Source organism: Pandoraea captiosa, from assembly GCF_902459775.1.
Lineage (GTDB): Bacteria > Pseudomonadota > Gammaproteobacteria > Burkholderiales > Burkholderiaceae > Pandoraea > Pandoraea captiosa.
The window spans coordinates 1-55,959 of sequence record NZ_CABPSQ010000009.1 but is presented as its reverse complement, the minus strand read 5'-3'; the positions used below and the strand labels follow the sequence as shown (position 1 = coordinate 55,959).

Sequence of the window (55,959 nt, the reverse complement as noted above, 5' to 3'; positions counted from 1 at the left end):
GCGTGGATCACGCGAACGGCAAGCTTTTCGAGATCGGGAGGAATGCGCGAGAGGTCGGCTTCGGCGCGGATCGTGGCGAACGATTCGCGGTAGATGGCCTGTCCGTCGCGGACGTAATCAATCATGGCTGGGCAATCCGGTCTTGCAAGTTCAGTCGAAGCGCAATCGCTTCGAGGGGCATATCGGTGGCGATGCGCTCGCCGAAGCGTTTGTGGTCAGGCAGGCGAGGCTGACGATGGCCGGGCGTGGGCTGCGCCGTGTCCGACGCGGTCTGCCGGTACAGGTCGTACCGACCCGGACCGACGGCGAGCAGCGTCCAGGGGGCGCAGTGGGCGGCGGCACAGGAGCGCGCGCAGCCGCTCAAATGGACCTCCACGCCTTGGTGCAGACGCGCTGCAAGTTCGCGGGCATCGGTCTTGGTGTCGGAGAGCGCTTTGGCGCACCCCGTGGCGCCCGCGCAGGCGATCAGGCGACCCAGCGGCGTCTCGGGGCTGCGGATCAGGCCGAGCGCATCGAGCGCCTGTTCGAGGGTCCGCACGTCGTGCCTCGGTACGTCGGTGAACATAACGCCCTGCCATGGCGTGATGCGCAACGTGCCCGATGCGTGCGCGTCGGCAAGTCGGGCGAGAGCGCGCAACGTCGGGGCGTCGATGCGCCCGAGCGGGGCCTGTGCGCCGACGTGCCACAAGGCACTGCTGGCACTGCTGGCACTGCTGCCGCCTCCATTGCCTCCATCGCCGCGCTGGGCCCAGGCGCCGAATCGACGCAGCGTGTCGGCAGGCGTGCGTCGCCACGCGTCCACATCGGCGTCGCGGTATAAGGTCACGCCGGCCATCGCTGCGGCACGCTCGGCCAGGTCGCTCGCGCACCGCACGCGCAACAGATCGCGCATGCGCTTGTCGTCATCCGTTGCGAGATCGACGAACGTGCACAGCACCGCGTGCACGAACGCGGGAATGTCCTCCGCCCGGATCGCCGCGAGGGCGCCGCCGGCGGTCGTGGTCGGATGTCCTGCGAAGCCGAACACGAACCTCGGCTGCGCCGCGCCTGCCGCGCACATCGGCGAGAGCCAGACGTCGTGCGGATGATCGAGGGCGGCGAGGTGTTCGCCGCCGTCGAGAAGAATCGAGAATTTGGGGGAGAGCGCCGCGAAGCGCGGTTCGTTTTCGAGGCGCACGAGGATGGCGTCCGCCAGCGTCGTCGTGTCGTAAAGCGCCCCGGCATCGACCCCGGCAGTGGCACTGAGCATGAGATTGCGCACGTCGTCGGCAACGGCGATGCGCCGGAGGTCATTCCCGCCCGGCAACGCATGCAGCATGCGCGGCCCCAGTCCGTCTTCGAGCAAGCGCTGTGTCAGACTCAGTTCCGCCTGTGGGCGTGCTTCCATGGCTGGCACGGCTGGCACGCTTCGCACGCCGCGCAATTGAAGATTGGCCCGGTTCGTCAACTCGATCGTGCCGCTGGCAAAGGTCTCGGCAGCGTTGGCGATGGCAACGGCCTGTGTCGCACTCAGTTTTCCGCCGGGCAGCTTCACCCGGCACAGCCCGCCGTCGCGGCTGGCCACGATGCGTCCGAGCGCAGGACAGGCAGAGGGCCGTGGTGAAGGAAAAGAGGCGTGATCCAAGGTTCGATGAATGACGGGAGCGGTCGTGTCCGGTGGCATGTCGACGGTTCTGGCCGTCGAGTTGAGGCGGCGCTCAGACTGAACAATTGACCGACGTGGCGACAATCGCCCCGGGGGGCTTCAGCAAAGCGGTATTATGCCTGCTTTGCGCTTTTCGGCCCCGATTTTGCGGGTCGCGAACAGAGGATCGAGAATGACGAGCGGCGATGCGATGACGCCCTGGCTGACGGTGATCGGCATAGGCGAGGACGGGTTTGCCGGACTGGGCCGAAAGGCTCGCCGGGCCCTGCTCGACGCGCAGATCGTCACCGGCGCGCCGCGCCATCTGTCGATGCTGCCGGCGCGCCTTCGCGCACGACGCGAACCCTGGCCCAGACCGTTCGATGTCGCGCATGTGGCGAACTGGCGCGGCACGCCCGTGTGCGTGCTTGCCAGCGGCGATCCGATGCTGTTCGGCGTGGGCGCAACGCTCGCCCGGCACATTCCGGCCGGCGAGATGCATGTGATCGGCGCCCCGTCGTCGCTCTCGCTCGCCGCCGCACGACTGGGGTGGGCATTGCAGGACGTGCAGCCGGTCTCGCTGGTCGGCAGGTCGTTGGCCACGCTGAACGCGCATTTGCGCGATGGCGCGAGACTGCTGGTGCTAAGCCGCGATGGTGCGTCGCCCGCAGAGGTCGCCGCCATGCTGTGCGCCAACGGTTTCGGCGACACGCTCATGAGCGTATTCGAGTCGCTGGGCGGCGCCGGCGAGCACCGCATCGATGCCACGGCGCAGCAGTGGGGCGGTCGCGAGGTCGAAGCTCTCAACCTCATTGCCCTGACGTGCCGGGTCGACGCCAACGGGCGCTCGCTTGCGCTAAGTGTCGGGCTGCCCGATGACGCGTTCCTCAACGACGGTCAACTCACCAAGCGCGACGTGCGTGCCGTCACCTTATCGCGGCTGGAGCCGCATCCGGGCGCGCTGCTCTGGGATGTGGGCGCCGGGTGCGGTTCCATCGGTATCGAATGGATGCGCTCGCATCCGACGTGCCGGGCCATCGCCATCGAATCGTCGCCCGAGCGTCAGGCATTCATTGCGCACAATCGCGATGCGCTGGGCGTGCCCGGGCTGCAACTGGTTGCGGGCCGCGCGCCCGATGCACTGCAAGGCTTACCCGCGCCGGATGCCATTTTCATTGGTGGCGGCGTCACGGTGCCGGGCGTGCTCGATGCCTGCTGGTCGAGCCTGCGTCCGGGCGGGCGGCTCGTCGCGAACGCCGTGACGCTGCAAAGCGAAGCGGTGCTGGTCGAATGGCGCGAGCGCCACGGCGGCACGCTCACGCGCCTCGCCATCAGCGAAGTTCAGCCGCTCGGCGGCTTCGACACGTGGCGTGCGGCGTTGCCGATCACGCTGTGGGACGTGACCCGGCCGCGGGTCTCGGCGGACGGAGCCGGTTCGTGAAGCGCGTTCTGCTGCTGGGCGGTACGGGCGACGCCCTGAAGATCGCCCGTCATCTCGGTCGGAACGACGTCTACAGTCTGGCGGGCCTCGGCCGGGTGCCCGACGATCTGCCGTGCCGCGTGCGTGTTGGCGGCTTCGGTGGCCCCGAGGGGCTGGCGCGATATCTCGAAGGCGAAGGCATCGACTTGCTGATCGATGCCACGCATCCCTATGCCGCGCGCATGAGTGCAAACGCCGTCGTCGCCGGGCGTCAGGCCGGCGTGACGGTGTGGTCGCTGCGACGCGAACCGTGGCAGGCCAGAGCCGGCGACGACTGGCGATTCGTGCCCGACTGGCCCGCGATGTGCGAGGCACTGGCAGCCTTTTCGCGTCCGCTGTTCACCCTGGGGCGCGCGCCGCTAAGCCATCTCGACGCGATTCCCGCGCATCAGCGCTGGGTGGTGCGCTGTCTGGACGAACATCCGGGCAACGCGCAGGCGACGGTCATTGGCGCGCGCGGTCCGTTCACCCTCGAGAGCGAGCGCGCGTTATTTACGCGGCACGACATCGACGTCGTCGTGAGCAAGCACAGTGGCGGCGCGGCAACAGAAGCCAAACTCGATGTCGCGCGCGAGCGCGGCTTGCCGGTGGTGATGCTGGCGCGCCCGGCGGCGATCGAAACGGATCGCACGTTCGGCTGCGGCGCAACCTTGCTGGCGGCGCTCGACACCTTGCGCGACACCGCGAGCGCGCATCACATTCAGACCGCCTCACGAAGGAACGAAGCATGACGGTTTATTTCATTGGCGCCGGACCCGGCGACCCTGAACTGATTACGGTCAAGGGGCAGCGGCTGGTCCGAAGCTGTCCGGTGATTCTTTACGCAGGCTCGCTGGTGCCCCAGGCGGTGCTCGACGGCCATACCGCCGGGCAGGTCGTCAACACGGCCGAGCTCGATCTCGACACCATCGTTGCGTTGCTGGCCGGGGCGCACGCGAAGGGGCAGGATGTCGCCCGCTTGCACTCCGGCGATCCGTCGCTGTACGGCGCCATCGGCGAGCAGATCCGGCGCCTGCGGGCGCTGGACATTCCCTACGAGATCGTGCCGGGTGTCACCGCCACGGCCGCATGCGCCGCGACGCTCGGTTGCGAACTGACGCTGCCGGGCATTTCGCAGACGCTGATCCTCACGCGATACGCGACCCGGACATCGATGCCGGAGGGCGAAGCGCTGGGTGACCTGGCGCGCCATGGTGCGACCATGGCGATTCACCTCGGCGTGCGGCACCTCGCGCGCATCGTCGCCGAGCTCAGACCGCATTACGGCGACGATTGTCCGATCGCAGTCGTGTACCGCGCCAGCTGGCCGGACGAGACACGCGTGACCGGCACGCTGGCGGACATCGAAGCGAAAGTCGGGCAGACCGGCATCGAGCGCACCGCGCTGATTCTGGTGGGGCGCGTGTTGGCCGCGGATGGCTTCGCCGACTCGTCGTTGTACGCGACGGCGCGGCACGTGGAGATGGGGCGATGAAGAAGATTCTGATTATCGGCATCGGTGCAGGCAATCCCGACTATCTGACGGTGCAGGCGATCGACGCGCTCAACCGTGCCGATGTGTTCTTCGTCATGGACAAGGGCGCGGCCAAGGAGAAGCTCGTCGCGCTGCGCAGGCACATCATCGAACGGTTCGTGAAGGGGCGCGACTATCGCATTGTGGAGGCGACGAGTCCCGAGCGCCGACGCGATGCATCGGACGACGACTACCGCGTGGCCGTCGACGAGTTGAACCGCGACAAGCAGCAGATCTTCGCGCGCCTGATTTCGGAATCGATGCGCGACGGCGAAGTTGGGGCGTTTCTGGTGTGGGGAGATCCGTCGCTGTACGACAGCACGATCCGAATTCTGGATGCGATTCGTGCGCAGGGTGACGACACGTTCGAGTTCGACGTCATTCCGGGGATCAGCAGCGTGCAGGCGCTCGCGGCGCAGCATCGCATTCCGCTGAACCAGATCGGCAAGTCCATCGAGATCACCAACGGTCGTGGCATCGTCGACGGGTTTCCGCAAGGTGTCGACACCGTCGTGGTGATGCTGGACGCGAAGCACTCGTACAAGCAACTCGCGCACGAAGACCTCGACATCTTCTGGGGGGCGTATGTCGGCACCCCGGACGAGATTCTCATCGCCGGGCCGCTGCGCGACGTCATGGACGAGATCGAACGGGTACGCGACGAAGCGCGCCGCACGCACGGCTGGATCATGGATACCTATTTGCTGCGTCGGCGCTAGAATCTCGCAGCGCCGCCGCCAACTCTTTCCCCTCCATGTTCTGCCGTCCATGAATTCCGGCCCTCGCGACGTTCTCAGTCATATCCTCGGCGCCTGCAAAGCCGAGCGTGCCGTGACGGCGAGCTTCCGGTTGCTCGCGCCCTGGGCGTTGCACTCGACCGGCACCGAGGGCGCATTGATTCGGATGTGCACCGGGCAAGGGTATTGGATTCACGTCGACGGTGGGCAGGCGACGCAGATCGGGCCGCACGACATCGTCATGTTGCCGCGAGGAACGCCCCATATCGTGTCGTCGACGCCTTCGCCGAAGGCGCACGATGTCGTGCCCTTCGCCGACGTGCTCAAGACGCACATGGTCGGACGCCATGGCGATCATCCCATTGCACTGACGTACGGAAGGGACGCTGCCGATGCCGTTGCGACCCAGCTCTATTCGCTTCATCTATGGATGCCCGCGCTCGACGTTGCCAGTGTCCAGGCGGGTCTGTCGTCGCTGATCGTGCTGCGCGCGGACGAGCATGCGTTGGCACACACGCTCGCCGTCACGATGGAACTGCTCGTACAGGACTCGCTGGCGCAACGCCCCGGCTGGCAGCTGTCGGCCGCACGTATGGGCGATCTTCTGCTGGTGCGCATTCTGGGCGAGTACCTGCGCACGGGCGCACACACGACAGGGCCGAAGGGGACGCGCGGCACGCTGGGAGCACTTGGAACACTCGGAGCACTCGACGATCCTGGCATTGCCCGAGCCATCGCCGCCATGCATGAGGCGCCTCGACGCGACTGGACCCTGCCTGAGCTGGCCGCCGTCGCTTATCTCTCCCGCACCGTGTTCGCCGAGCGCTTTCGCGCGTTGATCGGCGTGCCTGCGATGCAGTATCTGAGCGCCTACCGGATGAACGTCGCGGCAGAGCGTCTGCGTCAGCCGCGAGCGCGCATCGGTGATGTGGCCGAAGCCGTTGGCTACGCCTCGGAAAAGGCTTTCGCCCGCGCGTTTCAGCGTTGGATCGGGGTGTCGCCGACGCAGTATCAGCGCGACGAGAACGGCGGCTAAGCCGACGATCAAGCCGACAGTTAGGCCGACATTCAGGTCGACATTCGGGTCAACATTCAGGCCGACAGTTGAGCGAGGCCACCCGCTGCATTCGTCTTCGTGCGCCGGACAATCCAGACGATCCGCACGATCCGGACGATCGGTGCCCGAATCCGGCGTTCCGGAGGTTGAGCGCACCGCTACCCAAGCCAATAATTCCGTCCACACGACGCCGGAATGGCGACACGCCATGCGCATCAGGCATCAGGCATCAGGCATCAGGCATCAGGCATCAGGCATCAGGCAATGGGAGGGAGCATGAAGCAGGGAAATCAGGGAAGGCGCGTGCTGATCGTCGGCGGCGGGATTGCGGGATGCGCGGCCGCCATTTCGCTGGCGCAGACGGGCGCGCAAGTCACATTGGTCGAGGCGCAACCCGAGTGGAAGTTTCAAAGCTCGGGCATCTTCATCTACAGCAACGGCCTCGCGGCGCTCTCCGAGCTCGGCGTGCTGCCGGAGATTCTGGCCAGCGGCTTCGCGATTGCCGACGGTCGCAATATTTATCTCAATCAGAATGGCGAGCCGATCGTCGATACCTTCTATCCATCGCGATATCCCGGCATTGCCCCCATCGTCGGTATTCGCCGGGCGCAGATGCATCGCGTGCTGGCAGCACGAATCGCCGCGCTAAACGTCGATGTCCGGCTGAATACGACCGCCGTGTCGATCAACCAAAGTTCATCGCACGCGGTGACGGTTGCCCTGTCCGACGGCGCAGTGCAGACGTACGACCTCGTCGTGGGCGCAGACGGTATCCGCTCCGGGATTCGTCGCCTCGTCGCCGGACCCATCGCGCCGACGTACACCGGGCTTGGCGTGTGGCGCAGCGTGCATCCGCGCCCGAGCGACCTCACCGCGAAAATCATGATGATGGGCGTCGGAAAGCGCCTTGGCATCATGCCGATCAGCGACGACCGCCTGTATCTGTTCGGGACGATCGCTGAGCCGCACGACGCCTGGTATGCGCGCGCCGAGTGGCCCGCGCTGATGAAAGCGCGCTTCGCCGAGTTCGGTGGCCCGGCCCGGCAGTTCCTCGACACGCTCTCTTGCGAGTCCGAGGTGCTGTACACGGGCGTCGAGGAAGTTGCCACACCGTTACCCTGGCATCTCGGTCGCGTCGTCATCATTGGCGACGCGGCACATGCGTCCACCCCATTCATGGGCCAGGGCGGTGCCATGGCGCTGGAAGACGCCGTGCTGCTCGCCCAGATGCTCGCGTGCAACGAAGCCGTCGAACCCACCTTGCAGGCATTCGGTGAAGCGCGTTATCCCTTGTGCAAGTTCGTGCAGGACGTCTCGCGCGCCGTGGGCGAAGCCGGTGCGCAGGAGCATGCGGGTACGTCGAGCGCGCGCCGCGATGCCATGCGACGCGAGGCGCAGCACAAGGTCGACAGCTTTTACGCGCAGATGGAGGCGCTGCGCCGTTCGCCCGTTGCCGGGAAATGACGCTCGTCGGCGCTTGCCGGTGCGCGTCACGACGTTGCACAGATCGCGCCTGAGCGCCTTGCCGTATCATGGTCGCCTCTTTCGCGGAAGTGACCTGAAATGCAAGTGCTTGTCGATGCGGACGCCTGCCCTGGCGTGATCAAGGAAATCCTGTTTCGCGCGGCCAATCGCGAGCAGATGCCGGTGACGTTGGTGGCCAATCAGTTTCTGCGCACACCGCCGTCGCCGTTCATCAAAGCGGTTCAGGTGCCATCCGGCTTCGATGTCGCGGATGCGCGCATCGTCGAGATGGTCGAGGCAGGGGATCTGGTGATTACGGGGGATATTCCGCTTGCCGCCGCCGTCATCGAGAAGGGCGGCAAAGTGCTTGATCCGCGTGGAAGCTGGTTTACGCCGGAGAACATCAAGGAGCGGCTCTCGGTGCGGGACATGATGGACCAGCTGCGCAACGCGGGCGTCGAGACCGGTGGCCCCGCGCCGTTCAGCCAGCGCGACGGCAAAGCGTTTGCCGGCGAACTGGATCGCTTCCTGGCGCGCCAGCGCAAGATGCCACGGTGAGGGGGCGGTCGAGCGAAGCGTATCAGTCAGGTCGCAAGCGTAGACGCCCAGGAGGCCGGAGAGGGCGGAGAGGGCGGAGAGGGCTGAGACGGCTCATGCCGTGCGTCGCGCCAGCGCTTGCGCGTTCGCCTGGTCCTTGATTCGTTCGCGCAACGCTTCGAGCATGGCCACGATATCGCTGGGCAATCGTCGCTCGCGGGCAATATCGACGCAATCGCGCCCGCGATCGTCGACAATCGACGGATCGGCGCCGGCATCGATCAGCAGACGCAGCGTTGCCAGCCGTTGCAAACGGGCGGCGTAGAAGATCGGGGTCTCGCCATGCGCGCGCAGATTCAGCGTGGGCGTGAATTCGAGCAGGGCGCGGCACATGGCGTCGTCGTCGCGCCAGACCGCGGCCCACAGGGAATGACTCGGATTGGCGCCGCGACGCAGCAAAAACTCCACCAGCGGACGGTTCTCGCCGCGCGCGACCGCGTACCAGAGCGGTGTCGCCTGAAAGTCGCCCGCGTCTGCCTCCGTCGGGACGGCGCCTTCGAGCGGGGCGCCGGCGTCGAGCAGCGTCTCCACCGTCTTCAGACCGTTAGGTTCGAGCAGACCGCCAGTCTCCGACGGACGCACCGAGCAGGCCAGATGCAGCGCCGTTCGGTGTTTCGGATCGGTCGCGGAAATCAGATCGGGGACATCTCCCAATAATGCGGCGACAGTGCCGCAATCCCACTTTTTTGCTGCATTGAACAACGCGGTTTTCGAGGGTTTCGCCATCACGGCCTCTCCATGCCGACGTCTTGCCACACGCGGCGCCACAAGACACGAGGCGTGTTGTGCAAACGCCGTCGTGAATCCATCAAAGTCATGTGGGAATTCGACAGTCGGCATGCCGGACGGTTCGCACCGCTGGCGTGGTTGTGGCGCGTTGACCTTACAAAGCTGTCAGGCCTGCTCGGTGCTGGCACGCAGGAGTTCGGCGAAACGCGCTTCGCACCAGCGCATCACGTCGTTCGGCTCGCGACCGAAGCGCCATAACATCCGCACCGGGAGTTGGGGGAGCCCGAGGTCGTCGCAACGAAGCTCATGCAGATCTTCGTATTCCGCAATATCGATGGGCAACACGGCCCAGCCGAGTTTGTCGACGACCATGCTCGCGATGACGTAAGAACTGTCGGCGCGCCAGATCGACGGACTCAGTTGCAGCGGGGTGATGTCGTCCATTTGCAACAGAATCTGGCGATACTTGGCCAGATCGCCGCGTGTGACCTGATCGCGGTATGCCAGCGGGTGGTCGCCTGCCACGAACACACCCTGCACGGCCGAGCCGACGTACTTGTGACCCAGCGCCGATGAGATCGCGCCGCGATCGACGTGAAAACCGATGTCGGCGCGCTGCTTCTCCACATACTCGGCGACTTCCGTCGAGGTGCCGTTGAGCAGCGTGAGTTCGAGATAAGCGAACTGGTACGCGAGGTCCCGCACCAGTTCGCTCACCGCCTGATAGGGCAGCGCTTCGTCCAGCGCGAGCGACAACTGCGGCTGCTCGCCGAACGCCAGCGCGTTGGCCCGGTGGTTCAGCCCTTCCGCCTGACGCAGCAATTCCTTCGCTTCGAGCAACATGACCTCGCCCTGGTCGGTCAGGCGTGCATTGCGTCGGCTGCGATCGAATAGTTCAAATCCCAAATCGGCTTCGAGCAAGGCAATCGCCGTGCTCACCGCCGATTGCGCTTTGCCCAGACGGCGAGCGGCAGCGGATATCGAACCCTCCTCCGCTGCCGCCACAAAGTAGCGTAATTGTTCAATTGTCCAGTTCATTCATCCATTTTATAGATAGGTTCCAAATTTTTCTAACATGATTTTCGCGGCAGAATCGCGCTTCTCCAATCTAAAACGCCAGATTGAAACGCCAACATAGGCGAGGCGGCAGACGACCGGATCTCCCGGTCCGGTGGTCTCAGGCATAGACCTCCCACGCGCAACGCGCACCTGCCACCCACGGCGCCGCCTGGAGAGATGCGGGCCCCCGGTTCCCCCATCGCTGACGCCCTTCGCGTCAGCCCCGCTCGACGTTGCGCACCGAACGCAGCTTCGACACCTCTGTCCGGATGTCGTAAATCAAACGTGCTTACATGTCATCGAAAATCGATTACCGAACCCGCTTCGGACTACTGACTGGTGTGTCCGCCAGTCTGATTGCCAGCACTCTGTTGCTTGCCGCTTGCTCGGAGCGTGGCAAGAAAGAGACAGCCGACGCCTCACCGGAGGCCGTCGTGCGCACGGTCGAGCGTCGTGCCGAGCCGCTCACGATGCAGCAACCGGGACGCCTGGAGGCTTACCGCAGTGCCGACGTGCGCGCGCGCGCCGGCGGCGTCGTCATCGAGCGCAAATATCAGGAGGGACAAAAGGTCGCCAAGGGCGACGTGCTGTTCCGAATCGATCCGCAACCGCTGTCTGCCGCCCTCGACGCGGCGCGCGGCGCGCTTGCCAAGGCGCAGGCCGAGCACGATTCGGCGCGCGACAAGGTCGAGCGCTATCGCGGTCTGCTCGAATCGCACGCCATCAGCGCGCGCGAAGACGCAGAATCGCGGGCTGCCGAGGCGCGCACGCGCGCCGAAGTGTTGGCGGCGCGGGCAGAAGTGCGCAAGGCGGAACTCAACCTGGGCTACACGAGCGTGACATCGCCCATCGCCGGACGCGTGCGTCGCGCGGAAGTCACCGAAGGTGCACTGGTCGGGCTCGACTCGCCCACGCTGCTCACGCGCGTGGAGCAGATCGATCCGATTTATGTGAACTTCTCGCAACCGGCCGCCGAGGTCTACGCGATGACGCGTGATCTGCGCGCAGGCAAGTTGCAGCAGGGCAATGAGGCCGCTGCGCCGCAGGTGCATGTGACGTTGCCCGACGGTCGCGAGTATGCGCTGCCCGGCAAGCTGCTGTTCACCGATCTGGCGGTCGATCCCGGCACCGACACCATCGCCATGCGGGCGTTGCTGCCCAATCCGGACGGCGTGCTGCTGCCCGGCGCATTCGTGCAGGTGCGCATGCAGGGCGCGGTGAATCCGAACGTGGTGCGCGTGCCGCGAGAGTCGCTCACCCGCACGGGGGAAGGCGCGATCGTTCGCGTCGTCGACGCGCAAGGCAAGGTGCACGACCGGAAGGTTCGCGCCGAAGCGATCGATGGTCGCGACTGGCTGGTGACGGACGGCCTCAAGGGGGGCGAACACGTCATCGTGCAGAACGTCGCGCAGTTCTCCGACGGCATGCAGGTGAAGACCCGGGCGGATGCCACCGCCACGGCGAATGCGGGCAAGGCCGTCGCGCTTGCTGCCGCGTCCTCCGACGCGAAGACCCAGAACAACGCCGTACCGGTCGAGCCCGCGCGCGCCGGTCCGGCCTCCCAAGCGGAGACGCATTAACAATGGCCCGTTTCTTTATCGATCGCCCGGTCTTTGCCTGGGTGATCTCTCTGATGATTACGCTCGTCGGCGTGCTCGCGATCCGGGCGTTGCCGGTGGCGCAGTACCCCGACATTGCGCCGCCGATGGTCAGCGTGTGGAGCAGCTACCCGGGCGCTTCGGCGAAGGTCGTCGAAGATTCGGTGACCGCGATCATCGAGCGCCAGATGAATGGCGCCCCGGGGCTGATGTACACGTCATCCACGAGCGGTAACGGCGAGTCGTCGGTCAACCTCACGTTCCGTCAGGGCACCAGCCTCGATCTCGCGGCCGTGGAAGTGCAGAACCGCCTGAAGACGGTGGAGTCGCGCTTGCCCGAAGTGGTGCGCCGTTATGGCGTGAAAGTCGAGCGTGCCGCCGACAACATCCATATGGTTGTCACGCTCTCGTCGCGCAACCCGGCGATCAACGAGTTCGATCTCGGGGAAATTGCCGCGTCGCAGGTGATGAACCAGCTCAAGCGGGTGCCGGGCGTGGGTCAGGTGCAGTTCTGGGGCACCGAGAAGGCCATTCGTATCTGGCCCGATGCGGCCCGGCTCGTCGCGCTCGATCTGACCGCCTCCGACATTGTCTCCAGGGTGCGTGCCTATAACGCACGCGTGACGATCGGGGACCTCGGGGCGGGGGCGACGCCCACGTCGGCGCCGATCAACGCCAACGTGGTGTCCGACAGCGCACTGTCCACGCCGGAGGAGTTCGCCAACATTCCGCTGCGCGTGCGTGCCGATGGCTCGGCGATCCGGCTGGGCGACGTGGCGCGCGTGGAGCTGGGGGCGTCGGACTACAACTACTCGGCGCGTGTGGACGCCATGCCCGCGACCGCCATGGGTATCAAGCTGGCTGCCGGCTCGAATGCGGTGGAGGTGATGAAGGCCGTACGCCAGGTCATGGACGAACAGGCAAAGCTGTTCCCGGCAGGTGTCGACTATCAGATGCCTTACGAGACCGCTTCGTTCGTGAAGGTCTCGATTCAGAAGGTCGTGAAGACCCTGCTCGAAGCCATCGTGCTCGTGTTCCTGGTGATGTACCTGTTCATGCAGAACCTGCGTGCGACGCTGATTCCGACGCTGGTCGTGCCGGTCGCATTGCTGGGCACCTTCGGCGTGCTGCTCGGGCTCGGCTATTCGATCAACACCCTGACGATGTTCGGCATGGTGCTGGCGATCGGCATTCTCGTGGACGACGCCATCGTCGTGGTCGAAAACACCGAGCGGATCATGGTGGAGGAGGGACTGTCGCCCTATGCGGCCACCGTCAAGGCGATGCAGCAGATCAGTGGCGCCATCGTGGGCATTACGGTCGTGCTGGTGACGGTGTTCGTGCCGATGGCGTTCTTCTCGGGCGCCGTGGGCAACATCTACCGGCAGTTCGCGGTGACGCTGGCCGTCTCCATCGGCTTCTCGGCGTTCCTCGCGCTGTCGCTCACGCCGGCGCTGTGCGCCACGTTGTTGCGCCCGATCGCTGCCGATCATCACGAAAAGCGCGGCTTCTTCGGCTGGTTCAACCGCACGTTCGCGGTGGGCACCGAGCGCTACACACGCACTGTCGGCAAGACGTTGCGTCGGCCGTGGCGCGCCATGCTGGTCTACGCGCTGGTGCTGATCGCCGTGCCGCTGGCGTTCATGCGCCTGCCGTCGGCGTTCATTCCCGAGGAAGACACGGGCAGCTTCATGATCATGGCGTCCGAGCCGCAAGGGGCCACGCTGCCGGAGGCCATGACGGCGCTCAAGCGCATCGAGCAGTATCTGATGCAAAACGAGCCGGTCAAGCATGTGTTCGTGCTGGGCGGCTGGAACGAGTTCGGTGCGGGCCCGGGCGGCGGCATGTTGTACGTCACGCTCAAGGACTGGCACGAGCGCACCTCGAAACACGACGGCGTGAATGCCATCGTCGATCGCGTGAACGAGAAGTTTACCGGGCAGCCCGATCGCATGATGATCGCGATGAACAGCCCGGCGCTGCCGGAACTGGGGTCTTCGAACGGTTTCAACCTGCGCCTGCAGGACCGGGCCGGCGTGGGCAAGGAGGTCTTCACCGCCGCACGCGACGATCTGCTGCACAAGGCGGCCAAGGACCCCGTGCTCAAGAACGTGATCTTCGCCGGACAGGGTGACGTGCCACAGGTCGACGTGAGCATCGATCGTCGCAAGATGGAAGCGCTGGGCGTCAGCATGGACGATGTAAACACCACGCTGGCGACCATGTTCGGCTCCGACTATGTGGGCGACTTCATGCTCGGTGCGGAAAACCGTCGGGTGCTCGTGCAGTCGGACGGACGTCAGCGTGTGACCCCCGAGGATGTCGGCAATCTGCGCGTGCGCAATGCCAACGGCGAGATGGTCCCGCTCTCGGCCTTCGTTGCACTGAAGTGGAAGCTCGGTTCGCCGCAACTCAAGCGGTACAACGGCTACCCGTCGTTCACGATCCAGGGCGAAGCCGCGCCAGGCAAGAGCAGCGGCGAAGCGATGGCGCGCATGGAGCAGTTGATGGCGGAGATGCCCGCGGGCATTGGCCATGAGTGGAGCGGGCAGTCGCTGGAGGAGCGCGACTCGGGAGCGCAGGCGCCGATGCTGTTTGCGTTGTCGGTGCTGGTGGTGTTCCTTGCGCTCGCCGCGCTCTACGAGAGCTGGGCGATTCCGGCGGCGGTGATCATGGTGGTGCCGCTCGGCGTGATCGGCGCACTCGGTGCGGTCAGTCTGCTGGGCATGCCCAACGACATCTACTTCAAGGTGGGTCTGATCGCGACCATCGGTCTGTCGGCGAAGAACGCGATCCTGATCGTGGAAGTCGCCAACGATCTCACGAAGCAGGGCATGGGGTGGCTCGACGCGGCGGTGGAGGCGGCGCGTCTGCGTTTGCGTCCCATCGTCATGACGTCGCTGGCGTTCGGCTTCGGCGTGGTGCCGCTGGCGATCGCCTCGGGGCCGGCGTCGGGGGCACAGCGTGCCATCGGTGTGGCGGTGCTTGGCGGTATCGTCACGGCGACCGTGCTGGCGATTTTCCTGGTGCCGTTGTTTTTCCTGATCGTCGGCCGCTTCGTGCGCCGGGGGCAGAAGGTTGGAACGGGCCGCAATGGCGGTAACGACACGAATGGCGGCAACGACGGCGCCGGGAGTGTCGACCCAATGGACGGTAATGACGGCAACAACGGCCATCGCGGGCCGGTCGCCGAGGGGAAGGTATGACGATGTTTCGACCCCGCCTGCGCGGGATAACCATTGCCGCCGCGTGCGTTTTCACGCTGCTCGGCGGATGCACGCTGGCGCCGACGTATGAGCGTCCGGCCGCACCGATGCCCACGACGTACGAGGCCACGCCGTCGGGCGGCGACGTGCCGCTGGCGCTGGCTGCGCCGCGATCGGCGGACGACGATTGGGCCGAGGTCTTCACCGATCCGCAGTTGCAGGGCCTGATTCGTAAGGCGCTCGCGCAGAATCGGGATTTGCGTCTGGCGTCGCTGCGCGTGCAGGAGGCGCGTGCGCTATACGGTATCGAGCGCGCCAACCTGTTGCCGAGCGTTCAGGCGGGCGGGACGTTCTCCCGTCAGCGCTATTCCGGCTCGGCCGGTCAGCCCGACGGTGTCGGCCCGGTACCCGGCGGATACGTTGCCAACGACGTGCGGGCAACGGTGGGCGTGAGCGCGTTCGAGCTCGACTTCTTCGGGCGCGTGCGCAGCCTGCGCGACGCCGCGTTGCAGGCGTACCTGGCGAGCGAAGAGGCACAGCGCGCGGCACAGGTCAGCCTCGTGGCGGAGGTGGCGAGCGCGTACATCGGCCTGATCGCCGCCAATGAACAGACCGCTTATGCGTTCAAGGTGCTGGCGGCGCGCGAGGCAGGCATGAAAGTCATCCGTCTGCGCGCCGAGCGCGGACTGATCGACGGCCTCGATCTCAATACGGAGACGACGCAGGTCGAGGTCGCGCGTGCGGCGTTGGCCGAGCGGGAGCGACAACGCAGCGAGATCGTGCACGTGTTGCAGATACTCACGGGCGATGTCTCGACGCGTCCGTACACGGAAACCACGCTCGACAGCGCATTCGTCGTGCCGGTGGCAGCCGGGCTGCCGTCGTCGCTGCTGATGCGTCGACCGGACATTCGTCAGGCCGAGGCCACGCTGCGCGGCGCGAACGCGAATATCGGGGCTGCGCGCGCGGCGTTCTTTCCTTCGATCAGGCTGACGACCGATATCGGCACGGCCAGTTCGCGGTTCTCCGATCTGTTCACCGCAGGTACCGGTGTGTGGTCGTTCATGCCGCAGATCACCGTGCCCATCTTCGAGGGCGGACGCAACATGCAGGGGCTGGATCTTGCGAACGTCCGCAAGGAGATGGCGGTGGTCTCGTATGAGCACGCCATTCAGACGGCGTTCGCCGAGGTCAACGATGCACTCGCTGCGCAGCAGTGGCTCGCGCGACAGCTCGAAGCGCAAAAGCGCGTATCGGATGGCGAGCGTGAGCGGCTGCAATTGGCCGAGCGCCGTTATGCAAACGGCGTGGCGAGCTACCTCGAACTGCTCGATGCGCAGCGCAGCGCGTTTCAGGCGGCGCAGCAGTTGATCGACGTGAAGCAGCGGGTGCTGGTCAATCACGTGGCCCTGTATCGCGCACTGGGCGGTGGCTGGACGTCGGGGGGCGAAGCGTCCTGACCCCCGGAGGACGCTGGACCGTCAAACAAAACCCCGCCGGATCGAAAGACCCGGCGGGGTTTTGTCATGGGCCGGGCACATAGCGTCGGTCATTGACGACCCGCCGGTGGCCCGAGCGCGCGGTGTCCGCTTCAGAACGCGAATCGGCCTTCCGCCGCAATCTTCGCGAGCGGATCGCGCGGGCTCGGTACCTCGCGCGCACGCAGACCTTCCGGCAGCGTGTTCACATCGCCGCCCGGACGCCCGATCGCAATGGCCGCTTCGATCTTGTATTTCGGCGAGAGATCGAGTTCGTTGCGAATCTTGTCGTACTCGATGCCTGCCAGACCATGCGTGGCCCAACCCGAGAGCGACGCTTGCAGCGCGAGGTAGCCCCATGCGGCGCCGGCATCGAAGCTGTGCGTTGCGGCAGGCACTTCCGTGTCGCTGCCCGGCGGCGTGAGTGTCGACTTCGAAATTACGATCACGATGGCAGCGGCGTGTTTGGCCCAGCTCTGGTTGAATTCGTTGAGAAAGCCGACGAACTGGTCCCAGTGCGGCGTGCCACGGCGCGCGTAGACGAAGCGCCACGGCTGGGCGTTGAAGGCCGACGGGGCCCAGCGCGCGGCCTCGAAGAACGACAAGAGGGTGGCTTCGGGAATCGTTTCATCCTTGAACGCGCGCGGCGACCAGCGTGCCACGAATTGCGCGTCGATCGGGTGGTCGGCTTGACGGGTGTTGATATCGGTCATGCGAGTGTCTCGTCGGCAAAAATACAGCGGAAAGTCTTTCGAATCGTCTTTCGAATCGGCGTCGAATGAGTGCTCGGGGGAGCCTCATCGGGCCGCTAGGATACCGTGAGCCCCGCGCGATCCCAACCAATATCGGTGCACGTCGATATAACGGGGAGATATCATCCCGTGTCATGAACACCTTGAAGAACATGCGAATCTTCGTGCGCGTGGCCGACGGCGCGAGCTTTGCCGGGGCCGCCCGCGCGCTGGACATGACCACGCCGCAAGTCTCGAAGGCCATCTCCGAGCTTGAGGCGCATCTACGCACGCGGCTGCTGCATCGCACGACACGCAAGCTCGCGCTCACCGACGCCGGCAAGCGCTATCTCGCCCGTTGCCGGGACATCATCGCGTTGGTGGATGTGTCGGAAGCCGAGGCGGGGGCCGCGAGCGCCGCACCCAGCGGCACATTGCGTCTGCACGCGCCTGCGAGCTTCGGGCAGGTGTTCGTCGTGCCCGCGCTGGCGCGCTTTCTCGAGCAGTACCCGGATGTTGAAGCCGACCTGCTGTTGTCGTCGCGCGTGCCCGACCTGCTTGAAGAGAACATCGACGTCTCGCTGCGTCTTGCGGCCTCGCAACTGCCCGATTCCGGGCTCGTGTCGGCCCGGATCTGCCGCATGGCGTCAGTGTTGTGCGCCGCGCCGCACTACCTCGCCACGCACGGTGCGCCGCGCTCGCTCGACGAGTTGGCGCAGCATACGCGGGTGCGATTGCAGGCGCCGCATTACACCGTCGAACATTGGCTGTTCGAGGGGCCGGACGGCCCGAGGAAACTGGCAATCCCCCCCGGGCGCCTGCGCGTCAATACCGCAGATTCGCTCACGGCGGCGCTCGTGAGCGGATGCGGTGTCGCCCCGGTCCCGTTGCTCAGTGCCCTCGCGGCCTTGCGCAATGGTTCGCTGGTCCGTGTGCTGCCCGAATACGAGTTGCAGGGCACGAACGTGTACGCGGTCTATGCGTCGCGCCTGTATCTCGATGCCAAGGTCAAGACGTGGATCGAGTTCCTTCGGACGTTTGTGGAACAGGTGCTGGCGGCGTCAGACGCCGAAGCGATAGCGCAGCTGCCGCGATCAGCAGACCGATGACGAGCGAGACCCACAGAATTGCCATCTCTCCCCAATGCTCGCGCGCGAGTGCGTAACCCCACGGCGAGACGGCCGAGAGCGCGAACGCCGGGGTCAGCAACGTGCCCAGCGCGCGGGCGTAAGCGTCGTGTGCAAAGAGTTCGAGCGGCAGGCTGGCGCGCAACAGCGTTGCCAGTCCGTTCAGGGCGCCGTAGCAAAAGATGAAAACGCCGGCGGCGAGGGCATAAGACATGCCGGCCAGTCCCAATGCAAAGCAAACCGGCAGACCGCAACCGACCACGACGTTGAGCCCCAGCGCACTGGCCTGACGCGGTTGCAGCCATTCCAGCGTTCGGGCGCATACTTGCCCCACCCCCCACAAGGCCGCCAGCCCCACCGGCAACCCGCGCACCCCGAGCAGCGACGGCAGGTGCGCGGCCAGTCCCGACGACAGTATCGACACCAATGCCATGATGGCGCCGTAGAGCACGGCGGGTGTCCTTGGCAAAGGGGCGCGCAACCGGCGCGCGTCGCCGTGCGCCGTCACCCGCGGCGGCGTGGCGGGCAGGCCGCGCAGCAGTGCCCAGGCAAGCAGGCCGATGGCCCCGAAGACAAAGACGCCGATGCGCCATCCCCATCTGTCGCCCAGCCAGTTGCCCAGCGGCCAGAAGACCGTCGTCGCCAACCCGCCGATGAGCGTGATCTGCGTCATGGGACGTCGCGCAGCGGCGCCGTAAAGCGCAGCGAGGGTGGCGAACGCCGCGTCGTAGAGCGAGCACCGCATGCCGATGCCCAACAGGCACCATGCGGCGAAATATTGCACCAATGTGGTGCTTGTAGCCAATGTGACGCAGCCGACCGTGCAGACCAGCGTGCCAAGACACATGACCCTGCGACCGCCCAGGCGGTCGAGCCAGCGGCCCGACATCGGCGAGACGGCTGCCATGACGAGCATGGCGAGCGACGGCCCGGCAAACACCCATGTCTGCGCCCATCCCGTGTCGCGCGCGATTCGCCAGGCAAAGGCGCCTGGCAAATAGAAGTTCGCACCCCAGTTGATGAGTTGTGCGAGGCCGAGTCGGATGACGATGGGCATGACGGAGGGCGGCAGAGTGAGTGGCGTGGGGCGGATGATATGGACGGATGCGAACGGATGCTGACGAACAGGGGACTGATATGGGCAGAGCGCGCGCGCGTCGCAGGGGCGCGCCGGACGTCCGGTCACTCAACGCATGGTGCGCTGACGGCATCTCTTGGTAAAGTCTTGGCATCTTATCCGGTTCATAAGGAAAACTTTGAGATGCGCCGCCTGAATCTGGATCAACTGCACACTTTCTCCGAGGTGATCGACGCCGGCAGTTTTTCAGCGGCTGCCGCCCGCCTCGATCTGTCGCAACCTGCGGTCAGCCTTCAGGTCCGCCAGTTGGAGCAGCGGCTGAACGTCAGGTTGATCGAGCGTGTTGGCAAGCGACTCAAGCCGACTTCGGCCGGCCTCACGCTGCTCGACCATGCCCGTCGCATCGATGCCGCCGTGGAAGACGCCATGCAGGCACTGACGACCCACGCACGTGGTGTTGCGGGCGAAGTGGCGATCGGCACGGGCGCGACCGCGTGCATTCACTTGCTGCCTCCGATGCTGCGCGCCATGCGCAAGCGCCATCCGTTGCTCGATATCCGCGTGAGTACCGGCAATACCGACGACATCGTGGCTGCCGTCACGGAGAACCGGCTCGACATCGGACTGGTCACGCTACCGGCCGCCGGCCGCAGCCTGCACATCACGCCGGTGTTGCGCGACGAATTCGTTGCCATCGCACCGACCGGGGACCGTGAATGGGCGCAGGAAGTCACGCCGCACACACTCGCTATCTCGCCGATGGTTGCGTTCGAATCGGGCAGCAGTACCCGGATGCTGATCGACGAATGGTTCTTGCGGGCGGGACTTCGCGTGCGCCCGGTCATGGCGTTGGGCAGCATCGAAGCCATCAAGGAAATGGTCGCGGCCGGACTGGGCTACGGCATCGTGCCGCGCATGGCGGTCAATGCCGTCCATCACCGCCGCGGATTGCGTATGGCGACCCTGACTCCGGCATTGTCCAGAACGCTTGCGATTGTCGTTCGGCAAGATAAACCGCTTACGCCCGGATTGCGAAAAGTCTTGTCTGCGTTGGAGGCACTGGGCTGCGAGGTCTGAAATTCGGTGTGAAAATCTTTCGCAGTCCATGTGAAATGTCATTGTTGTTTTATTGGGCAAAATTACTCCCCGCAAAATGCAAAGCTCAGACTACAATGCGCGAATATCGGCATTCCACCGGCAATTATTGAGAACGTGCAACTCGCAATGCATCACAATCTTTATCGATATGAGGGGCTGCTTGGTGCCCGCTCGGTCGAGGCGCTGGACGCCGAGTTTCAGAAACTGACGCAAACGCTGGAATACGATGCGTTGTTCTATGCCCCGCTATTGCCACGTCGTGAACGCGAGGCGGCTGCGTTTCAGATGGACGACCAGTTCATTTCTGCGCAGGGAATGCCCAGCCGTCATATCTTCACGACATTTCCCCCGGCCTGGATCGAGCGCTATCAGAGTGCGGGCTATGCGGAAGTGGATCCGGTGCTCGTGGCTGCGAATCTGTCGCCGCTGCCGATCCTCTGGCGCACCTTCCTGACGCAAAAGCGACCGCACCCGATTTTCGCGGACGCCCGCGCGCATGGGCTCGGTTGCGGCGTTTCGATCCCGATTTACGGGGCGGCCGGCGAACGTGCCATTTTCAGCGCTGCCACGGCGAAATCGCCCGAAGAGTCGGCCGAACTCGAAGCCCGCATGATCGGCGAAATCTATCTGAGCGCGTTGTACTTCCATCAGGCGATTCAACAGCTCGACATGCAATGGGTGGCGAGTCGAAGCACCGGCAAGCTCAGCCCTCGCGAAATCGAAAGTCTGTTATGGGCGGCGCGTGGAAAAACAGCGTGGGAGATTGGGTTGATTTTGAAAATCTCCGAACACACCGTGACGTTCCATATCAATAACGCGAAGCGCAAGCTCGGCGCCGTAAACCGGCATCAGGCAATTGCGGCCGCCATCAGCACCGGTTTGATTTCTCCCTGAACTGATGTTGTTCACATCTATGCCGTGAGCGCTTTTTCCTAGCGCTCACGCGTCTGGTTTATTCCCTTCCGATTGCGATTGCGGCGCCCGAGAATTCTCCCACGCGATGCGCCTTGTTTTTCATCTGGTGAAATAGCGCGGTCTTCGAGAGATCTGCGCCATTTCACATTTATCGCGGTATGGGATTAATGACCGTTTTCCGTGATTTTCGAGACGTTCCAGCGTTTGGATTCAGCCGATTTCACGCCATTTCCGAAACAGTGTGTTGTCGCTTTGTGGCTGGTTCATTTCTAGGGGAAAACTATAATTTACTCATGGCGAAAACTGATTGGTTAGCGGTTTTCGCTTCCCTGAGCGAGATACGAACGATAAAAGGAGTTTTCCATGAAAAAGAACCTGCTGGCCGCCATTGCACTGGTCAGTCTCGGCGTTGCCGCCGGCTCGGCCTTTGCCGCCGATCAGTCGAGCGGTGTGACCCGTGAGCATGTCCGTGCAGAACTGCAAGCCGCACGCGAGCTCGGCCTCTCGCCGGTGACGGAATTCAACTTCCCGTACACCTACGAGCAGTCGGTGCAGCTGCAAAAGCGCACGGCCGAAATCGAGGCCGCGCAGCACGCCGCAGTTCCGCAGGCCCCGACGGCAAACTAACGTCGTGGTGCGTGACATCGGGCAACCGATCCGGTTGTCGATGCAGTCTCTGAAGTGTTGTACCGAAGCAGTCCCGCGATTCGTCGACGGCCCGCCTGACGCCCGCCAGATTCACTAGCGCGTCTCGCCCGCGCCGCGCGAATCGTTCCAACGACGCCCTGCGCGTCATTTACCACAGCCCCGCCCGAGGATTCTCTCCCGACGGGGCTTGTGTGTTTCTGGCGTCCGGCGTCATGAAGACGCCGGTCCGTCTCGGCTCAACTCAACGTGTCCTGGTGGGGGTGTCGCCGTGCGATTCGGCCAGCGACGCGTCGCCGTGCGCGGTATCCGAGTGGCTCGATTGCCATCCGCCGCCCAAGGCCAGGAACAGATTGATCTGGTCCATCGCCACTTGCGTCTCGGATGCCGCCAACGCCGCTTCCGCGCTGGCGTGCGTGCGTTCGGCGTCGAGACTCGTCAGGTAAGGGGCACGGCCTGCCTGATAGAGCTTGTGATTCTGTTCGGCAGCCGCCCGCGATTTGTCGCGCGCGTCGCGCAAGGCTTGGTCGCGTTGCAGTTCGCGGGTGTAAGCGGAGAGCGACGTTCTGGTTTCCTGCACTGCCTTGAGCACGACGCCGTCGAAATGCGCGAGCGCGGCATCGGCGCCGGCTTCCATCCCTTTGATATGCGCACGTACGCCGTTCGTCGGCAGTGACCAAGAGACCATCGGCCCGAGCGTCCACTGTTCGGTGCGTCCCTGTCCGAAGTGTTCGAGCAGGCCGTTTGCGCCGATGGACGCGCCAATACGGATCGACGGATAGAGGTCTGCCGTCGCCACGCCGATTTTCGCCGTGGCAGACGCCAACTCACGCTCTGCCTGACGCACGTCGGGGCGGCGCTTGAGCAGCGCGGCGCCATCGCCGACCGGCAGCGCTTGTGTGAGTTGCGGAATGCGCCGACATTGCACGACGCTCGCATCCAGCGTGCCCGGCACCTTCCCCAGCAGCAGCGCCAGCCGATCGTTGGCGGCTTCGCCTTGCGCCTGGAAACGTGGCAAGGCGGCGCGCAACGTGTCCGCCTGGGCCTGGGCGCGTAACAGATCCGTGGGCTGATCGCGTCCCGCGTCCACGAGCTTGCGCGTGATGGCGACGCTGCGTTCCTGCAACTTCAACTGCGCGTTGGCAATGTCGTATTCGTGATTGGCAGCGCAGCCCTGCACGTAGGCGCGCACGGTCTCGGCGGCCACGCTCACGCGGGCCACGTCGAGTGCGGCCTGGCTGGCTTCGGCGGCCGCGAGGGCGGCTTCGTCCGCACGGGCGAGCTTGCCGAAGAAGTCGATCTGATACGAGATGCCCAGCGTGGCGACCGCAAGGTTCGCCACCGGCAGCTTTTCTTCCTTGAGGAAGCTCTCGCCCGAAATCTGCGCACGCAGTGCTTCGGCCTGCACGCCGCCTTGCGGCAGGTTCTCCGACTCGACCTCGTGGTACATCGCGATGGCGCGCTGCACGTTGGCCAGCGCGGCGCGCACATTCGAGTTTGCCGCAAGCGCCTGCTTCACGAGCGCGTCGAGCGTGGGATCGTCGTAGAGTCGCCACCAGTCGTCGGGGACCGCGTCGAGGGATACCGCACGTTGGGAGCCGTCGGCAAGCGCGCCGTTGGCGTCGGGCGAACGCATTGCGGCGCTATCCGGCAGACGGTAGTCGGGACCCACGGTCGTGCAGCCAACCATGAGCGCAGCCGTCGCAGCCATGGTGCTCAGCAGGTGCGCGTGTCGCTTCATGATTGGCTTCATTCGTGGCTTCATCAGTAGCTTCAGCGGCGGCTTCACCGGCGGGCTCCTGCCGGTGTGGCGGCGAGCGACGTCGCGCTCGTGCTCACCGCTTGTGAGGTCTGGGTGGGCCGATGGCCGTCGTCCTTGCCTTCGACCACGGTCACCGTGGCGGTGCGCCCGGCGACGAGGCGCATGTCTTTGGGCACATCGTCGAGCGCGATGCGAACCGGAATGCGTTGGGCCAGACGCACCCAATTGAATGTCGGATTGATGTTCGGCAGCATCGACGCGCCACTGGTGCGGTCACGGTCTTCGATGCCCGCGACGATGCTCTGCACATGACCATGCAGTACGTGACGCTCCCCCATCAGGCGAATCTCGACCTTGTCGCCGATATGGATGCCGCGCATCTTGGTTTCTTCGAAATAGCCTTCGACGTGCAGCGAGTTGGCGTCGACCATCGAGAGCACGGGGCGACCCGTGCTTACGTAATCGCCCACGCGCGGCAGCCGGTCGTTCAGATATCCGTCGGCGGGCGCGAGTACGCGCGTGCGTTCGAGGTTGAGTTTGGCCAGACGCACGGCGGCGTCCGCCTGCGCAACGGCCGCCTCGGACGATTCGACTTTTGCCTGACCGGCTTCGACCACTTCCTTCGCGACGACTTCCGTCAACTGATGATTGCGCGCGTTCTCACGACGTGCCTGCGCCAGCGTGGCGCGTTGCGCGGCGGCGGTGGCCTCCGCCTGCTGCAACGCGAGCGTGTAGCGGTCGCGGTCGATGACGAACAGCAGATCGCCGCGGTGCACCGGCTGGTTGTCCTTGACCTCGACATCGGTGATGAGACCGGAGACATCGGGGGCGACCTGCACGATATCGGCGCGAATGCGACCGTCGCGCGTCCAGGGGGCCACGGTGTAGTAGTCCCACAGGTGCAGCAGCACGTAGATCGCAACGCAGGAGACGGCAAGCGTCAGGACGACGGGGCCGAGAGAGCGAAGTTTCAGTTTCATGGTTGGCAGGCGCGCGCAATGGCGACGATGCCGCCCAGCGCGATGATGTACACAGCAAGGTTGAATAACGAACGGTGCCAGACGAGCTTGTAGAAGCCCAGGCGCGCCAGCACGAAGCGCAACGCGCCGGTGAGTACGAACGCCACGACCATCAGGGCCAGCAGCGTCGGCACGAATACGCCATAGATATCGATCTCGCCGCTCATTGGGCACTCCCGGTTGTCGTGACGGGGAACAGCGCGACGTGGATGTCCATGAGCGACGCCCGCGCACTGCGCGAGGCCTGATCGCTATGCGCCACCAACGAACGAACGGCTCCCAGCAGCTTGTCTTGCAGCGCACTGTCCGGCCGGCTCGCCTGTTGGTCGAGTCGCGCCTGATAGAAGCGCGCCACGTCGGTGAGCGCGGCTTCGACGGCACCGCGCTGCGCTGGATTCAGATGGGGCAGCTCACGCTGCAAGGCCAGGGCCGAGAGTTCGACCCGGACTTCGGTGAAGCCGTCGCTCGACGTTTCGCTCTCGCTCGCCGCCAGACGCGGCACCAGTTGCCCGAGCCGGTCGAGCAATCGTGCGCGCAAGCGGTTGTGTTCGCGCACCGAGCGTCCCACGGCGTTCCTGGCGATATCGCGCCAGCTCGAATGAATCAGGCGGCGCATGGCCACGCGCGTGCCGAACGGACGCGTCTGCAAGGTCCACACCAACGCGAACAACACGCCGGCAAGCCCCGCGAGATTACTGTTGAAGAACGCCGGGAAGTCGGCGCTGTACCCGCCCTGAATGCCCACGAAGCTCGCGGTATTCACGGCGACGAGCATGGCGACCATGGTAAAGCGCGGCTGCGGTATGAAGGTGCCGAGCAGCAGATACGGCACGGCAAAGAGCGCGACGAGCAAACCGAAATCGTGGGCGTTCGTCAGAATGAAAAACACGTACACGGCGGCGAACACCACGCAGACGGCCGTCGCCCAGAAAAACGAGCGGATGAACGGCGCCGGCTCGTCCATCGCGGCGAAGAAGCAGCAGGCCACGGCGCCGAGCGAAACGGCGGCGGCGCCATCGTTCCAGCCCGTGTAGATCCACACCATGCCCATGAGAAACGTGCACAGCGCGGCGGAGACTGTCGAGAAGAGCAACAGGCCGTGATCGTAGTGGCGCGCGCCGCCCAATTCCCAATAGGGGAACGCCGGTGTCCATTCGGGCGCATCGTCCGGTTGACCGAAGCGGCGTTGCAGCGAGGCGCAGTCTTGCCAGAGTTGCACCAGCGAGCGCAAACGATCCTCCGTCGCGGCGACCAGCGCACCGTACCAGTCCGACGCTTCGCTGGCAGACTGGGGCGGCTTGAGCAGATGGGCGGGAGCAGGCGAAGGCGCGCCGCGACGCAACCATGCCACGACCTCGGCCATCTTCGCTTCGAGCGCTTCGGGGGCGCCTTGCGGATGCCGACGCAACGTCTGCACGAGCGACGCCACGGTGGAGAGTACCGGCATCATCATGGTCATGCGTCCGCGCAATTCCTGCGCGTCGCGCACGCGCTCGGACGTATCGGCGTCATAAGACAACTGGCTGATCAACTGGTCGAGCGCCAGAATGTCCGCCGCCATGCGGTGACGGCTCATGTGTCGCGTGGCCTTGCCCTCGGGATCGGCGGAGAGCATGTCGGTGGTCCAGCGTGCGGCATCGGTGAGCCAGCGCGTCGAGCGGTCGTGCAGCACCTTGGCCACGCTCGTCGGCAGAATCACGGCGCCGACCACGCTCGCGCAGACGATGCCCAGAATGATCTCCTCGGCACGCGCGATGGCGATATCGAAAATGCCCGTCGGCGTATTCACGGCGGGCAGGGCGATGAGCGGCAGCGTGTACGACGCCAGCAGGAACACGTAGCTGCGCGGTGAGCGATGCAGCAACGAAATGTAGAGCAGCGTGCCCGTCCACAGTCCGACGGCGGCCATCAGCAATTCGGGCGTGTCGACGAGCGCCGGGACGAACGCGATCGACGCGGCCGCGCCCAGCAGCGTGCCGAACACGCGATACAGCGCCTTGGAGCGTGTGGCGCCGGTGAGCGGGTGCGACACGATGTAGACCGTCGCCATCGCCCAGTAGGGGCGCGGCAGGCCGAGGGCGAGTGCGATGTAGAGCGCGAGCATCGAGGCGACGAACGCCTTGATCGAGAAAATCCAGTCGCGTGAAGATGGCCAGGTAAGCACGGTCTTTTACTTCTTCGGGAGCTCCATCGCGAGGATGGACCCGTCCGGGTCGGCCGCGCGGTTAAGCGTTTCGAACACGCGCAACACCGCCTCGAAGTCCTCCAGGGGGATGTTCGCGAATACCTTGGCGCGCAACTGGCTGAGCTCCGATTCGAGCTTTTCGGCGAGCGCGTCGCCCGCCGGCGTGAGCCGCAGCGCGTTGGCCCGCCGGTCGCTCGCATCGACTTCGCGCACCACCAGGCCGGCGGCGCACAACTGATCGAGCAGGCGCACGAGAGAAGCGCCTTCGAGCCCCACGTATTCGGCGAGCTCGACCTGACGCACACCCTGGCCAAGACGGCGGATGAACAACAACGGGCCTGCGCTCGCCGCCGAGATACCGTATTCGACGATCGCGCCCTGCGACAACTGGCGCCACTGTTTGCCCGCCAGCAGCAAATGGCTGGTGAAGGCAAAGCGGAGCGATTCTAGGGAGGTCATGGCGAAAGATTATATGTTAACTAATTATTAGGATGCTAGCTAATAGACTGTTGTCCGAGACGTGGAAATGATGGGAAGACGCAAGGGCGGCCTCCTGCGCAGGCATGTGTGGCGTGCCTTTGGGCGATGTGCGCGGGTAAGATAGCGAAATTCGCGGCCGCCTCTGGCCGCCCGGCAGACAAGTGTTACGACATATTTCAAGGGATGCCCGATGACATCGAAGGGACTGGATAGCGAATCGTTCGCGTTGTTGCTCGCGACTGTGCAGCGCTTCATCCGTGAGCGGCTGGTGCCCGCCGAGGACGACGTCGAGATGCATGACGAGGTGCCTGCGGCCATCGTGGACGAGATGAAGGCAATGGGTCTGTTCGGGCTGTCGATTCCGGAGGAATTTGGTGGTATCGGCCTGTCGATGGCACAGGAAGTGCGCGTGGCCTATGAGTTCGGGCAGACGTCGCTCGCGTTCCGTTCGGTGTTCGGCACGAACGTGGGCATCGGCTCGCAGGGCATTTTGATGGATGGCACCGACGCGCAAAAGCGCGATCTGCTGCCACGTGTGGCAAGCGGCGAACTGATCATGTCGTTCGCGCTCACGGAGCCCGACGTCGGATCGGACCCGGCTGCCCTCAAGACCCGCGCCGTGCTCGACGGCGACACCTATGTGCTCGACGGCGTGAAGCGCTTTATCACCAACGCGCCACGCGCGGGCGCCTTCACGTTGATGGCACGCACGGGCGGGGAGGGCGCGGGCGGCATCTCGGCGTTCATCGTACCGGCCGACACGCCGGGGCTATCGCTGGGCAAGCCCGACAGGAAGATGGGGCAGCGCGGCACCAAGACCTGCGACGTCGTGCTTCAGGGGGCGCGCGTGCCGGCGGCAAACGTGATCGGCGGCGTGGCAGGCAAGGGCTTCAAGACTGCCATGAAGGTGCTTGACCGGGGGCGTTTGCACGTGGCGGCGCTCGCGTGTGGCATGGCGCAGCGCATTCTCGACGAGTCGGTGGCCTACGCGCGTGAGCGCAAGCAGTTCGGTCAGCGTATCGGCGACTTCCAGCTGGTGCAGGCGATGCTCGCCGACAGCCAGGCCGAACTGTATGCCGGATGGTCGATGGTGCAGGATTGCGCGTTGCGCTACGACGCAAAACCGGCGGGCTCGCGAGACGCCGACGTCAGCATGCGCGCGTCATGCGCCAAGCTGTTCTGCACGGAGATGGTCGGGCGTGTGGCCGATCGCGGCGTGCAGGTGCATGGTGGCGCCGGCTACATCAACGAATACAAGGTCGAGCGTTTCTATCGCGACGTGCGGCTGCTGCGACTGTATGAAGGTACCACGCAGATCCAGCAACTCATCATCGGGCGCGCGCTGATGCAGGATTAACACCTGGCATGCAAGGTGTCAGGCCCAACGTTTGTCGAATCCCTGAATGACGTCGGTCAGCAACGCCCGCATCCACACATTCGCCTCGTCGGATTCGAAGTTCTCGTGCCAATGCAAAGTCACGGCGGCATGGGGCAGATCGACGGGGAGTTCGTAGATGCGCAGCGGGCAGTCCTGCGCGAACACTGCGGCAAGATGATGCGGTACCGTGGCGTACCAATCGGTGGCGGCCAGAACGTCGGGCAACGAGACGAAATGCGGCACCTCCAGAACGACATTGCGCTTCACACCGTGTTGCACGAAGGCAGTTTCGATCGCGTGGTGACTATGCTCGGCGGACGACACCTGCACGTGTCGCGCTGCCTGCAGTGCGGAAAGACTTATCGTTGCGCCGGCGGGCAGCCCTTTGCGCTTTCGCGTGATGCAGACGTAGGTTTCATCGAACAGGGGCGACTGGCTCGTGCGCGATGTCAGTGTCGGCAGGTTGCCTACCGCGAAGTCGATATTGCTGGAGCGTAGCGCTTCCTCGATTTCGTCGACCGGCAACGGGAAGACGCCGAGACGCACGTTCGGCGCCGCCGGTTGCAGTGCGCCCCAGATTGCCGGCAGATACGCAAGCTCACCGGCGTCCGAGACCGAAAGCCGGAACGTGCGGGTACTGGTCAAAGGATCGAATCGCTGCGCGTAACGCAGCGCTACCTGAACCGATTCCAGGGCTTTCGAGACGATGGTCGCGATTTCGAGCGCGGCCGTTGTCGGTTGCATGCCCGCACGCGTGCGAATGAACAGCGGATCGTCGAACAGCGTACGAAGCCTGCCGAGGCTGTGACTCACGGCGGGTTGTGACAGCGAAAGGCGTTCGCCCGCGCGCGTGAGGCTCTTCTCTTCGACAATCGCCTTGAAAACACGCAGCAGATTGAGGTCAATGCCTTCGATCGATTTCATGATGTTCGCGAGTCGGGAAACGGGTAGTTCAGTCGGGCTTGTTCCAGCTTATTGAAAAGACTGGCGAATCACGTCAGACAACAGTCTGCGAAGCCAGACGTTTCCACCGTCCGCGTCGAAGTTCTCGTGCCAGTGCAGCGAAATTTCAGCCTTGGGCAGGGACACGGGCGGCTCGTAGATCCTGAGCCGTGCATCTTTCGCCACCAGCGTGCTGGCAAGTCGTCGCGGCACCGTCGCGAATATGTCCCTCACGGCAAGCAGCTTCGGCAACGCCGAGAAATGCGGCACTTCGAGCGCAATCTTCCGATCCACTCCCTGCAGGCGGTACGCGGCATCGACCGACTGGCGGTAGTGCTCCCGCGACGGGATACGAACGTGGGACGCCGATGAAAAATAGTCGATATCGATCACCCGCCCCGGGGGCAGGTCGGCGCGTGCGCGCGTGATGCAGACGTACGACTCCTGAAACAAGACTTCCGCGCGCGTCTTCAGCCGCAAGCCGGGCAAATTCCCGATCGCGAAATCGATGCGATTGGAGCGTAGTCCTTCCTCGACCATGTCGTAAGGCAGCGGGTCGACGGTGATCTTGACGTTTGGGGCCAGACGATTGAGTGCGCTGCTGATCGGGGGAAGGTAGACCAGTTCACCGGCGTCGGACAGCGAGAGCCGGAAGGCGCGCTTGCTGCGCTCGGGGTCGAAGGACTCGCCGTAGCGCAACGCGTCGCGCAGGGTCATCAGGGCGCGCGAAATCGGAGACTCCAGCTCGATTGCCAGAGGCGTGGGCTGCATTCCGGTACGTGTGCGCACGAAAAGCGTGTCGCCAAACAACAGACGCAAGCGGCCCAGCGAATAACTAATGGCGGGCTGCGATAACGCGAGTCGTTCCCCGGCTCGGGTCAGGCTGCGTTCCTTCGCAATCGCATCGAAAACGCGCAGCAAATTCAAATCGATACTGTCAACCGTCGTCATGGCGATGCCGTGCAGTCCGCGTTGGGATTTCCTGGGGATACCTACCTTGCGACACAGATTCTCGGGCAGAAACCTGTGCGCAGCAACGGCCTTCGGCGTGTCGATTTTCGACGGAACGATGTGCGTGCCAGGGACCTGAAGCGCCTGATCGTTCATTCATCTGGCTGATGACGATGCGATTTTAGATGAATTTGTTGAATCGGCTGGCAGGTACCAGAATTTGTTGACCGACAGGTGACACGAGAATCGCTGGCGATTCACTTTTTAAAAGGCTTGATGCTATGAGCGTTGCGGCGGAAATTTCAGACGGCATGCGGATCAGCGCGACAGACAGCGACCGGAAACGCGTCCGTCGAGCGGTATTGACCTCGGTCATCGGACAGATACTGGAGTGGTACGACTTTTTCCTGTACGGCACGGCTGCGGCCTCGGTCTTCGGGACGATCTTTTTCCCTATCGGGGTGGATCCGCTGACCGGCACGATCGCCGCGTTCGGCGGCCTTGCAGCAGGGTTCGTGGCGCGTCCGCTGGGCGGCATTCTATGTGGGCACTTTGGCGATAAATACGGCCGACGCGCCGTGATGATGCTCACATTGGGGGCGATGGGGAGCAGCACGTTTCTCATGGGGCTCATTCCCTCCTATGCGCAAATCGGTCTCGCGGCGCCGATACTGCTTGTCGCGCTGCGGCTCGTGCAGGGGCTGGCGGCAGGCGGTGAGTGGAGCGGGAGCATTCTGCTCATCAGCGAGAACGCCCCTCAGCACAAGCGCGCGCGCCTGTCGGCCTGGAGTCCTTCCGGGGCAGTGATCGGATTCGCGCTGTCGACCGCTGCGTTCATGCTCGCGCAACGTCTGTCGGGCGAGCACTTTCTCACGTGGGGCTGGCGCGTGCCGTTTTGGCTTAGCCTCGTCATGATCGGTATCGGTGTCTATCTCCGCTCGCATATCGCGGAGAGCGCGGATTTCGCCAAGATCAGCCGCGAGGGTCAGGTCGCTCATGCACCGCTGGTGGACGTGTTGCGAACGTGCCCGGGCCGCGTGCTCATGGTGTTCGGTCTGCGTCTGGGCGAGGGCACGGCGTCGTGGATTTTCTTCGCCTTCTCGATCGCGTTCGGCAAGTTCAGCGGAATCTCGGATCAACTCGTCTACACCGGACTGATCATCTCGATGTTGCTGTCCATTCCGGTGTCGTTGTTTTCCGGGTATGTCAGCGACATCATCGGCCGCAAACCCGTATATTTGATCGGGGCGGTGGGGATCGTGGCACTTGCCTATCCGTTCTTCTTCCTTTTCCAGAAAGGCACGACAACTGCCGTGATGACTGCGCTCATTTTGGCCAATAGTCTGGTGCTGGGCACGCTCCAGGGCGCACAACCGGCCTTCATCAGCGAATTGCTTCCGCCGCGACTGCGCTATTCGGGACTCGGCATCGGGCGGGAACTGTCATCGGTGTTGGGTGCAGGATTCGCGCCGGTTATCGCCACAGCGCTCCTCGCGCATTATCGAACCATCGGGCCGATCGCACTCTATGTCGCAGCGCTCGGTATGGTGACGGTGGTCACGACGTTGATTGCACCGGAGACTTATCCGCGGGATGCACGGATTCGCGACCGATCGGCGTAAGGACATCGAAGGGCAGCATTTACTGTGGGGACGGCGGCCTGTGGGGCAGTGATCGGGGACTTCGGTTTCCATCGCTGACCGATGAGACAGGGCGTGCGTCCCTGTTTTTCATGGCGTGTCGGTAATGAAATGATCGTATGGTAGGACTGACCGAATGAAGCCAGTCAACATGACCACGGTGGATCTGAATTTGCTAAGGACATTTCTGGCGATATGGGAAGTGCGCAGTCTGACGGTCGCTGCGGACCGGCTGCACGTAAGCCAACCCGCCGTGAGTCATGCCCTGCGTCGTCTTCGTGAGGTTTTCGACGATCCGCTATTCGTGCGGAATGCGCTTTCGATGGAACCCACGCCTGCCGCAACGCGGTTGCATTCGCCGATTCAGGAAGCGTTCACCATCATTCGCGGGGCGCTGGTCAAGCACGTGAGGTTCGAACCCGCGAGCGCATCGAGAACCTTCCGCGTCGCGATGTCCGACATGGCGCAGTTGCACGTCTTGCCGGCGCTGATGCATGTGCTGGCGAGCCGTGCGCCCCATGTCGGTGTGCAAGTGCAGCAACTTCCCGTCGATCTGATTACGACCGCTTTGCGCAAAGGCGACATCGACCTCGCGCTCGGATACCTCGCTGAGCCGGGGCACGAATGTCGCTTCGACAGATTGCGTGAGGACGAATTCGTCTGCATGCTGCGCGCGGAACATCCCTTCCGGGAAAGCTCGCTGACGATCGACGACGTGAATCGCCTGAGGTTTGTGCATTCTTGCACGAATACCACCGGTCACCATTCTGCAATGGAGGCGGCGTTTCGTCAGGCAGGCGTTCAACTGAATATTGCGCTGCAGGTGCCGCAATTTACGATTGCCCCGCAGATTGTCGCAACGACGGATCTCGCGTTCATCCTCCCGCACGCGATTGCGGCGCAGGTCAATCGCAACGACACATACCGCCTGCTACGACTTCCGCTTGCGTTGCCGCCGATAACGGTGGGTGTGTATAGCCATGACCGCTTCTCGGAGGACGACGGTATCGACTGGCTGCGCGCCCTACTGATCGAGCTGTTTTCGTCGCGTACGTGACATACCAACGCCTACGCGATGCGGTATTCGAACGTTCGCATGGGGTAGTGAGGGCTTCCGCCGGAGAACGCAGGCAGGGACAAAAAGTCCTCGCGAAGCTGCTGTCGGATCGGAGACGCCAGCGCTTGCGTCAGGTCGCGCAGCGAGTCGAAGACGGTCTTGTTGCGTTGCATGTGGCTCACCCGTTCGGCGGGCAAGCTGCTGCGGTAGTCGATCCGGGTATAGATCTCAATTTCACGCACGCCGGGCAACTGAGCCATCAGCGGCGGATGATGTCGGATGTAGTGATCGTGCCAGGCGTTCTCATCGTCGGCCGGACCTTCGTAGGCAACCAGATAGGTGCATTTTTCCTCGCCATCGGCACGCGTGGCCGCCCCTGGCGAGGGAGGCGATGGAGGCGAGTGGCGCGAACAGGGCTCTGGCACGGAAAAACGGCGCGTGAGCATGGCTTGCAGCGTCCAGTCGCAATCGCGGAATGAGGGACACGACCGGGGATCGAGCAGCGAGTGCAATGCGCTGCCTTTCGTCAGTGCCGCTTCAAGCGTCTCGATGTCACCGAAGTACAACTGCATCGCGCACTTCGGTGCACGCTCCGCCGCAATGAAGGGATCGTCCGCGCTGGCCGTGTCGGGCAGGTGAACGGCCAGCTTTTGCAGGCCGGAAGTGCGATGCAGCGCGTCGCGAATCGCCACGGCGCTGACCGGTTCGTCGGTTTGCGAAGCGGTAGGTTCGGCAGGTTCGGCAGTCGCCGTCAGGAATACACACAGTGCCATGGCAGATCGAAAGTTCGGAAGGTTCGTGGATTGCCTTGCGCTCGCGTTATGCCGGCACGGCTTCGCGCAAACGATGAAAGGCTCTGCCAAAGTAGGTCAGGCTGTCTCCGCTATCGCCCATCTGAATATTGGCGATCTCCACGAAAATCACCGTGTGCGAGCCGACGATTTTCGTATAGACGATGACACCTTCGAGGCTCGCAAGGGCATCGCGCAATACGGGCAAGCCGAACGATCCTTCATGCCACATTTCCGAAGAGAATCGCTGCGCGTGGGGGACGTTCGTCATGCCTGCAAATTGCATGGCAAGGTTCTCGTGGCGCCCGGAAAGAATGTTGATGCAGACCTTGCCGTTTCCCAGCAATGCGTCGTGAGCGGCGCCTTTTCTGTTCAGGCAGACCAGCACGGTCGGCGGGGCGTCGGTCACCGAGCAAACGGCGCTCGCCGTGACGCCGTACCGACCGTTCGGGCCATCGGTGCTGACGACGTTCACCGCCGCTGACAAACGCGACATCGCCTGTCGGAATTCTTTCGCCATCAATTCGTTGATTTGCATGTCGGTGCGATCCGTCTCAATGAACGTCTGAATCATAGTTCGCGTCAGAAATGACAGGCAAATTCGATTAAATTATTGGCGATATTAGCGACGCTTATTTTTTTAGGTTTTTTTAAACGAATGAATTCTGGTTATTTCCCAAATTCGAATTGGTAATTTGACGATGGGTGAGTGTGGCGGGATGCTTCATTGCATTATTTATTCGAGCAGTGAGCGGCGATTTTCCATGCCGTGCGGTGCTTGAGTCCGTCCTGGAGATGCCAATGAAGATCGAACCCAGTGAAGTGCTGCTCACCTCGCACGAGCGTCGACCGGTGACGGTGGGCGCGCTCGATGCGCTGCTCGCCGAAGTCAAAGATCGTCGGGAGGAATTCAACCGGCTGTCGCATGTGCCCCGCGACATGGTGGAGAAGATGAAGGCCGTCGGCATTTTCCGCGCAAGCACGCCGAAGCGTTTCGGCGGCGACGCGCTGCCCCCCGCCGAGTTCTTGCGGGTCGTGGAGCGTATTTCCGAGGTCGACGGATCCACGGGGTGGGTCGCCGCATTCGGTTCCGGCAACATCTACCTTGCCTCGTTGCCGGTGGAGACACAGGCCGTGATCTATTCGAGCGGCCCCGATCAAGTCTTCGGCGGCGGCCTGTATCCCCTGCAACCGGCGGTCCCGGTCGAAGGCGGATGGGAAGTCACCGGGCAATGGCGTTTTGCCAGCGGCTGCAAAGGCGCCTCGTGGCTTGGCGTAGGGATCGGCGGCACGGCAGCGAACGGCGGCGGGGCTGCCGCCGGCAAGCCGCTGACCGCTGTGTTTCCGGCGTCGGAAGTCGAGATCGTGGACAACTGGGACGTGGTGGGAATGCAGGCCACGGGCAGCCACGATCTGCGATTGCACAAAAAGCGCGTGGACGCGGCATGGACGTTCACGCGGGGCACCGCACCGACGATCGACGAACCGTTGTATCGCTATCCGGCGATTTCCTATCAGGCGCAGGTCCATGCCGCCGTGAACCTGGGGCTTGCGCGAGCGGCGCTCGATATGGTCACCGAGATGGCCGGTGGCACGAAAACGGTGACGGGGGCGCCGCGTCTTGGCGATCGCGCTTATTACCGGATCGAACTCGGTAAGGCGGAGGCCATGTTGCGTAGCGCCCGCGCATTTTTCTATGAGGCGCCGGAGGCTGCGTGGGAATCGATTCTGGCCGGCAAGCCGGTGACGCCCGAGCAGGCGAATCTGCTGCGCCTGAGCGCCACGCACGCCGCGCAGGTCTGTGCCGACGTCGTGCAGATCGCTTACCGGCTGGCCGGGACGGCAGCGATTTACAGCGACAATCGACTGCAGTGGATCATGCGAGATTCGCTCGTCGTTACACAGCACGCATTCCTGGGGGAGGCGACCTACGATAGCGCGGGCGCGTTGTTTGCGGGCATTCCTCCCGTTACGCCTTATCCATAATCCGACCCGCAACGGGCGCGATGCAGTTACCGACGATCATCACGGTGCGTTGCGCCCCACGGCGTCATTCTGGTGCGCGCGGCGCGAATATCTCGCACGGTGCACTGGTGCGGTGCAGCAGAGTTCGGTGGAAAATCGGACTCTGCCTATAGACAAACTTCCATCTCTTCCTTGCTCCGCGTTGCTGTCTGCGACTTTGCCGATCACTGAACGTTGCCTGGCACGCTTGTTGCGTTAGCCATAACGCCAGCGGCAAAGGCGTCGCCGGCAATGAATTCAGGTGCGGCGCGAGGCGTGAGAGCGAGCGACGCACCCACAGGACAACGGCGTCCCTCTGTGCCCCGGCACGGATGGACGCCGTTTTGTTTTTCGGGCGCCGCGCGCGACGCGGGCACGGCAACAGGAGAAGACAGCATGCGCAAACCTCGTCTGGTCGTCATCGGCAATGGCATGGCCGGCATCCGCACGCTCGAAGAGCTGCTCGAGATCGCACCGAATCAATACGACATCACCGTGTTCGGCGCCGAGCCGCATCCGAACTACAACCGCATCCTGCTCTCGCCGGTGCTCGCGGGCGAGCAGGCGTTTCAGGACATCGTGCTCAATCCGCTCGACTGGTATGCGGAAAAAGGCATCACGCTGCATCTGGGCAAGGAAGTCGCGCAAATCGACCGGCCACGCCGCGTGGTGCGCTGCGCCGACGGCACCGAAGCGCCGTACGACCGGCTGCTGATCGCCACCGGGTCCAGCCCGTTCATTCTCCCCGTGCCGGGCAAGGATCTCGACGGCGTCATCACGTATCGCGACATTCGCGACACCGAGATCATGATCGAGACGGCGAAAGTCAAACGCCATGCGGTCGTGATCGGTGGCGGGTTGCTCGGCTTGGAGGCGGCCAATGGTCTGAAACTGCGCGGTATGGATGTGACGGTCGTCCATCTGGCGTCCACGCTGCTCGAACGTCAGCTCGACGCCACCGCAGGCAAGCTGCTGCAACAGTCGCTCGAAGCGCGCGGTCTCGCCTTTCGCCTGTCGCACCAGACGTCCGAGATTCTGGGCGACGAGCGCGGCGCCGTGCGCGCGGTGAAGTTCAGCAACGGTGAGGAAATCGCGGCGGATCTCGTCGTGATGGCCGCCGGCATTCGTCCCAACACCACGCTTGCCGAAGCGGCCGGGCTGCATTGCGCGCGCGGCATCGTTGTGTCCGACACGCTGCAAACGTACGATCCGCGCATTTACGCCGTGGGCGAGTGTGTAAGTCACCGTGGCGTGGCGTACGGTCTCGTGGCGCCTCTGTTCGAGCAGGCGAAGGTGTGTGCGAACCACCTCGCGCTCATGGGCATCGGCAGCTATCGCGGCTCGGTGCTCTCGACCAAGCTCAAGGTCACGGGCATCGATCTGTTCTCGGCCGGTGACTTCCTCGGTGGCGAGGGCACCGAGGAGATCGTGCTGTCAGACCCCGCAAGCGGCGTCTACAAGAAGCTCGTCATTCGCGACGACAAGCTCGTGGGGGCATGTCTCTACGGCGACACGGCAGACGGTGCGTGGTACTTCAAACTGCTGCGCGAAGGGCGCGCGCTGGGTGAGTTGCGCGAGCGCATCATGTTCGGGGAATCGAGCGTGGGCGACGTCGGCACACAAGGCCAGAACCGCGCGTCGGCCATGGCGGACAGCGACGAAGTGTGCGGTTGCAACGGCGTGTGCAAGGGCACCATCGTTCGCGCGATCACCGAGAAGGGCCTGTTCACGCTGGACGAAGTGAAGAAGCACACCAAGGCGGGGAGTTCCTGCGGCTCTTGCGCCGGTTTGTGTGAGCAGATCCTCATGAGCACGCTGGGCTCGACGTACGACGCCGCACCGAAGCAGAAGGCGGTGTGCGGCTGCACCGACCTGTCGCATGCGGAGGTGCGTCGCGCGGTGCGCGAACATCGTCTCACCACGCACCGCGCCGCCTTCGACTTCCTGGAGTGGCGCACGCCGAATGGCTGCGCGACGTGTCGCCCCGCGCTGAACTACTACATGCTCAGCACGTGGCCCAAGGAGGCTGTGGACGATCCGCAAAGCCGCTTCGTCAACGAGCGCGTGCACGCCAACATTCAAAAGGACAACACGTTCTCCGTCATTCCCCAGATGAAGGGCGGTGTGACGAACGCGAGCGAGCTGCGCCGCATTGCCGACGTGGCGGACAAGTATCAGATTCCGATGGTCAAGGTCACGGGCGGCCAGCGCATCGACCTGCTCGGCGTGAAGAAGGACGACCTGGTGAATGTGTGGCGCGATCTGGGCATGCCGTCGGGCCACGCGTACGGCAAGTCGATCCGCACGGTGAAGACGTGTGTGGGCAGCGAATTCTGTCGCTTCGGCACCCAGAACAGCACGCAGATGGGCATCGATCTGGAGACGATGCTCGCGAACATGTGGTCGCCGCATAAGGTCAAGCTGGCCGTGTCGGGCTGTCCGCGCAACTGCGCCGAAGCCGGGATCAAGGACGTGGGGGTGATCGCCGTCGACTCGGGCTGGGAGCTGTATGTGGGCGGCAACGGCGGCATCAAGACGGAAGTGGCGCAATTTCTCGTGAAGGTAAAGACGGCCGACGAGGTCAAGGAATACACGGGCGCGTTCCTCCAGTTGTATCGCGAGGAAGCCTACTACCTTGACCGCACGGTCCACTATATCGAACGCGTGGGCCTCGACTACGTCAAGCAAAAGGTGGTGAGCGACGCGGCGAATCGCCGTGCGCTGTACGAGCGGCTGCTGTTCTCGCTCGACGGCTTGCAGGACCCGTGGCAGGCGCGTATCGACGGCGCGCAGGCCAATGAGTATCGCCCGCTTACGCTCGCGGGAACGGCGCTCGTCACCGAAACCACGACTGCCTGAGGAGACGCCCCATGACCGTCATGACCCCCAAGACCGCTATGGAGCCATGCCAACCGACCTGGCTGCATGTCTGTGACGTGAACGCGATTCCGCGTCTGGGCTCGCGTGTGCTCACGCACGCCACCGGTGACATCGCGCTGTTTCGTACCGAGAGCGACAGTGTCTTCGCGTTGCGCGACAAATGCCCGCACAAGGGCGGCGCGTTGTCGCAAGGCATCGTGCACGGCGAGAAGGTAACGTGCCCGCTGCACGCCTGGAACATCGACCTGACGACGGGCGAAGCCTGCGCACCGGACGTGGGCTGCGCACAGCGCTTTCCGGTGCGGATCGAGGCCGGTGAGGTGTATCTGGCATTCGACGAGACGGCCCGCGACGATGCCGCTGCGTTGACTGATGCGGCTGGCTCGGCTGGTGCGGCGGGTGTCGCCGACGGGATCGCCGCCTGACGCACGTTTCTCGATAAACCCCGGGGCCGGAGTCCGTTATGACCACCATCACGTCAACCACCTGCTGCTACTGCGGCGTCGGTTGCGGCATGCTCGTCGAGAGCGACGGCGAGCGCATCGTCGGCGTGCGGGGCGACCCGGCGCATCCGGCGAACCACGGGCGACTGTGCAGCAAGGGAATGACGCTGCCGCTGACCACGCAGTCGCTCGCCGGACGTGTGCTGATGCCCGAAATGCGCGCGTCGCGGGACGCCGGACGTGCGCCCGTGACATGGGACGCCGCGCTCGAAGCGGTGGCGTCGCGTTTTGCCGATGTCATTCACCGTCACGGACCGGACGCCGTCGCGTTCTACGTCTCGGGGCAGTTGCTGACCGAGGACTACTACGTCTTCAACAAACTGGCCAAAGGGCTCGTGCGCACCAACAACATCGATACGAACTCGCGCCTGTGCATGTCGAGCGCCGTGAGTGCGTACAAGATGGCGCTCGGTGCCGACGGTCCGCCCGCATGCTACGACGACCTCGACGCCGCGCGCACCGTGATCTTTGCGGGCAGCAATATGGCGTATGCGCATCCGGTGCTGTTTCGTCGTCTCGAGGCGGCGAAGGCTGCCGACCCGTCGATCCGGTGGATCGTCGTCGACCCGCGCCGCACCGATACGGCGGCGATGGCCGATCTGCATCTGCCAATCGTACCCGGCACCGACGTCGCGCTGTTTCATGGCATGTTGCATCACCTCATCTGGGAGGGACGCATCGACCGTCGGTACATCGATGCACACACCGAGGGCTTCGACGCGCTCAAGCAGACCTTGCGCGCCTATGCGCCGCAATTCGTTGCGGACATCTGCGGCATCGAGGAGTCGGCGCTGCGTCAGGCCGCCGACTGGTTCGGGGAGAGCCCGGCGGCGTTGTCTCTTTATTGCATGGGACTGAATCAGTCGAGCCATGGCACGCAAAAGAATCTGGCGCTCATCCATCTGCATCTGGCGACGGGGCAGATCGGTCGCGCCGGTGCCGGGCCGTTTTCGTTGACCGGCCAGCCCAACGCCATGGGGGGACGCGAAGTCGGCGGACTCGCCACGATGCTCGCCGCCCATCGCGAGATCGGCAACGCGGCGCATCGCGCGGAAGTCGAGCAGATCTGGGGCGTGACAGGGCTCTCGGACAGGCCGGGGCTGCCGGCCGTGGAGATGTTCGACGCCGTGCGGGCGGGGCGCGTCAAGGCGATCTGGATCGCCTGTACGAACCCGGTGCATTCGATGCCCGACAGCGCGCGGGTGCGTGAGGCGCTGGCCAATGCCGAGTTCGTCGTCGTTCAGGAAGCGTTTCATCAGACGGACACCGTGCCGTATGCCGACGTATTGCTGCCTGCGGCCAGTTGGGGGGAGAAGACGGGCACGGTCACGAATTCGGAGCGCCGGATCTCCCGCGTGCGCGCGGCGGTGGCCGCGCCGGGGGCGGCCCGTGCGGACTGGTGGATTGCGAGCGAAGCGGCGCGGCGACTCGCGCCGAAGCTCGGCGTGTCGCCCGAGCCGTTCGCGTTTTCGTCCGTCGAGGCGATATTCGACGAGCATCGTGCGCTGACCGTCGGTCGCGACCTCGATATCGGCGGCATCGATTACGCCTTGCTGGAAGCGCGCGGACCGCAGCAGTGGCCCTTCCCGGCGGGGGCGGCACAGGGTGCGTCGCGTCGCTATGAAGATGGCATTTTTGCGACGCCCGACGGCCGAGCCAGGTTTCATGCGTTCGATTACCAGCCGGTTGCCGAGCCGATCAACGCGCGGCATCCGTTGCGTCTGCTTACCGGGCGTTTGCGCGATCAGTGGCATGGCATGAGTCGCACGGGGCGCGTCGGGCAGTCGTTCGAGCATGCGCCGGACCCTTCGCTGACGATGCATCCGGGCGACGCCGCGCGTCGTGGTCTGCGCGCAGGCGACCTCGTGCGGTTGTCGAGCCGTCGCGGCGAACGTGTGCTCATGCTTGCCGTGAGCGATGACGTGGCGTCGGGCACGGTGTTCGTCCCGATGCACTGGAGCGGCCAGTTCCTCGGCGGCGGTGGCGTGAACGACACCACGACGGGCGTCGTCGACCCGTATTCGAAGCAGCCGGAACTCAAGCACGCGGCCGTGCGCGTCGACCCGCTGACCTTGCCCTGGCGCGTGGCGGCGGTGAGGCGCGGCGATGCGCTCCGGTTACACGCGGCGGTACAACCGCTGCTGGCCGAACGACGGTTTGCGGCGGTGCGTCTGGAAGGCGACGACCGTCTGGTGGTGACGGCTGCCGACGACCAGCCGGATACGGAATGGCTGGAGCGCCTGCATACGGCGCTGGCGCTGCCGCGCGACGCGTCGTTGCTGGAATATCGCGATGCGCGTCGTGCGATGACCAAGCGTGTGGCGTGGCGCGAGACGCTGATCGACGGCGTGCTGGTCGCGGGCAGCGAAGCGGATGTGACGGCATCGTCGTCGCTGCTCGCCCGTGTGCGCGAGGCCTCGCCGTGGACGCGGGCACGTCACGCCGTATTTGCGGCCGACGGCGGGCCGACCGCTCCGCGCGATCGCACCGTATGTCAGTGCAGGTCGGTGACGGCGTCGAGCATTGACGCGGCCATCGCGGCGGGTGCCGACGTCGGCCAGCTCAAGGCAACGCTCGGTTGCGGCACGGTCTGCGGCTCATGCCTGCCGGAGTTGCGGCGCATGTGCGCGGCGTCGGCTTCTGCTTGCGCCTCGGCTTCTATGTCGACGGCGGCGAGCGCGGCGTGACGCCGACAGCACTGAAGATTCAAGGGAGAACGATCATGAAGCAGGGGAAAGTCACGTTGCTCAGCGCCGGTCCCGGCGCACTCGATCTGCTCACGCTGCGCGCGGCGCGCGTGCTCGGGCAGGCCGATGTGTTGCTCGTGGACGATCTGGCGAATCCCGAGATCGCCACGCTCGCGCCGCAGGCGCGCGTGATTGCCGTGGGCAAGCGCGGCGGCTGTCGCTCCACGCCGCAGGCGTTCATCGAGCGGATGATGTGTCGCTTTGCGAAGCGTGGCGCGCATGTAGTGCGGGTCAAGGGCGGCGACGCGTTGATGTTCGGCCGGGCAGGCGAGGAGATGGCGGCGCTGCGGCGGGCGGGCGTGCCGGTGGAGATCGTCAACGGTGTGTCCGCCGCGTTCGCGGCGGCCGCCGGCCTGGGCATGTCGCTCACGCATCGCGATCATTGCGCGGGCGTGACCTTCGTCACCGCGCACCGGCAGGACGGCAGTGCACCGAACTGGGCGGCGCTCGCGGCGACGGGCACCACGCTGGCGATCTACATGGGGCTGCACCGGGTCGAGGCACTGAGCGCGACATTGCTGGCGCATCTCGATGCCGACACACCGGCCGGGGCGGTGCAGTGGGCGGGCACCTCGCAGGAGCGCCGGATGGTGACGTCGCTCGGACGGCTCGCTGCGGACGTTCGCGCTGCAGGCTTCGCCAGTCCCGCCATTCTGCTCGTGGGCGGCGCGGTCGGTGAGGCGGCAGTGTGCGCGCCGAGCGGAGATGCGCCGGAAGTGCCGGGCGACAGCGTCATCGCCAGGGCGGCATGAAGCGTTGTATCGTCAGTGCCCGTGCGCTGGAATCGTTGGAATCGCTGAAATGGCGCATTGGCACCCGTCGAACATGTTGGTTGGAGCGACGTTGTCGCCGGGGAGCGGTCTCGCCGACGATGGCCTGACAAGCGTCTCAAGCAGGGATTTTCATTGACTGGCCGACGGTGTCGGCCCTTACAAGACTTCGACACTTTGCCAAAAACACCGGATGCCGGGGACATCGATCCGCCGGCCGACCCTTCCCGCAAGACCTCGCCCGCTGCACATGCGCCGGGGGCGCAGGGCATGCTGCGCGTGCTGCTCGTCACGGACACCGACAAGCCCATCGGTGAACTGCGGGCGGCGCTCGCGCGTCTGGGCTGCGAGATGCTCGCCGAGGTGGCCAAGCCGCAGGCGTTGCCGCGCGTCGTGGAAAACGAGCGTCCCGACCTGGTCATCATCGACACCGAATCGCCGTCGCGCGACACGCTCGAACAACTGGCGGTGATGAACGCGGCGGCGCCGCGACCGGTGCTCATGTTCTCGGCCGACGGCAACCAGTCGCTCATACGCGCCGCCGTCGATGCCGGCGTGACGGCGTACTCCGTGGAGGGATTGGCGGCCGACCGGCTCGCGCCGATTCTCGAAGTGGCGCTCGCGCGCTTCGCACACGAAGAGAAACTGCGGGCCAGGCTGGCGAAGGCCGAGACCGAACTGGCCGACCGCAAGCTGATCGACCGGGCGAAGCGCCTGCTCATGGATCGGCGCAAGATTTCCGAGCAGGAGGCGTACGCCCTTCTGCGCAAGCGAGCGATGGATCAGGGCGAGAAACTCGTCGAGATCGCGCGCCAGCTTGTCTCGATTGCTGAATTACTGGGATAGACACCGTTCATGTCGACGTCATCATGGTTGGCTTCCGGCGCGCCGTCACCGGATCGTATTTCGGACGATGTTCCGGAGAAGCGTCATTTGCGCGTGGGCTTCATCGCGCTCTCGGATGCGGCGCCGCTGGTCGTGGCGAAGCGTCTCGAACTGGGCCATGAACATGGGCTGACGCTGGAACTGAGCCGGGAGTCGTCGTGGGCGGCGATTCGCGACAAGTTGCTCACTGGCGAGCTGGATGCCGCGCATTCGCTCTACGGTCTGGTGTACGGGGTGCAACTGGGTATTGGCGGCCCGCGCGAGGACATGGCGGTGCTCATGGTGCTCAATCGCAACGGGCAGGCGGTGACGGTGACACCCGCGCTGGCCGACGCGATGGCCGATACCGGCGAACTGCGTGCCGCGCTGGCGTCGCTTGGTCGCAAGCCGGTTTTCGCGCAGACGTTCCCGACGGGCACGCATGCCATGTTCCTCAACTACTGGTTTGCGGCGCAGGGCATCGATCCGCTCACGGACATCGACAGCATTGTCATTCCGCCCGCGCACATGGTCGCGGCGATGGAGGAGGGAGGGCTGGACGGCTTTTGCTGCGGCGAGCCGTGGCATGCGGTCGCGCAGGCGCGCGGGCTGGGACGTACGGTTGCAGTATCGAGCGACATCTGGCCGGATCATCCCGAAAAGGTGCTGGCCAGCCGACGCGATTTCGTCACGCGTTATCCGAAAACGGCCCTGGCGCTCGTGCGTACGCTGCTCAGCGCGTGCCGCTGGCTGGACATGCCGGGGCACCGCGCGGAGGCTGCGGGCTGGCTGGCCGAACCGGCCTGGGTCGGTGCGCCGCGCGATCTCATTGCGGCGCGGTTGCTGGGGGACTTTGGCCGTCTGGCGGGGCGGCACGCGTTGTTGCCCGTGAGTTTCTTCGATGAAGGCGTGGTGAATTACCCGCATCCGACCGACGGCATGTGGTTCGTCTCGCAGTATCGACGTTGGGGGATGATCGACGACGAGGCGCTCGCGCACGCGGCGCAGACGGCGGCAGCAGTGAGTCAGACGGCGTTATTCGAGGTGGCGGCACGCGCAGAGGGCGTACCCGTGGTGTCGTCGCCCGCGAGCGAAACGTTATGCGACGCGCGCGTCTGGGATGCGACGAGTGCGAAAGACTTGCGCGCTTATATCGATGGATTTCCCATCCGGGCACGGTGAACCATTCCGGGGCCTGAACGGGCCGCAGTGCGGGCGTAGTCGGTCTGCGGGCGCGGGTGCGACGAATCGTCGCTGGGAATTACTGAGCGAAGGCGTCGCAATCGGCGCCGCCGCGTGCCAGACAGGCGTTCAGGGCGCGTTCGCGGTGGCGATGGTGCATGTTGAGGTGGTAGACGAGCGCGAGCAGCACGACCTGTCGCGATACGTTGGCAAAGACGGGTTCGAGCCCCGCGGCGCGGGCCAGTTCGCGACGCAGGACAGGGTGCAGACAGGCGAGCGCGAGGATCGCGAAGGATCCGGGCACTGCGAGAAACGCCGCTAAAGCAATCTTCTTTTTCATGGCCGTCATGTGTGGTTAGGGCGTTTGCGAGGACGCACCTGCTGGAGACGGTTCGGGGTCTGAACGGAAACCGGCGCACTCCTGTGCGCCGGTTTTTTCTTGCTGGCGGGCGTCTCCTCCCGTCTCACTGCATGTGAGACAGTGTAGGGAGCCGAAGGGATTCGATATACACGAGAAACGGAAAGCCTTTCTTGTGCAAAGTGAGGGGAATCCCGGCGCTCATGCCCCGGAGGACCGAAAACTGGCCCGGCGCCGGCACCGGCACCGGCACCGGCACGATGTTCTAATGAGGCTTTCGATCCGTGGGAGGCGCCGATGTCTGTGCTTCAGGGGAGCTGTTTGTGCGGTTCGGTCAGATTCGAGATTCGCGGGCCAATGGTGAAATTCAGCCATTGTCATTGTAGCCAGTGCCGCAAGGGGCACGGCGCAGCGTTTGCGAGCTACGGTCGCACGAGGCGTCGGGACCTGCACATTGTGTCGGGTAGCGACAGCGTGAAGTCGTACGAATCCTCGGCGCTCGCGACGCGTGCGTTTTGCGCGAATTGCGGCGCTTCGTTGTTTTACGCCGGCAAGACTGACGAATTGGCCGAATGGATTTCCGTGGCGCTCGGGACCATCGACACACCGTTCACCGCGCCCGGTCAGACGCATCTTCACGTGGCGTCAAAAGCGTCGTGGTACACGATCGAGGATCACTTGCCGCAGTCCGCCTGACGCTGGCGCCCGCCGGAGTACCGAAGTACCGGAGTACCAGAGTATGGGACTACGAGGCGGCGGGCGTTCCGGTTACACCTTCCGGACGAACTCCGTTTTCAGGCTCATGGCGCCGAAGCCGTCGATTTTGCAATCGATGTCGTGATCGCTGTCCACCAGACGGATGTTCTTCACCTTGGTGCCCATCTTGATCGTGCCGCCGCCGCCCTTGAGCTTCAGATCCTTGATGACGGTGACGGTGTCGCCGTTTTGCAGGATCGCGCCGGTGGCGTCGCGATAGACGCGCTCGGTCGGCTCGCTCGCCGCTTCGGCCTGTGTCGACCATTCATTGCCGCATTCCGGGCAAATGCACATGCCTCCGTCTTCGTACGTGAATTCGGAGTGGCATTTCGGGCAAGGAGGCAGTGTGCTCATCTGGAATTTCCCCTGAAGTGATGCGATGGCGTTAAGAGCGCGAGAGTATAACCCTTGAAGCAGTGGGGGTGTTCGCGTCGGCGTAACGCCGATGCGGGCATTGGGGGCGGCATCGCCTCGGCATCCGGTCTGCATCAGGTCCGCATCAGGTCCGCTTCAGGTCCGCTTCAGGTTGGTTGAAAGCCTAATGGATCGGGGGGCCTACACCGGCGATACTGGTTGCGTTGATAATGGGCGACTGCCCGTTCCCGAAACTTCCTGAACTTCCTGAACGCTCAACCCGGTATTGTTCTCGTCATGGCCGCCGAGATCCAGATTGTCATTCGCACGGAATGTCCGCCCGGTGCCTGCACCTGCGAGCGGGAGCGTCTCATGCAAGATCCGCATGGCGACCGGCGCATCCTGATGCTCACGCAAACCGAGGAGAAGCGGCTGATTGCGCGCATCGAAGCGATTTCCAGTTTCCCCGAACTGAACCGCATCATCGGTTTGATGCACGCGCAACTCGGCATTCAGTTGCGCATTGCGCCGGGCCCGAACGAAGTCAAAACGGTTCGCGGCATCATCATTCAGCTGGATGCGCAACCCGGCCTCTGCCGCAAGACCCGCTCCGCCATTCCCGCCGCCATTCGGCGCTGCCTCGATGCCCGCCCCGAGATTGCTTACGCGATTCTCGATTCGCACGATTTGTTGGGTGGGATTTGACGCGTGATCCGTCGACCGGGAGGTCGGCGGGTCTTGAGCATGAGTATCTGCACTATCTGCCCCTGGCGCTATCGCCGCGCAAGGTCATGACCGCGCTGTCCACCCGGGCGACGACCTTGCCGTCTTCTCGCTTGATGTCGCATTGATAGTGCGAGACGGTGCGGCCGCGATGTGTGGCCCACGCGTGCGCGAGCAGTCGGGCTTCCCACACTGGGCGCAGGAACGTCGCCTTCAGATCGATGGTCGTGAACGTCTCTCCGTCAGCCATCAAGGTCGAATGCGCGGTCCCGATGGCCGCATCGGCGAGCTCGCAAAGCAGGCCGCCGTGCACGGTGCCTTGTTGGTTGCCGTGGATGTCGGTGTGCGTGCACAGCTCGACGACCGCCAGGGCTTCGCCAACCTCCATGATGTGAAAACCGAGGAACTGCGAGATCGCCGTCGGATAACGCATGTGAATCGTTTCGTCGCCGCGCAAGGTGCCGTCGAGCTGACGCTTCAGATAGTTCAGCACCGGGAGTTGACCGGCTTGACCGGCTTGACCGGCTTGGCGGGGTTGAGCGGGCTGGGGCGTTCGACTGGCGTCGTCGGTGTGGCGTGGGGCGGACATGGCAGGCCTCGGGTGTCGTTTGTTGTGTAAAGTGTCGTCACCTAGCATCGGACAATCAAGAAATTGTCCTACGTACAGTCATGACTGCGTCTCTTTCCTCGACCGCGCTTGCGTCCGCCTCATCGGCCAACTTGTCCCCCTCGTCCCCGATGTCCTCACCGGTGACGGCGCTTGTCGAGCGCCTGTCCGACGAGATTCGCAGCGGGGTGCTGCCGCCCGGAACGCTGCTGCCCACGCACCGCAAGCTCGCTGCGCAATATGGCATTGCGATTGCCTCGGCCACGAAGGTATACGCGAAACTGCGCGATCTGGGCCTGGTCGTCGGAGAGGTCGGGCGCGGGACGTTCGTACGTGATCGTCCGATGCAGCGGGAGTGGGACGTCGACGACGAGGCGCGCCTGAGCGCCAGCGCTGTGGACCTGTCGTTCAATCATCCGTCATGGCCCGAGCAGAGCGAACTGCTGCGTGCGACATTGCGCGAGTTGACCACGGCCGGTGATCTGAGTGCGTTGATGCATCAGCAGCCACCAGGCGGGCGTCGTCACGAGCGCGAGACCGTTGCGACGTATTTGCGGCAGGCGCGCGGCATCGATGCGCCCGCCGAACAGGTTTTTCTCGTCGGTGGGGCGCAGCAAGGCCTGGACGTGGTGGTACGAACGGCATTGCGCGCGGGCGACGGGGTGGTCGTCGATGCGCTGACGTATCCGGGGTTTCGGATGACGGCGTCGCTCGCGGGACTCGCATTGAGGCCGATCGCGTGCGGGAGCCGCGGCCCGGACCTCGACGCCGTGGAGGCTGCCTGTCGGCAACGCGCGGTGCGGGCGATCTACACGATGCCAACGCTGCACAATCCGCTCGGATGGGTGTTGAGCGCGGCGCAGCGTGCCCGGCTGGTGGCCATCGCGCGACGCTACGATTGCCTGATTGTCGAAGATGCGACATATGCCTATCTCGCTAACGACGCTCCCCCGCCGATCGTCACGCTGGCGCCCGAGCGCACGTTTTACGTCTCGAGTGTCTCGAAGAGCATGGCAACCGGGCTGCGGTTCGGCTACGTCATCGCGCCGGCGGGGCATGCGGGGCAGATCAAGCGAGTGATTCGTGCAACCTACTGGAGTCTGCCGAGTCTTGTGACGACAATCGCCACGCGGTGGATGGCGAGCGGCGAGTTCCGGCGGCGGGAACAATGCCAGATTGAGAGCGCGAAGCAGCGTCAGGCCATGGCCCGCAAGGTGTTGCGCGGCATGGACGTCGTGGCGCATCCGTCCTCGCTGTTTCTGTGGCTTCCATTGCCCGAGGGCTTACGCATGGATCAGGTGGCGTCCGCCCTCGCAGTGCGTGGCATTGCCGTGTCGAAGGCGCAGGCGTACGCGACGACACGGCATGCGCCCCACGCGTTGCGTCTGGGCTTGAGTTCGATGGCCGACGCGCAGGTCGAACCGGTGTTGACCGAGGTGCGAGACGTGATCGAGCGTATGCCGTGGTGACCTGGGACACCTGTTCGATGCGACGGACGGCGGGATGAGCGCGTAACGCGTTCCCGCTTGGAGGTCGAGGGAGGGCGGTGATCTGGCTGGCGGTGAGCAAGGTTGTGCTTGCGTAAGTTGCGATGTGCAACTATATTGGTTGCGATTCGCAACTTATGCCGCGCTGACATTCACCCCCGTCTCAGTGAGATGACCTATGGACATCGTCGACCTCCCCGGTAAGCCCCGCGACGCCGAAATTCTGGAACTGCGCGACTTTTCGCGCCGATTGGTTCGAGAACTCGGCTTCATGCGTAACACGCTGGCGGGCAGTGACCTCGCACCGTCGGCGGTGCACGCCATCATCGAAATCGGTGCATCGCCCGGCATCAGCGCCAAGGACCTTGGCCATATTCTGCGGCTCGACAAATCGAATACCAGCCGCCAGGTTGCCAGGCTCGAAGCCAGCGGGTTCGTGCGCCGCACGACGGCGAATGACGACGCGCGTGCCTCCGAGCTGTATCTGACGGACGAAGGGCAGAAGTTGCGCCGCAAGATCGATCGCTACGCGACGGATCAGGTCTCCAGTGCGCTGCGACGCATCGTGCCGGCCGATCAGGAGGCGTTGGTTCGTTCTCTGGCGCTTTATGCGGACGCGCTGGCGCAGGACAACGCGTCGAAGCGCGATGGCGAGGCCGATGCTGCGGCGCAGATCACGCAAGGGTATCGGCCCGGATGCATTGGCGATATCGCGAGTCTTCATGCGCGCTACTACGCGGAGCATTGGGGGTTCGGTGCATTCTTCGAGAAGAAGGTCGCAATGGGCCTGGCGGAGTTTGCCGGCGCCTTGCCCGTCGATGGCAAGGCCTTGTGGCTTTACGTCGAGAATGGCCGTACGCTCGCGTCCCTGGCAATCGATGGAAATCTCGAGACGGGTGTCGCGCATCTGCGTTGGTTCATCGTCGACGACGTGCTGCGCGGCACCGGTGTCGGGCGACGCCTCATGTCGACGGCCATGGATTATGTCGACGCGCGATTCCACGAGACATACCTGTGGACGTTCAAAGGACTCGATGCGGCCCGTCATCTGTACGAGTCGTTCGGCTTTCGTCTGGCAGAGGCATTCGAAGGCGACCAATGGGGCAGCACGGTCACCGAGCAGCGGTTTGTCCGACGCAGGCGTTGATGCGCTTTGCGTTATTGCGTGCTGCTACGCACTGTGAAGTAGCGTGACGTGTTGCCTCCCGCAGTTGGGTGCAGCTAGCGGCGTCGTTCCAGCAAGGTCTGCGCGTCGGCAAGCGACAGGATAGTCGTTCGCGAGTCGAATGCCGTGGCAAACAGCCGATCGTGCACGACGGCGTCCGGGTCGTAGCAGCAGTCTTTCACGGTGAACAACCGGTAATCGGCGTCGCTCGCGTAGGCGACGCTCGAGAGCATCACGCCGGTCGAGGCAATGCCCGCCATGATCAGTGTGTCGACCCCCCGACGGGCGAGCTGTGCCTGCAGGTCGGTGCCGAAGAAGGCACTGGCGCGATGAGCGACGATGCATGGCTCGTCGGTGCGCTGACCGAGTTCGGGCGAGATCTTGTCGTGCACGAATAGCCCCAGACGTTTGACGCCTTGCCCGTTGCGGTTCATCGGGCTGACTTCCGGATAACCTTCGCTGAAGTGAAATTTCACGAAGTAGACGGCAACGCCGTTGGCGCGGGCGGCGTCGCACAGGGCCCGCGTATTGCTCAACAGCGTGGGGGCAACCGATGGAAACAACGCGAGGATGTCGGTCTGGTAATGCATGACGATCAACGCGGTTTTTGCCGGGGCAATCGTCATGCTGTGCGCGTCGTATTCGCGGTCTGTCGAAGCCGCGATGCTGCTGTCGTTGAATGAGGACATGAGCGGGGGCGGTGGGGGCGATGGCGTGACTCTAGCATGAGGGCAATCGACGCTTTGTCGACGCGCACACGACGTCTGCCCATCATCGCTTCGCTATTGCGTTGCAACGATGATGTGTGCCTGAATCTTCCCGCTCACTTGTCCGTCGCCGTGCCGAGCGGAGATGGCTTTTGTGGCGGCGTCGGTCGCAAGCGACAGCGCATCGGGGCCACGCGCTTCAAGCGCGTTGCGTAAGGGCGTGCCGTGGCAGTAGGCGATTGCGGCATCCCGCGCCGATGCGGCGACACTGGTTCCGGCTCGTGTTTCGATGTCGATCTGCGTGAAGCCGGCGCGCTGCAAGTCCTCCCGAATGCGCGCCGGGTCGTGGTATCCGTGTGGCGTGCGCGCCAGAAAGCGCGGCGGATCGTCAGGGAACAACGTGGTGACGGCATGGGTGACTTCGTTGGCGAATTCATTTGCCTCAATGCGATCCCAGACACTGAATATGAAGCGTCCGCCCGGTTTCAGTACACGAAGGGCTTGTGCAAAGCCCTGCGTGCGATCGGGGAAGAACATCGCACCGAACTGACACACGACGACATCGAAGGAGCCGGCGTCGAACGGCAACGCGAGGGCGTCGGCCTCTCGCCATTCGATACGAACGTCTTCGGGTTGGCGACTGGCGGCGTAGTCGAGCATCGGCACATTGAGGTCGGTGACGACATAACGCGCGTGCGAGACAAGTCTTGGAGCAAGTGCGCGCGTGAGCGCACCGCTGCCGGCGGCCGTTTCCAGTACCGCGTCGGGAGAACTCGCAGCGACGAGTCGCGCCGTGTCGTCGGCATACGCCTCGAAGATCAGCGGCACCATCAGCGTGTCGTAACACTTCGGGATCGAACCGTCGAATACCTTGTCGTGGTCGGACATCATGCGCTCCCGGTGAGACATGCCGTGCCAGTACTTCCTGAATTCTAGGTGCTTGGTGCGACGTTGGCGGTTCTGGGGCAATCGGCGGGCGGCCGGGCGTAGCGGATGTCATGCCACGTCATGCCGTCCCGGTGCTTAATACCTGAGGGCGCTTTTGAATTCAGGATGCCGGATGTGGCGCTGGCGGTGGGAGGCAATCGCGTGATGGCTCGATCGCGCGGGACGCTGGGCGAAGGCTGCGAGACCGGCCTCCTCGACATTGCTTTCGGCGAGGGGGATAGGGTGGACGGGGCGGATCGCTCGCAACGTTGCGGACGCCCAAAAGCAAAACGCCTTGATTTCGTCGTGAAATCAAGGCGTCAGCATGAAACTGGTTGCGGGGACAGGATTTGAACCTGTGACCTTCGGGTTATGAGCCCGACGAGCTGCCAGACTGCTCCACCCCGCGTCTGAGAAGAAGAATAATACGGGTATTCTGCGCATTGTGTCAAGCATTTATGACATTAAGTTTAATGCTCCCGCGAAATTCATGCGCGACACATGCGCTTTTCTTGCCTCTGGCGCGTGCGCCAACGCGCTGCGCATGCCCCGGCAACGCGTGGCGTGACGGCGCTCACCAGCGAATCGTGACACCGGCCTGCACCGAGTGCGCGAGCGATGCGGGATTCAGGCCGCGCTTGTAGCCGACGTCCAGATCGAGGTCCTTCGTCGGACTGTAGATCACGCCGACCAGTGCGTAGGCGGGCTTGGTTTGCGAACCGCTGTCGGGGTCCGTGGCGAGGCCGATGTCGCCCACGAGCCGCAATTGATCCGTCACGCTGAACAGTACGGCCGTGGAAGCATTCCACAAGCTTTGCCGATTGCCCACGCTATTGTTGTTCCACGTGTAGCCGGCATTGGCGAGGAATGTCCAGCGATCGAGGTTGTATTGCATCAGCAGGTTGGCGCCGGTCGTAGCGCGTCCGTTGCCCAGGCCGCGGTCCTGGCTCGCGGTGGGCAGCGTGACGAACGGCTTCAGGCCAAGACTCCATTGCTCGCCTTCGAGAAAGCGCCACTTGGCCTGCAACAGCAGATCGGTGAAGCCGCTGGTCCAGCCGTCGCCATCGGGGCGGGAGCGTTGGTACGGCGCCTGAATGGCGACGTCGAGCGAGGGAAGCACGCCGTAGGTCAACGTGTTGGTCCATTGTTGCTGACGCGATGTGGGGAACGTCAGCCACTCGCTGTTGAGCTCAAGCTGCCAGTTGCCCGTGTCCTGAGTGCCGGTGTCGTCCGTGACGAGCGGGTTTGCAGCGTGCGCGGCAAGTGGCGCGATTGCGGCGGCGAGCATCAGAAACTTCTTCATCGAAAACTCCTGCGGGGTCTTTGGCTCTTTTGTCTGCGCGCGTCGTCACGCGAACGGCGGCGCTCATGGGATCAGGTGATCGAGCGGCCAAGAGATCGGTCGGGCGGATCGTAAAGTCCGCGTGTGACAGCGTCAATGGAATCGTGCGCAAAGTCATAGGGACGTGACGGAACGTGTCGAATTTGCCGCTGTCTTTGCGATGTCTCTCCATTGGCGTTGCACATTTGTTTTTGATGTGGTCACGCAGCGCCCGCGCGGGGCATCAGGTGCGGTGGTAGACTTCGCCGCCCTTTTTGCGCGAAGCCGAATCGCTTTCGCGCGTCGACTCGAAACTTTTCAATGCAAGCCAGAAGTCATCTCATATTCGGCATTGGTGCGACTTGGCTGATGCATCGCACTGGCTGGGCGGCAAGCGTCCATGCGTGGCCGCTGACGCTCGTCGGGGCGTTACTGCCCGATATCGATCATCCGAAAAGTATGCTGGGGCGGCGCGTGGCGCCGCTGTCGCTTGCGATATCCGGATTGTTCGGGCATCGCGGCATGACGCATTCGCTGGTGTTGCCGGCGCTCGCGATCGTCGCCTGCATTTACGGATGGGGGCACGTTCCGCCATGGATGCTCGCGTTGTGCGCGGGATATCTGTCGCATCTGCTGGCCGACTGGCTGACGCCCTCCGGTGTGCCGCTTTGCTGGCCATTGCGTACACGTTTTCGCTCGCCGCTGTACGTGAGCACCGGCTCCGGCGCGGAGTGGTGCGTGGCGGCGGCGCTCGCTTTCGTCATGTGGCGATGGTGGTGAGTGAAGTGGTTGTCTTCGGAGGGTGCCGGAGCGTGTCAGTGGGTCAGTGGGTCAGTGGGGCTCGGAGGGTGTCAGAGGGCGTTCGATGGTGCAGGACGATTTGCGCGGTGTGACGCTCAGCGCCAGGTAAGCGGTGGCTCGTCCATCAGGGCAACCTGCTCGCGCAGTTCCAGGATGCGGTCCTGCCAGTAACGCTGCGTGTTGAACCATGGGAAGGCGGCCGGAAATGCCGGATCGTTCCAACGGCGCGCGAGCCAGGCGCTGTAGTGCAGCAGACGCAGCGTCCGCAAGGCTTCCGTCAGATGGAGTTCGCGCGGATTGAAGTCGGCGAAGTCCTCGTAGCCGGAGAGAACTTCGTCCAGTTGCATGGTCATTTCCGCCCGCGTTCCCGAGAGCAGCATCCAGAGATCCTGCAGGGCCGGCGCCGTGCACGTGTCGTCGAAATCGACGAAGTGCGGTCCGGCATCGGTCCACAACACGTTTCCGCTGTGGCAGTCGCCGTGAACGCGCAGCAGGCGAATGTCACCTGCGCGCTCGTAGGCACGCGCGACGCCGTCCAGTGCGAGATCGACGATGCTACGCCAGGCGTCGCGCAAGTCGGCGGGGATGAAATCATGCGTCCACAGGTAATCGACGGGAGCGCGACCGTAGGTGTCGATGTCCAGCGTGAGGCGGTGTTGGAATGGCTGCGTGGCGCCCAGGGCGTGAATGCGTCCGAGAAAGCGGCCCAGCCAGTTGAGTGTGTCCGGGTCCTGGAGTTCGGGCGCGCGACCGCCACGTCGAGGGAAGAGGGCGAAGCGAAAGCCTTCGTAGTGATGCAGGGTGTGCCCCTGGATGTTCAATGGCGCCACGACCGGGATCTCGTGCTGGGCGAGGGACTGGGTGAATGCGTGCTCTTCCAGAATGGCGTCGTCGGTCCACCGTTCGGGACGATAGAACTTGGCAATCAAGGGAGGGCCGTCCTCCATGCCGATTTGGTAGACGCGGTTTTCGTAGCTGTTGAGCGCGAGCAGGCGCCCGTCGCTATAACTTCCGAGTTGCTCGACGGCGGTAATGACCGTGTCGGGCAGCAGGGCGGCGAAGGGGTGTGAGCGCCCGGAGGCGTCGTGACGCAGATCGGTATTCATGGGCACTATTGTGCCCAAAGGTGGCGACGGCGGTGTAGGGGAAGGCACAAGCAGACTTCTCCCTATATAGGGATGGGGCGGCTGGATCGGGACTGCCAATCAGGCGAAATCCGTGGACGTCAAAATAGTTTCACAAAGGGCTTGCGCGATTGGTCGAAGGTCATTAATATCTCGTCTCTCGCAACGACAGCGACGCAGCGAAAGCAGCGGCGGGGTTGAGGCGACGGGCTGGAAAGCCCGGTGGTTGGTGGTTTTGGAGCTGGTGAGTCGCTACGGCGGCGAACGAAGAAAGCGAAAAAAACTGTTGACGACGACGAGAAGCTGCGACATAATCTCACTTCTCTGCTGCTGATGCA

At 64.1% G+C, this 55,959-nt stretch carries 51 protein-coding genes and 1 tRNA gene (1 of these 52 only partly in view); 29 read left to right on the top strand and 23 right to left on the bottom strand.

From position 1 onward, the window contains the following. On the bottom strand, window positions 1-125 hold the 5' end (the start) of the coding sequence (locus tag PCA31118_RS19970) for a precorrin-8X methylmutase (protein ID WP_150626816.1). The gene continues 502 nt to the left of window position 1, outside the view; 125 of the gene's 627 nt are visible here — the first part of the coding sequence; the start codon lies at window positions 123-125; the stop codon falls past the left edge of the window. Beyond that, on the bottom strand, window positions 122-1,564 hold the full coding sequence (locus PCA31118_RS19965; protein WP_246190334.1) for a precorrin-3B synthase: 1,443 nt from the start codon (window positions 1,562-1,564) through the stop codon (window positions 122-124). The genes PCA31118_RS19970 and PCA31118_RS19965 overlap by 4 nt, the downstream gene beginning before the upstream one ends. A 271-nt stretch (window positions 1,565-1,835) precedes the next feature. On the opposite strand from PCA31118_RS19965, the gene cbiE reads away from it, so the two are divergent. The 7 genes from cbiE (at window position 1,836) to PCA31118_RS19930 (ending at window position 8,433) form a co-directional block, all read left to right on the top strand. Beyond that, window positions 1,836-3,065 carry a precorrin-6y C5,15-methyltransferase (decarboxylating) subunit CbiE gene (cbiE, locus tag PCA31118_RS19960; RefSeq protein WP_246190351.1) on the top strand — a complete coding sequence of 410 codons (1,230 nt, stop codon included), beginning with the start codon at window positions 1,836-1,838 and terminating at the stop codon, window positions 3,063-3,065. Next, the gene (locus PCA31118_RS19955; protein ID WP_246190333.1) at window positions 3,062-3,835 is read left to right on the top strand and encodes a cobalt-precorrin-6A reductase; all 774 of its coding nucleotides are present in this window, start codon (window positions 3,062-3,064) and stop codon (window positions 3,833-3,835) included. Before cbiE ends, PCA31118_RS19955 begins: the two co-directional genes overlap by 4 nt. Next, a complete protein-coding gene (cobM, locus tag PCA31118_RS19950) occupies window positions 3,832-4,578 on the top strand; it encodes a precorrin-4 C(11)-methyltransferase (RefSeq protein ID WP_150626813.1) in 747 nt (248 codons plus the stop codon). Before PCA31118_RS19955 ends, cobM begins: the two co-directional genes overlap by 4 nt. Continuing rightward, window positions 4,575-5,336: a precorrin-6A synthase (deacetylating) gene (cobF, locus tag PCA31118_RS19945; protein ID WP_150626812.1), complete on the top strand. Its 762-nt coding sequence runs from the start codon at window positions 4,575-4,577 to the stop codon at window positions 5,334-5,336. Before cobM ends, cobF begins: the two co-directional genes overlap by 4 nt. A gap of 49 nt (window positions 5,337-5,385) precedes the next feature. Continuing rightward, window positions 5,386-6,390: an AraC family transcriptional regulator gene (locus PCA31118_RS19940; RefSeq protein ID WP_150626811.1), complete on the top strand. Its 1,005-nt coding sequence runs from the start codon at window positions 5,386-5,388 to the stop codon at window positions 6,388-6,390. Between the two features lie 216 nt (window positions 6,391-6,606). Further along, window positions 6,607-7,875 carry an FAD-dependent oxidoreductase gene (locus tag PCA31118_RS19935; protein ID WP_343043298.1) on the top strand — a complete coding sequence of 423 codons (1,269 nt, stop codon included), beginning with the start codon at window positions 6,607-6,609 and terminating at the stop codon, window positions 7,873-7,875. A gap of 99 nt (window positions 7,876-7,974) precedes the next feature. Next, complete coding sequence (locus tag PCA31118_RS19930) at window positions 7,975-8,433, top strand: YaiI/YqxD family protein (RefSeq protein WP_150626809.1); 459 nt, start codon at window positions 7,975-7,977, stop codon at window positions 8,431-8,433. A 93-nt stretch (window positions 8,434-8,526) separates the two neighbouring features. On the opposite strand, the gene PCA31118_RS19925 is transcribed toward PCA31118_RS19930, so the two are convergent. Together PCA31118_RS19925 and PCA31118_RS19920 are read right to left on the bottom strand one after the other, a co-directional pair. Next, window positions 8,527-9,198 (bottom strand): ankyrin repeat domain-containing protein, encoded by a 672-nt coding sequence (locus PCA31118_RS19925; RefSeq protein WP_174990542.1) that lies wholly within the window; start codon window positions 9,196-9,198, stop codon window positions 8,527-8,529. Between the two features lie 168 nt (window positions 9,199-9,366). Further along, window positions 9,367-10,239, bottom strand: a complete 873-nt coding sequence (locus PCA31118_RS19920; protein ID WP_150626807.1) for a LysR family transcriptional regulator — start codon at window positions 10,237-10,239, stop codon at window positions 9,367-9,369. Between the two features lie 314 nt (window positions 10,240-10,553). Between PCA31118_RS19920 and PCA31118_RS19915 the strand changes: the two genes are divergently transcribed. The 3 genes from PCA31118_RS19915 to PCA31118_RS19905 are packed head-to-tail and all read left to right on the top strand — an operon-like array spanning window position 10,554 to window position 16,524. Continuing rightward, window positions 10,554-11,840, top strand: coding sequence for an efflux RND transporter periplasmic adaptor subunit (locus tag PCA31118_RS19915; RefSeq protein WP_246190332.1), 1,287 nt, complete (start codon window positions 10,554-10,556; stop codon window positions 11,838-11,840). Between the two features lie 2 nt (window positions 11,841-11,842). Next, window positions 11,843-15,064 (top strand): multidrug efflux RND transporter permease subunit, encoded by a 3,222-nt coding sequence (locus PCA31118_RS19910; RefSeq protein WP_150626806.1) that lies wholly within the window; start codon window positions 11,843-11,845, stop codon window positions 15,062-15,064. Next, window positions 15,061-16,524, top strand: a complete 1,464-nt coding sequence (locus PCA31118_RS19905; protein WP_150626805.1) for an efflux transporter outer membrane subunit — start codon at window positions 15,061-15,063, stop codon at window positions 16,522-16,524. The genes PCA31118_RS19910 and PCA31118_RS19905 overlap by 4 nt, the downstream gene beginning before the upstream one ends. Before the next feature lie 131 nt (window positions 16,525-16,655). On the opposite strand, the gene PCA31118_RS19900 is transcribed toward PCA31118_RS19905, so the two are convergent. Then, on the bottom strand, window positions 16,656-17,255 hold the full coding sequence (locus PCA31118_RS19900; RefSeq protein ID WP_044456716.1) for a nitroreductase family protein: 600 nt from the start codon (window positions 17,253-17,255) through the stop codon (window positions 16,656-16,658). 173 nt (window positions 17,256-17,428) lie between these two features. Here PCA31118_RS19900 and PCA31118_RS19895 point away from each other — a divergent pair, with 173 nt between their 5' ends. Beyond that, window positions 17,429-18,382, top strand: a complete 954-nt coding sequence (locus PCA31118_RS19895) for a LysR family transcriptional regulator (protein WP_150626804.1) — start codon at window positions 17,429-17,431, stop codon at window positions 18,380-18,382. Here PCA31118_RS19895 and PCA31118_RS19890 read toward each other — a convergent pair. Next, a complete protein-coding gene (locus tag PCA31118_RS19890; RefSeq protein ID WP_150626803.1) occupies window positions 18,282-19,457 on the bottom strand; it encodes an MFS transporter in 1,176 nt (391 codons plus the stop codon). The two genes, PCA31118_RS19895 and PCA31118_RS19890, sit on opposite strands and share 101 nt — an antisense overlap. A gap of 204 nt (window positions 19,458-19,661) precedes the next feature. Between PCA31118_RS19890 and PCA31118_RS19885 the strand changes: the two genes are divergently transcribed. The 3 genes from PCA31118_RS19885 to PCA31118_RS19875 all read left to right on the top strand — a co-directional run bounded on the left by PCA31118_RS19885 (window position 19,662) and on the right by PCA31118_RS19875 (window position 22,118). Further along, complete coding sequence (locus tag PCA31118_RS19885; RefSeq protein WP_150626802.1) at window positions 19,662-20,555, top strand: LysR family transcriptional regulator; 894 nt, start codon at window positions 19,662-19,664, stop codon at window positions 20,553-20,555. Window positions 20,556-20,702: 147 nt separating this feature from the next. After that, window positions 20,703-21,470 (top strand): autoinducer binding domain-containing protein, encoded by a 768-nt coding sequence (locus tag PCA31118_RS19880; protein WP_150626801.1) that lies wholly within the window; start codon window positions 20,703-20,705, stop codon window positions 21,468-21,470. A gap of 384 nt (window positions 21,471-21,854) precedes the next feature. Further along, window positions 21,855-22,118 (top strand): DUF4148 domain-containing protein, encoded by a 264-nt coding sequence (locus tag PCA31118_RS19875; protein ID WP_150626800.1) that lies wholly within the window; start codon window positions 21,855-21,857, stop codon window positions 22,116-22,118. Window positions 22,119-22,380: 262 nt separating this feature from the next. Here the strand turns inward: PCA31118_RS19875 and PCA31118_RS19870 are convergent, their stop codons facing one another. The 5 genes from PCA31118_RS19870 to PCA31118_RS19850 are packed head-to-tail and all read right to left on the bottom strand — an operon-like array spanning window position 22,381 to window position 27,561. Continuing rightward, window positions 22,381-23,877 (bottom strand): efflux transporter outer membrane subunit, encoded by a 1,497-nt coding sequence (locus tag PCA31118_RS19870; protein ID WP_150626799.1) that lies wholly within the window; start codon window positions 23,875-23,877, stop codon window positions 22,381-22,383. A gap of 44 nt (window positions 23,878-23,921) precedes the next feature. Beyond that, window positions 23,922-24,878 carry an efflux RND transporter periplasmic adaptor subunit gene (locus tag PCA31118_RS19865; protein WP_150626798.1) on the bottom strand — a complete coding sequence of 319 codons (957 nt, stop codon included), beginning with the start codon at window positions 24,876-24,878 and terminating at the stop codon, window positions 23,922-23,924. Continuing rightward, a complete protein-coding gene (locus tag PCA31118_RS19860; protein WP_150626797.1) occupies window positions 24,875-25,084 on the bottom strand; it encodes a DUF1656 domain-containing protein in 210 nt (69 codons plus the stop codon). Before PCA31118_RS19860 ends, PCA31118_RS19865 begins: the two co-directional genes overlap by 4 nt. After that, window positions 25,081-27,081, bottom strand: coding sequence for an FUSC family protein (locus PCA31118_RS19855; RefSeq protein WP_150626796.1), 2,001 nt, complete (start codon window positions 27,079-27,081; stop codon window positions 25,081-25,083). Before PCA31118_RS19855 ends, PCA31118_RS19860 begins: the two co-directional genes overlap by 4 nt. A 6-nt stretch (window positions 27,082-27,087) precedes the next feature. Then, the gene (locus PCA31118_RS19850; protein WP_150626795.1) at window positions 27,088-27,561 is read right to left on the bottom strand and encodes a MarR family winged helix-turn-helix transcriptional regulator; all 474 of its coding nucleotides are present in this window, start codon (window positions 27,559-27,561) and stop codon (window positions 27,088-27,090) included. Between the two features lie 211 nt (window positions 27,562-27,772). Here PCA31118_RS19850 and PCA31118_RS19845 point away from each other — a divergent pair, with 211 nt between their 5' ends. Then, a complete protein-coding gene (locus PCA31118_RS19845; protein WP_150626794.1) occupies window positions 27,773-28,939 on the top strand; it encodes an acyl-CoA dehydrogenase family protein in 1,167 nt (388 codons plus the stop codon). 18 nt (window positions 28,940-28,957) lie between these two features. Here the strand turns inward: PCA31118_RS19845 and PCA31118_RS19840 are convergent, their stop codons facing one another. Both PCA31118_RS19840 and PCA31118_RS19835 read right to left on the bottom strand, forming a co-directional pair. Further along, window positions 28,958-29,884 (bottom strand): LysR family transcriptional regulator, encoded by a 927-nt coding sequence (locus PCA31118_RS19840; RefSeq protein WP_150626793.1) that lies wholly within the window; start codon window positions 29,882-29,884, stop codon window positions 28,958-28,960. A 48-nt stretch (window positions 29,885-29,932) separates the two neighbouring features. Next, the gene (locus PCA31118_RS19835; RefSeq protein ID WP_150626921.1) at window positions 29,933-30,853 is read right to left on the bottom strand and encodes a LysR family transcriptional regulator; all 921 of its coding nucleotides are present in this window, start codon (window positions 30,851-30,853) and stop codon (window positions 29,933-29,935) included. A 311-nt stretch (window positions 30,854-31,164) separates the two neighbouring features. Here PCA31118_RS19835 and PCA31118_RS19830 point away from each other — a divergent pair, with 311 nt between their 5' ends. Both PCA31118_RS19830 and PCA31118_RS19825 read left to right on the top strand, forming a co-directional pair. Continuing rightward, window positions 31,165-32,475: an MFS transporter gene (locus tag PCA31118_RS19830; RefSeq protein WP_150626792.1), complete on the top strand. Its 1,311-nt coding sequence runs from the start codon at window positions 31,165-31,167 to the stop codon at window positions 32,473-32,475. Between the two features lie 154 nt (window positions 32,476-32,629). After that, the gene (locus tag PCA31118_RS19825) at window positions 32,630-33,550 is read left to right on the top strand and encodes a LysR family transcriptional regulator (protein ID WP_150626791.1); all 921 of its coding nucleotides are present in this window, start codon (window positions 32,630-32,632) and stop codon (window positions 33,548-33,550) included. 11 nt (window positions 33,551-33,561) lie between these two features. On the opposite strand, the gene PCA31118_RS19820 is transcribed toward PCA31118_RS19825, so the two are convergent. Together PCA31118_RS19820 and PCA31118_RS19815 are read right to left on the bottom strand one after the other, a co-directional pair. Then, window positions 33,562-34,323, bottom strand: a complete 762-nt coding sequence (locus tag PCA31118_RS19820) for an EthD family reductase (RefSeq protein WP_150626790.1) — start codon at window positions 34,321-34,323, stop codon at window positions 33,562-33,564. A 46-nt stretch (window positions 34,324-34,369) separates the two neighbouring features. Continuing rightward, window positions 34,370-34,879, bottom strand: a complete 510-nt coding sequence (locus PCA31118_RS19815; protein ID WP_150626789.1) for a flavin reductase — start codon at window positions 34,877-34,879, stop codon at window positions 34,370-34,372. Window positions 34,880-35,142: 263 nt separating this feature from the next. Between PCA31118_RS19815 and PCA31118_RS19810 the strand changes: the two genes are divergently transcribed. From PCA31118_RS19810 to PCA31118_RS19780, 7 genes are all read left to right on the top strand, one after another. Further along, entirely contained in the window at window positions 35,143-36,327 is a 1,185-nt protein-coding gene (locus PCA31118_RS19810; protein WP_150626788.1) for an acyl-CoA dehydrogenase family protein, read from the top strand. A gap of 414 nt (window positions 36,328-36,741) precedes the next feature. Then, window positions 36,742-39,204, top strand: a complete 2,463-nt coding sequence (gene nirB / locus PCA31118_RS19805; RefSeq protein WP_150626787.1) for a nitrite reductase large subunit NirB — start codon at window positions 36,742-36,744, stop codon at window positions 39,202-39,204. Between the two features lie 11 nt (window positions 39,205-39,215). Continuing rightward, window positions 39,216-39,650: a nitrite reductase small subunit NirD gene (gene nirD, locus PCA31118_RS19800; protein ID WP_425495386.1), complete on the top strand. Its 435-nt coding sequence runs from the start codon at window positions 39,216-39,218 to the stop codon at window positions 39,648-39,650. A 38-nt stretch (window positions 39,651-39,688) separates the two neighbouring features. Continuing rightward, window positions 39,689-42,415, top strand: a complete 2,727-nt coding sequence (locus PCA31118_RS19795) for a nitrate reductase (RefSeq protein ID WP_150626786.1) — start codon at window positions 39,689-39,691, stop codon at window positions 42,413-42,415. A gap of 35 nt (window positions 42,416-42,450) precedes the next feature. Continuing rightward, window positions 42,451-43,227 (top strand): uroporphyrinogen-III C-methyltransferase, encoded by a 777-nt coding sequence (gene cobA / locus PCA31118_RS19790; RefSeq protein ID WP_150626919.1) that lies wholly within the window; start codon window positions 42,451-42,453, stop codon window positions 43,225-43,227. Between the two features lie 288 nt (window positions 43,228-43,515). Beyond that, the gene (locus tag PCA31118_RS19785) at window positions 43,516-44,091 is read left to right on the top strand and encodes an ANTAR domain-containing response regulator (RefSeq protein ID WP_150626918.1); all 576 of its coding nucleotides are present in this window, start codon (window positions 43,516-43,518) and stop codon (window positions 44,089-44,091) included. 9 nt (window positions 44,092-44,100) lie between these two features. Then, entirely contained in the window at window positions 44,101-45,291 is a 1,191-nt protein-coding gene (locus PCA31118_RS19780; RefSeq protein WP_150626785.1) for a CmpA/NrtA family ABC transporter substrate-binding protein, read from the top strand. A 79-nt stretch (window positions 45,292-45,370) separates the two neighbouring features. Here the strand turns inward: PCA31118_RS19780 and PCA31118_RS19775 are convergent, their stop codons facing one another. Continuing rightward, window positions 45,371-45,631, bottom strand: a complete 261-nt coding sequence (locus PCA31118_RS19775) for a hypothetical protein (RefSeq protein WP_150626784.1) — start codon at window positions 45,629-45,631, stop codon at window positions 45,371-45,373. A gap of 315 nt (window positions 45,632-45,946) precedes the next feature. Between PCA31118_RS19775 and PCA31118_RS19770 the strand changes: the two genes are divergently transcribed. Next, window positions 45,947-46,345, top strand: coding sequence for a GFA family protein (locus PCA31118_RS19770; protein WP_150626783.1), 399 nt, complete (start codon window positions 45,947-45,949; stop codon window positions 46,343-46,345). 72 nt (window positions 46,346-46,417) lie between these two features. Here PCA31118_RS19770 and PCA31118_RS19765 read toward each other — a convergent pair whose 3' ends face one another. After that, window positions 46,418-46,759: a zinc ribbon domain-containing protein YjdM gene (locus PCA31118_RS19765; RefSeq protein ID WP_150626782.1), complete on the bottom strand. Its 342-nt coding sequence runs from the start codon at window positions 46,757-46,759 to the stop codon at window positions 46,418-46,420. Between the two features lie 372 nt (window positions 46,760-47,131). Between PCA31118_RS19765 and PCA31118_RS19760 the strand changes: the two genes are divergently transcribed. After that, window positions 47,132-47,464 (top strand): hypothetical protein, encoded by a 333-nt coding sequence (locus tag PCA31118_RS19760; RefSeq protein ID WP_246190330.1) that lies wholly within the window; start codon window positions 47,132-47,134, stop codon window positions 47,462-47,464. Window positions 47,465-47,516: 52 nt separating this feature from the next. On the opposite strand, the gene PCA31118_RS19755 is transcribed toward PCA31118_RS19760, so the two are convergent. Further along, window positions 47,517-48,071, bottom strand: coding sequence for a PaaI family thioesterase (locus PCA31118_RS19755; RefSeq protein WP_150626780.1), 555 nt, complete (start codon window positions 48,069-48,071; stop codon window positions 47,517-47,519). 149 nt (window positions 48,072-48,220) lie between these two features. Here PCA31118_RS19755 and PCA31118_RS19750 point away from each other — a divergent pair, with 149 nt between their 5' ends. Continuing rightward, entirely contained in the window at window positions 48,221-49,558 is a 1,338-nt protein-coding gene (locus tag PCA31118_RS19750; RefSeq protein WP_150626917.1) for an aminotransferase-like domain-containing protein, read from the top strand. Between the two features lie 196 nt (window positions 49,559-49,754). Continuing rightward, window positions 49,755-50,723, top strand: a complete 969-nt coding sequence (locus tag PCA31118_RS19745; RefSeq protein WP_150626779.1) for a bifunctional helix-turn-helix transcriptional regulator/GNAT family N-acetyltransferase — start codon at window positions 49,755-49,757, stop codon at window positions 50,721-50,723. A gap of 74 nt (window positions 50,724-50,797) precedes the next feature. On the opposite strand, the gene PCA31118_RS19740 is transcribed toward PCA31118_RS19745, so the two are convergent. The 4 genes from PCA31118_RS19740 to PCA31118_RS19725 form a co-directional block, all read right to left on the bottom strand. Then, window positions 50,798-51,367, bottom strand: a complete 570-nt coding sequence (locus PCA31118_RS19740) for a cysteine hydrolase family protein (protein WP_246190349.1) — start codon at window positions 51,365-51,367, stop codon at window positions 50,798-50,800. A 156-nt stretch (window positions 51,368-51,523) separates the two neighbouring features. After that, window positions 51,524-52,336 (bottom strand): class I SAM-dependent methyltransferase, encoded by an 813-nt coding sequence (locus tag PCA31118_RS19735; protein WP_150626916.1) that lies wholly within the window; start codon window positions 52,334-52,336, stop codon window positions 51,524-51,526. A gap of 371 nt (window positions 52,337-52,707) precedes the next feature. Then, window positions 52,708-52,784: transfer RNA gene (locus tag PCA31118_RS19730), tRNA-Met, on the bottom strand. A gap of 165 nt (window positions 52,785-52,949) precedes the next feature. After that, window positions 52,950-53,678, bottom strand: coding sequence for a transporter (locus PCA31118_RS19725; protein WP_150626777.1), 729 nt, complete (start codon window positions 53,676-53,678; stop codon window positions 52,950-52,952). A gap of 339 nt (window positions 53,679-54,017) precedes the next feature. On the opposite strand from PCA31118_RS19725, the gene PCA31118_RS19720 reads away from it, so the two are divergent. Beyond that, window positions 54,018-54,476 (top strand): metal-dependent hydrolase, encoded by a 459-nt coding sequence (locus PCA31118_RS19720; protein WP_150626776.1) that lies wholly within the window; start codon window positions 54,018-54,020, stop codon window positions 54,474-54,476. A 116-nt stretch (window positions 54,477-54,592) separates the two neighbouring features. Here PCA31118_RS19720 and PCA31118_RS19715 read toward each other — a convergent pair whose 3' ends face one another. Then, a complete protein-coding gene (locus PCA31118_RS19715) occupies window positions 54,593-55,603 on the bottom strand; it encodes a serine/threonine protein kinase (RefSeq protein ID WP_150626775.1) in 1,011 nt (336 codons plus the stop codon). Window positions 55,604-55,959: the final 356 nt, after the last annotated feature.

What these genes read in the sequence shown, in the direction of transcription:
- nirB (WP_150626787.1), top strand. Translation starts at nt 36,742, where the DNA reads ATGCGCAAACCTCGTCTGGTCGTCATCGGCAATGGCATGGCCGGCATC.
- PCA31118_RS19735 (WP_150626916.1), bottom strand. Translation starts at nt 52,336, where the DNA reads ATGTCCGACCACGACAAGGTATTCGACGGTTCGATCCCGAAGTGTTAC.
- PCA31118_RS19820 (WP_150626790.1), bottom strand. Translation starts at nt 34,323, where the DNA reads ATGGCACTGTGTGTATTCCTGACGGCGACTGCCGAACCTGCCGAACCT.
- PCA31118_RS19895 (WP_150626804.1), top strand. Translation starts at nt 17,429, where the DNA reads ATGAACACCTTGAAGAACATGCGAATCTTCGTGCGCGTGGCCGACGGC.
- PCA31118_RS19875 (WP_150626800.1), top strand. Translation starts at nt 21,855, where the DNA reads ATGAAAAAGAACCTGCTGGCCGCCATTGCACTGGTCAGTCTCGGCGTT.
- PCA31118_RS19830 (WP_150626792.1), top strand. Translation starts at nt 31,165, where the DNA reads ATGCGGATCAGCGCGACAGACAGCGACCGGAAACGCGTCCGTCGAGCG.
- PCA31118_RS19900 (WP_044456716.1), bottom strand. Translation starts at nt 17,255, where the DNA reads ATGACCGATATCAACACCCGTCAAGCCGACCACCCGATCGACGCGCAA.
- PCA31118_RS19930 (WP_150626809.1), top strand. Translation starts at nt 7,975, where the DNA reads ATGCAAGTGCTTGTCGATGCGGACGCCTGCCCTGGCGTGATCAAGGAA.
- PCA31118_RS19860 (WP_150626797.1), bottom strand. Translation starts at nt 25,084, where the DNA reads ATGAGCGGCGAGATCGATATCTATGGCGTATTCGTGCCGACGCTGCTG.
- PCA31118_RS19720 (WP_150626776.1), top strand. Translation starts at nt 54,018, where the DNA reads ATGCAAGCCAGAAGTCATCTCATATTCGGCATTGGTGCGACTTGGCTG.
- PCA31118_RS19770 (WP_150626783.1), top strand. Translation starts at nt 45,947, where the DNA reads ATGTCTGTGCTTCAGGGGAGCTGTTTGTGCGGTTCGGTCAGATTCGAG.
- PCA31118_RS19845 (WP_150626794.1), top strand. Translation starts at nt 27,773, where the DNA reads ATGACATCGAAGGGACTGGATAGCGAATCGTTCGCGTTGTTGCTCGCG.
- PCA31118_RS19810 (WP_150626788.1), top strand. Translation starts at nt 35,143, where the DNA reads ATGAAGATCGAACCCAGTGAAGTGCTGCTCACCTCGCACGAGCGTCGA.
- PCA31118_RS19840 (WP_150626793.1), bottom strand. Translation starts at nt 29,884, where the DNA reads ATGAAATCGATCGAAGGCATTGACCTCAATCTGCTGCGTGTTTTCAAG.
- PCA31118_RS19765 (WP_150626782.1), bottom strand. Translation starts at nt 46,759, where the DNA reads ATGAGCACACTGCCTCCTTGCCCGAAATGCCACTCCGAATTCACGTAC.
- PCA31118_RS19795 (WP_150626786.1), top strand. Translation starts at nt 39,689, where the DNA reads ATGACCACCATCACGTCAACCACCTGCTGCTACTGCGGCGTCGGTTGC.
- cobF (WP_150626812.1), top strand. Translation starts at nt 4,575, where the DNA reads ATGAAGAAGATTCTGATTATCGGCATCGGTGCAGGCAATCCCGACTAT.
- PCA31118_RS19715 (WP_150626775.1), bottom strand. Translation starts at nt 55,603, where the DNA reads ATGAATACCGATCTGCGTCACGACGCCTCCGGGCGCTCACACCCCTTC.
- PCA31118_RS19910 (WP_150626806.1), top strand. Translation starts at nt 11,843, where the DNA reads ATGGCCCGTTTCTTTATCGATCGCCCGGTCTTTGCCTGGGTGATCTCT.
- PCA31118_RS19755 (WP_150626780.1), bottom strand. Translation starts at nt 48,071, where the DNA reads ATGTCCGCCCCACGCCACACCGACGACGCCAGTCGAACGCCCCAGCCC.
- PCA31118_RS19870 (WP_150626799.1), bottom strand. Translation starts at nt 23,877, where the DNA reads ATGAAGCGACACGCGCACCTGCTGAGCACCATGGCTGCGACGGCTGCG.
- PCA31118_RS19740 (WP_246190349.1), bottom strand. Translation starts at nt 51,367, where the DNA reads ATGACGATTGCCCCGGCAAAAACCGCGTTGATCGTCATGCATTACCAG.
- PCA31118_RS19885 (WP_150626802.1), top strand. Translation starts at nt 19,662, where the DNA reads ATGCGCCGCCTGAATCTGGATCAACTGCACACTTTCTCCGAGGTGATC.
- PCA31118_RS19940 (WP_150626811.1), top strand. Translation starts at nt 5,386, where the DNA reads ATGAATTCCGGCCCTCGCGACGTTCTCAGTCATATCCTCGGCGCCTGC.
- nirD (WP_425495386.1), top strand. Translation starts at nt 39,216, where the DNA reads ATGACCGTCATGACCCCCAAGACCGCTATGGAGCCATGCCAACCGACC.
- PCA31118_RS19785 (WP_150626918.1), top strand. Translation starts at nt 43,516, where the DNA reads ATGCTGCGCGTGCTGCTCGTCACGGACACCGACAAGCCCATCGGTGAA.
- PCA31118_RS19925 (WP_174990542.1), bottom strand. Translation starts at nt 9,198, where the DNA reads ATGGCGAAACCCTCGAAAACCGCGTTGTTCAATGCAGCAAAAAAGTGG.
- cobM (WP_150626813.1), top strand. Translation starts at nt 3,832, where the DNA reads ATGACGGTTTATTTCATTGGCGCCGGACCCGGCGACCCTGAACTGATT.
- PCA31118_RS19905 (WP_150626805.1), top strand. Translation starts at nt 15,061, where the DNA reads ATGACGATGTTTCGACCCCGCCTGCGCGGGATAACCATTGCCGCCGCG.
- PCA31118_RS19835 (WP_150626921.1), bottom strand. Translation starts at nt 30,853, where the DNA reads ATGACGACGGTTGACAGTATCGATTTGAATTTGCTGCGCGTTTTCGAT.
- PCA31118_RS19725 (WP_150626777.1), bottom strand. Translation starts at nt 53,678, where the DNA reads ATGAAGAAGTTTCTGATGCTCGCCGCCGCAATCGCGCCACTTGCCGCG.
- PCA31118_RS19825 (WP_150626791.1), top strand. Translation starts at nt 32,630, where the DNA reads ATGAAGCCAGTCAACATGACCACGGTGGATCTGAATTTGCTAAGGACA.
- PCA31118_RS19880 (WP_150626801.1), top strand. Translation starts at nt 20,703, where the DNA reads ATGCATCACAATCTTTATCGATATGAGGGGCTGCTTGGTGCCCGCTCG.
- cobA (WP_150626919.1), top strand. Translation starts at nt 42,451, where the DNA reads ATGAAGCAGGGGAAAGTCACGTTGCTCAGCGCCGGTCCCGGCGCACTC.
- PCA31118_RS19815 (WP_150626789.1), bottom strand. Translation starts at nt 34,879, where the DNA reads ATGCAAATCAACGAATTGATGGCGAAAGAATTCCGACAGGCGATGTCG.
- PCA31118_RS19920 (WP_150626807.1), bottom strand. Translation starts at nt 10,239, where the DNA reads ATGAACTGGACAATTGAACAATTACGCTACTTTGTGGCGGCAGCGGAG.
- PCA31118_RS19780 (WP_150626785.1), top strand. Translation starts at nt 44,101, where the DNA reads ATGTCGACGTCATCATGGTTGGCTTCCGGCGCGCCGTCACCGGATCGT.
- PCA31118_RS19865 (WP_150626798.1), bottom strand. Translation starts at nt 24,878, where the DNA reads ATGAAACTGAAACTTCGCTCTCTCGGCCCCGTCGTCCTGACGCTTGCC.
- PCA31118_RS19935 (WP_343043298.1), top strand. Translation starts at nt 6,607, where the DNA reads ATGGCGACACGCCATGCGCATCAGGCATCAGGCATCAGGCATCAGGCA.
- PCA31118_RS19750 (WP_150626917.1), top strand. Translation starts at nt 48,221, where the DNA reads ATGTCCTCACCGGTGACGGCGCTTGTCGAGCGCCTGTCCGACGAGATT.
- cbiE (WP_246190351.1), top strand. Translation starts at nt 1,836, where the DNA reads ATGACGCCCTGGCTGACGGTGATCGGCATAGGCGAGGACGGGTTTGCC.
- PCA31118_RS19745 (WP_150626779.1), top strand. Translation starts at nt 49,755, where the DNA reads ATGGACATCGTCGACCTCCCCGGTAAGCCCCGCGACGCCGAAATTCTG.
- PCA31118_RS19890 (WP_150626803.1), bottom strand. Translation starts at nt 19,457, where the DNA reads ATGCCCATCGTCATCCGACTCGGCCTCGCACAACTCATCAACTGGGGT.
- PCA31118_RS19760 (WP_246190330.1), top strand. Translation starts at nt 47,132, where the DNA reads ATGCAAGATCCGCATGGCGACCGGCGCATCCTGATGCTCACGCAAACC.
- PCA31118_RS19775 (WP_150626784.1), bottom strand. Translation starts at nt 45,631, where the DNA reads ATGAAAAAGAAGATTGCTTTAGCGGCGTTTCTCGCAGTGCCCGGATCC.
- PCA31118_RS19850 (WP_150626795.1), bottom strand. Translation starts at nt 27,561, where the DNA reads ATGACCTCCCTAGAATCGCTCCGCTTTGCCTTCACCAGCCATTTGCTG.
- PCA31118_RS19915 (WP_246190332.1), top strand. Translation starts at nt 10,554, where the DNA reads ATGTCATCGAAAATCGATTACCGAACCCGCTTCGGACTACTGACTGGT.